Raw genomic sequence first — 57,522 nt, forward strand, 5'->3', positions numbered from 1 at the left:
TGCCAAAAAGAATGACCACTTTTGAGGTGCCAAGGTTTTCTTTTGTATGCTGAGTCCACGTTTGTCCAATTAATTGGCGATTAGAGGCGTAGCGATCGCAACATCAAAGCGTCAAACCCCAGCCCGATCGTTTTGATAGAAACCTATAGGAGAAAAAAAGAGTGAAACTCGCAGTTTACGGAAAAGGTGGAATTGGCAAATCGACAACAAGCTGCAACATCTCCGTTGCCCTAGCCAAACGCGGCAAGAAAGTTTTGCAAATCGGTTGCGATCCAAAGCACGACAGCACATTTACCCTCACGGGCTTCTTGATCCCCACAATTATTGACACCCTTCAGGAAAAGGACTATCACTACGAAGACGTTTGGCCCGAAGATGTCATCTACAAAGGCTACGGCGGCGTTGACTGCGTAGAAGCAGGCGGCCCGCCCGCAGGAGCTGGTTGCGGCGGCTACGTAGTCGGAGAGACCGTTAAACTGCTCAAAGAACTCAACGCCTTTGAGGAATACGACATCATCCTGTTCGACGTACTCGGCGACGTAGTGTGCGGCGGTTTTGCTGCCCCATTGAACTACGCCGACTACTGCATGATTGTGACCGACAACGGATTCGACGCATTATTTGCAGCCAACCGCATCGCCGCCTCAGTTCGCGAAAAAGCCCGCACTCACCCGTTGCGCCTCGCCGGTCTAATTGGCAACCGCACCTCCAAGCGCGATTTGATCGACAAGTACATCGACACTGTACCCATGCCAGTGCTCGAAGTCCTGCCGCTAATTGAAGACATCCGCGTTTCTCGCGTCAAAGGCAAGACTTTGTTTGAGATGGCCGAGAGCGATCCCTCCCTCAACTACGTCTGCGATTACTACCTCAACATCGCCGACCAAATTTTGGCAATGCCCGAAGGAGTAGTGCCCAACGACACGCCCGATCGCGAATTATTCTCCTTGTTGTCAGATTTTTATCTAAATCCTGTGCAACCAGTGGTCAAGAAGGAGGAAGATGAGCTAGACCTGATGATGGTTTAATAGGTCTAGCGATCAGGATGAGGATAAAGAGGTTATGGCTTTTTTTGATACTTTTTCAGTTGCTCTCAAACAGAAGTGGTTGGACTACTACCAGGCAAATCGGACTTGGCTGCTCCTGCACATGACGGCTGACAACACGGTCGCCACACCCGACGGCGGGAAAAGGCCTGTTTCTTACCTCATCCTGGGAATTGCGGCTGCCCTGGAGCCGGAACTCCAGCAATTAATGCTGCCCTTCTCAAAACTCAAGCCGGATGCAGACAGCCTGATCGAAGTCTTGGGTCTAAATTTTGACCCGGATCTAGCACTGGGTATGCCTTCAAGTACCGTGCCACAGGTAGCCGGTCAACCTCCAACTGCAACTGCTGCACCCGCAGCCGCTCCAACTGCAACTGCTGCACCCGCAGCCACTCCAACTGCAACTGCTGCACCCGCAGCCGCTCCAACTGCAACTGCTGCACCCGCAGCCGCTCCAACTGCAACTGCTGCACCCGCAGCCGCTCCAACTGCTGATGCCAAATCTAATAAATTAGGCGGTGCGGCGTTAACAGCAGCCGGAGTAGTCGCCGGAGTCGCCGGAGTCGCTGGTCTGGCTGCTGCTGTTAACGCACTGAGACCGGATGAGGAAGAAGCAGTCTCTGACTTCGACATGGACGAGGACGAAGCAGAATCTATCTCCGACTTCGACATGGACGAGGACGAGGCAGAATCTATCTCCGACTTCGACATGGACGAGGATGAGGAAGAATCTGTCTCCGACTTCGACATGGACGAGGATGAGGAAGAAGAAGCCTCGGCTTTGGACGGTCTCGCTCTCGGGGACGATGAGGAAGACGGCATATCAGACTTTGATATGAGCGAGGATGAGGAAGACGGCATATCTGGCTTCGATATGGGCGAGGATGAGGAAGACGCCATATCAGACTTCGATATGGGCGATGACGAGGAAGATGAAGCCTCAGCTTTGGGCGGTCTCGACCTCGACGATGAGGAAGATGAAGCCTCAGCTTTGGGCGGTCTCGACCTCGATGATGAGGAAGATGAAGCCTCAGCTTTGGGCGGTCTCGACCTCGACGATGAGGAAGATGAAGGCTCGGCTTTGGGCGGTCTCGACCTCGATGACGAGGAAGATGAAGCCTCAGAATTTGGGACTTTGACCTCTGGGGATCTCGAAGCGGGGATATCCGATCCGTTTGGGGAAGAAGATGCAGAGTTTGTCGCCGAAGCAATACCCGATCCGTTTGGGGCTACGACCTCAGATGACCTAGATATGGATCTGGGCGACTTGGACGAAGATGGTCTTGACGATTTCTCTGTATCTGATGACGATGACCTCGACGAACTCGGACTAGACGATTTGGGGGAAGCAACTACCGGAGATCCTGATGAAGATGATTTAGATGCTCTAGGTCTCGGTGATTTGGATTCTGATGATGAGGATGAAGAGATTTCGGGCTTTTTGTCGGATTTTAAGTAAGGTTGTTGCGATCGCCAAAGTCTATCCTAGTCGGGAGTTTTCCCGCCTATTTGTGAGTTGTGAGTTGCGAGTTGTTAAATTTTAATTGTTAAATTTTAATTGACTCAAACTCACAACCACCAAAATGGTTTTTAGCTTAGCGAGTTGAAAAACACTAAATCCCTGCTGTGAGGGATTACAAGCCCTCGCGCAGAATTTTTGAGCTGGAATTTTAGATGCTGCTGCTGCGAAAATATTCAGTTTGCTGCATCTATTTTTCACAGGAATTACGCCAAAACCAGGTATTTCTATTATTGTTCTGCGATCGCGCGATCGCCAAATACAGCTATTTCCTCGCTAGCCTAGCCTGGGAAAGTTCAAGACGAAAAACAATTTAAATGGAGAACATTTGAAATATGACTGCAATTACGACTACTGAGCCAGAAGCTTTAAACTTTGAATGCGAAACTGGTAATTATCACACATTTTGTCCGATTAGCTGCGTAGCTTGGCTTTATCAAAAAATTGAAGATAGCTTTTTCCTAGTCATCGGTACCAAGACTTGCGGCTATTTCTTGCAAAACGCCATGGGCGTGATGATTTTTGCCGAACCGCGCTATGCGATGGCTGAGTTGGAAGAAGGCGACATTTCCGCTCAATTAAACGATTTTGATGAGTTGAAGCGGCTGTGCTTGCAAATTAAGCGCGATCGTAACCCCAGCGTAATTGTCTGGATCGGCACTTGCACCACCGAAATCATCAAAATGGACTTAGAAGGCTTGGCGCCGAAGCTGGAAGCCGAAATTGGCATTCCCATCGTCACAGCCCGCGCTAACGGCTTGGATTACGCCTTTACTCAAGGTGAAGATACAGTTTTAGCAGCGATGGCTGCTAAATGCCCTGAGAAAGCGCCAGTGATGGAATCTCAGAAAGTAGAACGCAACGCCATCTCTCAACTGCTGAATTTCGGCAAGAAAAAAGAGGAAGTTGCAGCAGATGAATCGGAATATGTCAAGCACACACCGCTGGTACTTTTCGGTTCTTTGCCCGATCCGGTTGTGACTCAGCTAACCTTAGAATTGAAGAAGCAAGGCATCAAAGTTTCTGGTTGGCTTCCTTCCAAACGCTACACTGAATTGCCAGTTCTGGAAGAAGGTTATTATGTATCTGGCATGAATCCGTTCTTGTCCCGTACCGCTTCGACGTTGATGCGCCGTCGTAAGTGTAAGCTAATTGGTGCTCCATTCCCGATCGGGCCAGACGGAACTCGCGCTTGGATTGAAAAAATTTGCTCCGTACTCAACATAGAACCAAAAGGTTTAGACGAACGGGAAGCACAAATCTGGGCGGGCTTAGAAGATTATCTGCAAATCATTCGCGGCAAATCAGTCTTCTTCATGGGCGACAACTTGCTAGAGATTTCTTTAGCACGTTTCTTGATTCGCTGCGGCATGACTTGCCCAGAAATCGGCATTCCTTACATGGACAAGCGCTATCAAGCCGCCGAATTGGCGCTGTTAGAAAAAACCTGTCACGAGATGGGAGTTCCGACTCCTCGGATTGTCGAGAAACCGGACAATTACAATCAGCTACAGCGGATTTACGCGCAGAATATAGACTTGGTGATTACCGGTATGGCTCACGCTAATCCTTTGGAAGCGCGGGGAATCAATACTAAATGGTCAGTTGAGTTTACTTTTGCTCAGATTCACGGCTTTGGTAATGCGCGGGATATTCTGGAGTTGGTGACTCGTCCGCTGCGCCGGAATAATTCGCTGAAGGATTTGGGTTGGGGTGATTTGGTGAAGAATGAAGCTAAGGTTTAGTTTCTAAATAACACCTGATTCAGCGCGAGGGTGGGCAATGCCCGCCCTTATTTATTAGAATAGTGTAAGCATCCATAAAAATTTATGGGCAAGTTAGGAAAACTGGTAGAACAATTTTTAGCAAATCCACCAGAAGTGCGGTTTGACGATGTGTGCTATATCCTAACTGCTTTTGGCTTTGAAGAAAAGCGATCGAAAGGAAGTCATCATACTTTTGTCAATGCTGATGGATTAAATATTACAGTTCCTAAAAAAGGTGGTAAAAAGGTAAAAGGAGTATACGTAAAGCAAATTGTTGCGCTATTGAAACTGGAGGATTGGAGCAATGAATCAGAAGATAGAATTGAAGAATAAATCTTTAGAATATTACTTGAGCCTGAGATATGCTATAAGTCTTTACCCAGATCCAGAAGGAGGTTATACAGTCCTTATCAAAGACCTTCCAGGTTGTATGTCTGTAGGAGAAACTTTGTCAGAAGCAATGGAGAATATTGAGGAAGCTAGAGAATTGTGGATAGAGACTGCTTATGAGTGCGGGCATGAGATTCCTTTACCTACAACGGAGGTTGAGTATAGCGGAAGTCTATCTTTACAAATTCCTAAATCTCTACATTTAAGTTTAGCAGAAAAAGCGGAAAGGGAAGGAGTTAGTCTTGATCGGTACATTCTGGTTGTATTAAGTAAAGCAGGCTAAAAGTTAACTCTTTTTTTATGAACTGCCGAGGAATTATCGATAGTCGCGGGTTAAAATATCTTGTGTATGCTCTCAACGACTTGCTCAAGAAAATTAACCGCTTCATTAACTAATAGTTCATCAATAGGCCAGCGATTCCCTAACGATAAAGTAGGATCTATATCTGCTTCATGTGCTATCTTATTTCGGCGATCGACAATTAGAATTAGTTTTTGTTTTATATCTTTAGCAGGGCTACCCATGTTAATAGAGACTTCTTCCCACAACTTTTTATCGCAAATCAGCCGGACAGCATCAGCTATAGCATTTGGCTGCTGAAAACTTTTGTAGCTGTGGCGTTGGCGAATTTCATCTTCTAACCAGGAATCAATATTTTGTCCTGCGTTTATACCTGTACGAGCGTTACCCAGTGAAATTTGAAACCCCGAAAATGCTGGCGGTTCAAGACGTTGCCCGCGATGAATCTCTAACATACCTATCCTGACAACTTCATGGATATAGTAGTCCAAAGCGCTCACCGCTAGAACAAGTGCAGCTCTCAGCATATCTGAAAGATCCAGAACATTGCTAGTTTGAGCTTTTAGAGAATTATGCACAGCAATCAGATCCCGAACGCGAGCAATACTGATGCGAAATAGATCAATTGCTGACTGCATGGCACGTTAACCCAATAACTCTGTCCGTCAGTGTTGAAAAAACTTTTTTGAACTCTTCTTGCGCTCCTAAAGTCTTTTCCAAAACTATACCAGGCCGCCCTATTTGCTCTGGCGTGAGAGCAAAAACTGGTGTTTGATGCTCTTGAGACTTAGCAATAAGGCTGTTAAAATCAGAAATTTTTGCAAGGCATAAATCACGGCCAATTGCTTGAGAATTGTACATCTGATTACTTAGTAGCATATGATTTTCTTGCAAAGATGGTACTAATCTAGTAGAAACAGCTTCTTCAATTCCATCTATCCACTTCTGAAAAGCAGCAGCGGGTTCTTGACGTATTATTCGATAGTTTTGAACTACAGTCCCAAGCAAGCGCGGTGTAACTTTGGGAAATGGATAGGCGGCATCTTTCAAAATCATCATTTCTGAAGCTTTCTGAGCCCAAGCATACCATTTTGGCAAGATTTTTGCCAAAGAATCGATCGCCATTACTGAAAAGAAGTCTGGACTTGTGGGAAGTATAAAAAAATCACTGGTCATCAGTAAGTTCTGATTGATTGAGCTTAAACTTGGACTCATATCAATCAAAATATAATCAGCCTCAAATTTATCTGCTGTTTTTTGCAAAAGATATGAAATTGAACCCGGTAAGTTTTGCAGTGTTTGAATTGAACCGCTTAGCTCTTGTGCAATGCCTAATGTTACCTCATATTCAGCAAGTCCAACATGACCTGGTAACAAAAACAAACCATCGCACCCTTCTACTGGCAAACAATCTACAGCTTCAATTAGCTTAGGTCTTGATTCAAATGCAGGTGCTAATCCTGATTTAATATTCTGGTTTTTTTCATATAATCCCTCTAGTTCTTCCTTGGTTGAAAATCCCAAAACCATTCCTGTCAGGTTACATTGCGGATCGGCATCCACTATGATTACTTTTTTTCCCTTGGTGGCTAACATCCATCCTAAATTAAATGTAGTGGTTGTTTTGCTAACGCCACCCTTGTGATTAAATAGAGCTATTTTGTGAACCATGTTTTTTTATACTTTTGGGGAAGTCAGTACCTGAGCTATAGCTAAGGCTATGACTATTATACAGTCAGGGCTGAAAGGGTGCACTTTCCCCCCAACCCCTCCAGAATCCGAGCCCACGCGCCCGCAACACGATCGCCCAAAACGCCGCCTATAATCAAAACTAGCCCCAAAATCTCATCAATTGACGAACCGCCATGAGTCGAGACAGCGAAAAAATCAGCTATTCAGAGAAAACAGAACGTCTCAAAGTCATCACCCAGTTTATCAAAACCGTGACGCCGATGATTTGGACAGTTGTAATTATAGTAGTCATCATTCCCCTACTAGGCAACTTTCTCATCTCCCAGTCGCTAACAAATACGGCAACCACAACCGTTGTAGTCTCACCGCCCCACGACTTCAGCAAAGTCAACCAAGACATTAAAAACGCCATCCAAAAAGCCAATACAACAGCCGAGGCTTTCGCATCAAAAGAATTGGACAAATGGGAAACCGAAGTAATAGCACGAGTAGACAACAGCTTCCTCGATTGGTACTTCGATTACTTCAACCAAAAAAAGATGGAGTTTACAGTACCTTTCAACTTCGTCAAATCCGCCGTACTCAACCGATTTGACATGACAGCAGCATCTCGCGCTGTTTCCGAAAAATTAACAGAAGACTTCCAAAGAGAATTTGCTAACCGCGTGCTGGTTCCCAAAAATGCTCAATTGAAATTTCAATTAATCACTCAAGATACTGCTAACTTGTACATAGCCGAAGTCAGCAAAAATGTCAAAGTAGTTCAAAACAACTATAACATCCCACAAGTACAGTGGGACAAATATCTGAACGACATTGCCACCACAATTAGCGACAAAGGAAACGTCTCAAATTTATCATTAAAAGTATTAGTTGGCGGCAGCGGTTACTTAATTGCTAAACCATTAATATTGGGAGTAGCAACCAAAGTCGGCAGCAAAGTTACAGCAAAAGTTGCCAGCAAAGCCGCCGCCAAAATAGCAACAAAAACAGGCGGTACAGTTGCAAGTCAGCTAGGAGTAGGTTTAATCGACCCGATTGTCGGTGTCGGGATTATCATGTGGGATTTGTGGGATTACAATCATACAGTCACAATAGAAAGACCAATTTTGCGCGAACACCTTGTAAGTTACTTGAAAGATGTCAAAAAATCCCTGTTAACCAATCCTGAAACTGGAATTATGGCAGCGATTTATCAATTAGAAAGTGGCATTTTAAAGTCACTTTCCTAGAAGTTACGCATGGGAGACCAAAAACCAGGTTTATGAACCCCGTGCGTAAGTCACGATCCATTCTCTCCCTCTGCGTCCTCTGTGTTCTCTGCGGTTAAATCATTCCGCTACAATAGCTGAAGATAAACTCGCCCTTTAATTAACTCACGTCCTCAAAAATAGTTTCAACCTCGTAAACACCACCACAATTAACGCTAAAATCGCCGTATATCCCAAACCCCTCAAAAACCCCATAAACGGATCAGTGGAAGTCATCTCAATAATCATCGGTTCCCATTCATTTAACACCAGAATCGGCCAGATAATATTGGCAAATCCCGCATACCCAATCATCGGATTCACCCCGTTATCAATAAACAACTGCAAAAAGCATCTCTTCTGAAACACATCGATAATTATCGTCAACCCAATTAACAGAAAAATCGCCATTCCAGTCGTTACAAAAAAGTAACTCATCGTCGCCGAATCTTTCTTAATTCCGCCTTCATAAGGCTCAAATAGCAAACCCAGAACCAGCCAATAACAACCCCATTTGTAAAGGCGGTTTAATACATTTTCCGTGACATTCCGAGGCTTTCTCAACAAAAGCAAACCGCACAAACACAATACCACCGTCACTAATGAAGCCTGCCACACCAATCTAGCTTGCAGTCCAACTAACAAAACTAAATTGACAGCAAACATCAAAATCATAATGCTAAAATAGCGCCAACTCTTCCAGCTAGCATAACTCGCCTCTTCCGGCGAACGATACTCTATCCACCTTGCAAGTAAATCTCCAACAATCGTACCAGGAATCACTACAAATAAATACTTTAAATAATCAAATTGAAACAGCCAAGGTGCAGGAGAGTACAGCCAAATAGACTGAATCCAACCGTCAGTATGAGAAGACATCCGCGCTGCCAACAGCAAGCCCAAAAATCCGACTCGCAACCACACATTTGAACGAGTAAACAGCCAAATTAGAGAACCAAAAACCGCCACATTTGCCAGTACCATCAAGATAATATCGTTGCGTTCAAAAGAAATTCCCCTACCATCGGGATATTTGATATGAGAGATGAAGCTAATCCCGGCACTCCAACCAGCAACTGTCATCCCTCGCCACAGCCAAGTTGACCATTTTTGTGGCCAGCGAACGTACATTAAAAATAATAGAAAAAAACCGCACAAAGCCAGCCACCACTTTTGTGGGCTGGGTTCGTCTGGATTAATTGTAGTCGGGCGAATGTGTTGGAGAAATATCGCAAATGATGCTAACAAAAAGCCTCTTTGCAAAATAGAGAATATTACTTTTTTAAAATCCCCTCCCTTGGCGATGCGGCGCGACAAAGCTAGCGGTATCGCGGCGCCCATTGCAAACAAAAAGAAGGGGAAAACTAAGTCAACCCAGGTTAATCCTGGCAGTTTGTTATTGAAAATATGGTCTGGTGGTGGTAATTGGGCGTGATACATCCACGCTGGTAAGGTTTTGCGGGCTATTGTACCTGATAAAACCATTGCTAATACTGCTAGTCCGCGCAGCGCATCCAGTGCGTCGGCGCGTTGGGAAACGGCAGCAATTGCTAAGGGTTTTTGGTTTTCGATGCTATTTTGTGATTCCGATGTTGCGTGTTCCAATGCACTCACCAATTCTTCATTGAATAACTGTAAAAGCTGTATAGCTTATTTTTTGCCAATTAGTTTGTGTAGCCAGCTTCCTGAAGCTAGGCTGCTGAGTCTTTCTGCGGAGTGTTTTTTGTTGACTGTTAATCTCGAAATCCGGTATTTATTGGGTGGAAAAAACCGCAATTTTAATTTGAGACTGTCGTACAAGTATCCTGATGAGAAGTATTTGACGAGATATTTGTCAACTTCTTTGTTGACTGCGCCAAAGGGGTAGGCTATGTGAGACGCAACTATTTGATTTGGATCTAAGTCTTTGGTGCATTTTCTGAGTCTAATTTGGTCTTGAGATAGTTCTCTGTCTAATGCTGTCATAGAAATTTTTGTAAGATTTTCGTGGTTCAGTCCGTGGGATTGAATGTCATAAAATCCTTTTTGCATTCCGTCTCTTAAGTCCTGACAAGTTACTTTTTTTATGAGTGAGTCTTGACGACCTAAAAAGCCGGAGTTGACAAATACAACTACTTTAGTTTTTCTGCTGTATTTATTTTCGAGTCTTTGTAAAATCGGGAGTAAGTGCGTATAAATGCTTTTGTTGCCATCGTCAAAGGTAATCATAACTTTTTTGCGATCGCGATATTCACTCGGCACCGGCTTTTTGGGATTGGCGATGAAATACTCGTAAAGCTCTTGGGTTGACAAAAACCAATAGTTCTGCCTAACTAAGTCATCTAAAAAGGGTTCCAAGTTTTGCTGGCTGTAGTCGCCGGGAAAGTCTCGCCGCTGCGGCGGTATTTCCTGGGGATTCCGCAGGTCTACTATATCGTGAAAGCCGAAAATCGGAATTTCTACTGTGATGATTTCTAGGATTGCTTGATAGGTGATGAAAGTTAGGAGGAATGCTAGTAAAAATCTAATAATACGTTTTTTTCGGGGCGTCATACCGGGTTGAAAATACTCGGGCCATTTGTTAACTAAATAATTTATCATTGACAATTACAACCTCATAAGGTATATAGTTCAGGCGGTAGTATGACGGTTTTTCGAGTTCAGATGTTGGGAGTGTCTAGATTGTCGATCGCCCGTGTCGCCCCTAAAGATGAGCTAGGTCAAGCCTACCATGATACAATTTATGGCGATCGTACTTTTTCCGCAGCCCCCTTCAAACTTGACAAGATTTATTGTTGGCTAACTTTTTGACACCTGATGTCCTGTACTTGTGATTTCTTGCCCGAGGTGGTAGCATACTTCTGCGAAAGCGCGATCGAACAACAATGATGAAAATCGCAGTAATTCTGCCTGTTTACAACGAAGCAAATTGCATAGAGCAAACCTTTAACAGAATTTTAGAATTTACTCAAAAAAATTATGCTTACAATTTTATCATTGTTAATGACGGCTCGACCGACAATACACTGCAAATTATAGAAAACAAACTCAAAGCTTTTCCCACACGTCACATCAAACTAATTTCTTACAGCAACCGTCAAGGTAAAGGGTATGCCGTCAAAAAAGGATGCGAAGATGCAGACGCCGACTGCATTTGCTTCATGGATGGCGACTTAGCATACTCCCTCGAACATCTCGAACCCTTAGTAGAAAAATTAGAAAAATTTGATGTCGTAATTGGTTGCCGAAATCTCGATCGAGACAACTTCCGAAATCTTACCTTACTCAGAAAAATAGCTGGCAAAATATTTAACTTAATTTCCCGAGCCATCCTGAATCTACCATATAGAGATATGCAAGCCGGACTCAAAGGCTTCAAGAAAATACCAGCCCAAGAAATATTTAAAAGACAAACAATTACCGGGTTTTCCTTTGATGCAGAACTGCTGTTTTTAGCTCACAAAAAAGGATATACAACTGGTGAGATACCCGCCCGAGTTTCACAAGAACATCTCTACAAACTTTCTCAAGTCAACATACTTAAAGATTCCCTAAAAATGCTGATCAGCTTGTTTAAAATTAGATACAACGACCGCGCAGGCTACTATGAATAAATCAATATTGTTGAGTTTTGATCTAGAAGAATTTGACATCCCTGAAGAATACGGTCAACACCTGGAAGAGGAAATCAAATTTGAAATATCTAGCCGAGGATTGTCAAATATTATATCACTTCTCGACAGATTAGAGATTACAGCCACATTTTTTGTGACAGCCAACTTTGCACTCAACAACCGAGATACAATCAGAGAACTATCAAAACACCACGAAATCGCCTCCCACGGCTTTTACCACTCTCAATTTAGCCTCGAAGATTTACAAAAATCAAAGCAAACCTTAGAAGAAATAACGAATACTCAAGTCACTGGATTCAGGATGGCAAGACTTCAGCCAGTTGATGACATAGAAATAGAAAAAGCAGGCTACGAATACAACTCCTCAATGAATCCTACTTACATCCCAGGCAGATACAATAATCTATCTAAATCCAGAACTGCATATTATACGAATAAACTGCTCAACCTTCCCATTTCAGTCACTCCTATGATCCGATTTCCGTTATTTTGGTTGAGCTTTAAAAACTTTCCTCTGTCAATGATACAATTGGCAACCAAGCTAACGCTAGAAACAGACTCGTATCTGAACATCTACTTTCACCCCTGGGAATTCACAGATATTTCCCAGTTTAAATTACCCGGTTACGTCAAAAAAGACTCAGGCAGCAAAATGGTTGACAAACTAGAAAAATACCTTACCAAGCTTAAAACCCAAGGCAAATTTATTTCTATTTCCGAATTTAAGCACAACTTCAGTCAACCAGGGCTTGATCGCTCCGACTAAAGAAACCGGGTTTTTCAACTCTTATTAAGGGTTTGAGCCAAGTATTTTGGCGAAAAACCCGGTTTCTGGCAACTTGTCGATAAGTCCTATCAACCTTAGAAAAAATATCGGTGCAGTAAAAAATATGAAATTCAAACCTCTCGACTCGTGGAACAATCAAACAGGATTTCGTCAAGTTACAATCCTAGCAGCGATTTTTTTTATATTAGTTTTAACTTTCAGCATAATTCGCTACGAAAGCTTCTTAGCATCCTACGATCACGGCCTATTTAACCAAGTATTTTGGAACAGCATACACGGCAGATTCTTTCAAAGTTCCCTGTCATCAGGCGCCTCCAGCGCCTCGCTGATAGACAGACAACTGTCATCTCCATCTTACATCCATTTAGGGCAACACTTCGTTATCAATTTTCTAATTTGGATGCCGATTTATGCCTTGTTTCCATCCCCTGTTACCCTGATAGTTTTGCAAGTAGCTTTAATCGCCGCCGCCGGAATAGTTTTGTATCTTTTAGCAAGACATTATCTATCTGTTCCCCTGTCGGTAATGATAGTAGCCAGTTATTACGGAGCAAATGGTGTAATAGGCCCGACGCTGGGAAATTTTTACGAACACTGCCAACTTCCTCTATTTATATTTAGTTTGCTGTTAGCTTTAGAAAAGCAAAAGTGGGTGTGGTTTTGGATTTTTGCAGCGCTGACGTTAGGAATTCGCGAAGAAACTGGAATTAGTTTGTTCGGAATCGGAGCTTATTTAATAGTAAGCCGCCGCTATCTGCGAGCCGGAATAGCGCTGTGCGTGTTGAGTTTTAGTTATGTTTCGCTGATTACCAATGTTGTGATGCCCATGTTTTCTGACGACAATTCCCGGCTTTACTTAGCTAATTTTTTTAGGAAATTCGTCAAAACAGAGAATCCGTCTACGCTGGAACTGCTGTGGGGGATCGTTACCCAACCTCAAATTATAATTGAGGTATTTTTTAACGATTTAGAAAGGCGGATCAGGTTTATTTTAGGTTTGTGGCTGCCGCTGGCATTTATACCTGTTGTTTCGCTGCCAGCTTGGATTATGTCAAGCTTTCCTTTGCTGGTTCTGCTGGTGCAAGTTTACAATAAATCAGCGACTTCTATCAATACTCGCTATACCTTAAGCGTGATTCCTTTACTGGTTTATGCTGTAATTTTATGGTGGTCGGAACATCCAGAAAGATTTAAACCGAGGCTGCACCGTTTTTGGATTGGATGTATTGGATTGTCGCTATTATTTACCTTGACTTCCAATCCCTATGGGGCTTTGTATTTTCTGTCGCCTTATTCTTTTAATCCTTTGGTTTATCAATCCTTGCCGGAGCAATTAGAACACGCCACAGACCTGCAAACCGTGCTAAAATTGATTCCGCAAGCTGCTAGCGTTTCGACAAGCGGTTACATAGTTTCTCACCTTTCGGGTCGCAGAAACCTCATCCGTTTAGAAATGATGCAGTTTCGAGATGAAGAGGGAAAGGTAGTCGATGTCGATTATGCGCTGTTAGATTTGTGGCAGTTGCAGCAGCATAATTTAAAAGTTCCGCTGGATCGGGGTAGAGTTAGGGGGGCAGTGCGTTTTACAGACGAAGCTCTGCGGAACGGTTCTTACGGAATTGCTGAAGTATTGGACGGAGTTGTTTTGGTTCAAAAAGGGATTACTTCTAAGCCGGAAGTTTTGGTGGCTTGGTCGAAATTGCGGCAGGAAATTCAACCGTTGATGAAATAGTCGGAAGAAATCGATCGCCCACAACGACTAAAATCAAATAAAATTGCCAAAAGGTCGATCGACCCCCGCCACGAGGCTATATTTGGATTCAAGGTTTGCTATACTCCAGAAATAGACACATATTAACCTTTGGAAAATCAATAGGCCGGAGCTATGACATCCTATGCAACCTCTACAGCAAGAGCCGAGATGAGTGAGATCCGGCGCTTGAAAAATATACTGCCCCCAGAACTCCAAAGTTGGGTAACAGTAGAAAAAACAATAGAAGTTAATCCCACCCTAATCCGTAGCGAAGAAATAGGCAAAGACCAGGTAGAAATACAGATAGACCTGATCCGCTGGGAACAGCTAGCAATGGATCAGCGAAACCTCCTATTTTGGCATGAAGTCGCCCGCATCCAAAACGACACCATCCCCAGAGACGGTTGGGAAATGGCTGCTCTGGCGATCGGTTTAGGCGGCGCCGTCGGCGAACTTTGGGTGCAAGACGGCTTGCTGCTGGTACTGGCCCTATCTTTGTGCGGCGTCTCCGGCTGGAGACTTTACCAAAAAAACAACGGAGACAAAAGTTTAAAAGAAGCAGTAGACGCTGACGAAAAAGCTCTCACCCTCGCCACTCGCTTCGGCTACACTCTGCCAAACGCTTATAAAAGCCTCGGTAGTGCCTTAAAAACCTTAATCGAGCAAACCTCCAAAAAAACTCAACGGGCTAAATACGAAGCTCGTCTCCAGGCCCTGAAACGCAACGCAGCCAAAGCCAAAGCCAAAGTGCAACCCATCAGCCGCGAAACCTCCCAGTCAGAAAACGTCTACAATTCTTGACCTACTCCTCTGACTTCTGGTGCGGAGTTTTCCAGTTAACGGTTAACTGTTGACATTCCTGTTACACAGTTAACCGTTAACTTTTAGCTGTTCGCTGCGGTAACTTTCCCCCTGCAAGACAGGCTCGAAAATTCTTAACGACAAGATTAATCGCTCTGAATCCACAAAAATCTTGATTCGGATTTGACAGATACTTCCAGCCCGGGGGTGCATCTCAATTTGGCATTCTTAGGATCGCGAATTAAATAATTTACACATATTTGTGGGATGGGCGTCCCGCCTGTCCAGAAAGGACGGGCGGGACGCCCATCCCACAACAACAATAAAAATTGTAAGTTATTTAATTCTCATTCCTTTGTGCAGTCGCCGCTCTGGTGCTATACATAGCACGCGAGCGGGGACTGCACTAAAAAAAATCCTTTTTGCAAAAATGAGATACTTCCAGCCCGGACAGTTGGGTAGCTGATGGGTTCAAAATTTTTCCGCCAAAACTTGGACGGGTTGATGACCGGTAGACTTGAGTCTACCCTGACCTGTGATATGGCGAGGCTCGGCGGCCACATTTTTAGGGTTTTTGTAAAGTTTGTATAAAGCTGGGCTTTAGATCGGAACAATATTTGGTAAACGTGGAGCGGCTAGGACACAATAGGCTAAAGACATCAGCTTGAAATTTGAAACTAGGACTTCATGGTCAGCCAAACCCCAGAGACAGATTTTCGGGTTACATACTTGGACGAGATTCCCTCGGTTCACATACCCGTGCGCTTGAGCGTACTTGAAGCCGTAAACTTCAAGACAACCTGCCAGCAACTTTTCTCTGAAAACACCGTTCCCAGCAAAATTGTCCTAGACTTCAGTCAGACGACATTCATTGACAGTAGCGGGATCGGTGCTTTAGTCAGCAATCTGAAATTTTCCAAACAGCGCGGCAGCGACTTGGTGCTCCGAAGCCTCAAGCCACAGGTGATGGCAGTATTTGCTCTCACCAGCCTAGATCAAGTGCTGACAATCGAGCAGCCTTCTGCAACGTCAACTCCCATAGAGACACACCCCTCCGACAATCAGCTACCGATGACGCATCCCTCGGTGCAGTCGTTGGTGAAACGGGTGATAGATGTCGTTGGGGCGATCGTCGGTTTGATAATTACAGGAATTTTGTTTGTACCCATAGCGGCAGCCATCACGATTAACGATCCGGGCCCGATATTGTTTGCACAAACCCGCTGCGGCTGGATGGGCAGAAGATTTCGGATTTGGAAATTTCGATCGATGTGTACTAATGCCGAAGCCATGAAAGCCGAAATTAAAAACCAAGCTTCTGGCGCATTTTTCAAAAATGACAACGACCCGCGGATTACCAAAGTCGGACGCATCTTGCGGAAAACGAGTCTCGACGAACTGCCACAGTTTTGGAACGTGCTCAAAGGCGAAATGAGTCTAGTCGGCACTAGACCGCCTACTCCAGACGAAGTTGAGCGCTACGAAGTCCCTCAGTGGCAGCGTTTTGATGTCAAACCTGGAATGACAGGCGAATGGCAAGTCAACGGTCGCTCTAAAGTCCGCGATTTTGAAGATGTCATCCGTTTAGATTTAAAATACCAACAAGACTGGAGCCTGATGTATGACCTGAAACTAATTGTTAAAACCATAACTGTGCTGTTTAACAAAAATAGTGGCGCTATGTAGAGCGGTCAACAACCGATTGCTGAAATTTTAGTTGCTGTTGATTTCTCGACAGCCGGAACTCGAACTTGATACTTAGTCAAGTAGGCGATCGATCGCGATACTTACGTTAGTATTAAGTGTTAAAATTCACACAGAAAATGTGCATCTATTTACCAGCTCTGCGATCGGAGCATTAATTAGCAATTGGCGAGTTCGAGGTCGTACTCGAATGACTCCAGCAGGGTTTTCGAGGACGACAAGAACTCAGGTGTGTTGAGAAAAGTACCGACTGCTAACACGGTCGAAGCTGAAATAACTCATCGCAAGCTGCTGAGTCGGGAAATTTTCCGATTTAAACGTCCTACCGAAGCGGGTTACAGTATCGGAAGTCTCTCATTTTCGCGATCGAGTAAATGGTGCGAAAGGAATGCTCACCTTGAGGCAAAACGGGCTTCTTCAATTCAAGCTTGACTAAACTAATATGTTGCCAAGACCTTGCCCTCCTTTTCCTCTCCAACCTGCGCTGGCTAAAGCGGTGGTGGGGGGCGACCAGGGAGAAGAAAAATGAAAGACGAGCAACCAATTGCCGAGTTTGACCTTCAGGTTACAACAGACCTGAACGCTCTGACACAAGTTTCGGAATGGTTGGAGAATATTGTTCTGCCGCTGATACCACAGGACTTGTGGTGGCAGTGCAGCCTGATTGTTAATGAAGGGTTTACAAATGCTGTCCGCCATGCTCACCAGAACTTGCCCCCCGAGACGCCGATCGACATTGACGTAAAAGTGTTTGCAGACTACTTAGAAATTAGGATTTGGGACAGAGGTCAACCCTTCAACCTGGAATCAAAGCTGCGCTCGATCCTGCAAGAGCAGCGCGATCCGTTGGATAGAGAAGGAGAAAGGGGACTGGTGTTTATGTACAAGCTCACCGACGAGCTGCACTATATCCGTACCGACGATCGCTCCAACTGCCTGGTAATGCGTAAAAACCTTATCTGAGGGCGCCGGCAGGGCCCGAGCCTGGGCGGCTTCTGGCGATCGTCGGCAGGGCCGGGCGCCGCCCCTGCGATGCTCCCTGACACCCAACCACCTCCTCAGCAATTCACCGGGTGGACGATCGAGTAGAGGAGCGGCAGGACTATTTGCTTCAAACTAAATATATTATGCGTATTCTAATTTATTCCTATAACTACTATCCAGAGCCGATCGGCATTGCCCCCTTGATGACAGAACTAGCCCAAGGCCTAGTCAAGCGAGGGCACCAAGTTCGAGTCGTCACCGGAATGCCCAACTATCCCCAGCGGCGAATTTATCCGCAATATCGGGGCAAATTTTACCTCACCGAAGAACACAACGGCGTCACTATTCAGCGGAGTTACCTGCGCGTCAACGGCCCTCACCCCAGCCTGCTAGACCGACTTTTGCTAGACGGTAGTTTTGTCGTATCCAGCGCCGTCCAAGCATTCAGAGGCTGGCGTCCCGACGTGATTTTCTCAACAATGCCACCTTTACCGATTTGCGTTCCAGTGGCCTTTTACGGCTGGACTCGCAATATCCCGATCGTCCTCAACGTACAGGATATCGTCTCAGAAGCAGCCGTGCGCGTCGGCTTGGTGAAAAAAAACGGACTGCTAATTCAGATTGCGGACGCCTTAGAAAAATTTGCCTACAGCACAGCCAGCCAAGTCAGCGTTATCGACAGCGGTTTTGTCAGCAAATTGCACTCTCAGGGAGTACCCCCGGAAAAAATAGTTTGCCTTCCGAATTGGGTTGATGTCAATTTCATCCGCCCTTTACCAAAAGAAAATAACCCCTTTCGCGAAACCCACAAACTAAATGGCAAGTTTGTGGTTCTTTATGCTGGAAATATTGCCCTTACCCAAGGCTTACAAACAGTGGTCAAAGCAGCGACCCGTTTGAAGCACATACCTGAAATTGCTTTTGTAATTGTGGGGGAATCAACAGCACTGACGCGCTTGCAAAAAGATTGCGAAACTTACAAAGCTACTAATGTAATGTTACTGTCGTTTGAACCGCGAGAAAAATTGCCCGAAATGTTAGCTGCTGCGGATGTTAGTTTAGTCGTACAAAAGCGCCGGGTAACTAACTTTAATATGCCTTCAAAAATTCAAGTGCTGCTGGCGAGCGGTCGGGCAATTTTGGCGTCCGTTCCCGAAACTGGTACGGCGCATAAAGCAGTGCAGCAAAGCGGTGGCGGGGTGGTGGTAGCGCCGGAAGATCCGCAGGCTTTGGCTGATGCTGTGGAGGATTTGTTCTTAAATCGCGATCGGGTGGATGCGTTGGGCGAGCAAGGTAGAAAGTATGCTGTGGAGAATTACGGATTTGAGGAAGCTTTGAATCATTATGAGGCTTTATTTGCGGCGGTGGCGGCAAGTCATGCTGAGAAAATATTGCAACCGCTGCCAAAGTAGACGAGCAATTGCATACATCTGCGATCGATCGCAGATTTAAGGCAGACGCAACAGGGAGCATCTCATTTTTGCAAGAAGCATTTTTTATTGCAGTGCGAGCGTCCCCGCTCGCCTGCTATATCAATCAGCACGCGAGCGGGGACAGCACTACAGATGCAAAACTGAGATGCTCCCGACGCAACACAGATGAACACCGATAATTTTAAGAAAAGCGAGATAATGAATGTAAGATATCTCTTAATTTTGGTTAATTTTTATGAGGTGCCTTAGCCAGTTTCAGTTGAATCAAATTAAATAAAGGAATCAGATATAAATAAAACGCATAGGGTATAAAATCCGAATTGACACCCAAGACAGTTGCTGGAACTAATCCGGCAATATTCCAAGGAATTAAGGGGGAAATCACAACAGCGGTATTTTCTAAGTCTACAGCAAGTTGATAATCATCTAATTTTTGTTGGCGGTACTTTGATTCCACTAATTGATGGGTCAAGATAATTGCGATCGTCTGGGTACAACCAAAGGCTGCTGAAAAAATGCTAATTACTGTTGTGGCAAAAAATAAATCTCCTCTGGTTCGAGCTTTATTGAGAGACACTTCCACAAATTCTAAAATTCTGGTGCCGGCAAAAATGCCAGCAAATGCTGTCGAGACAACTACAACTAATGAAACTTTTGCCATAGACAAAATTCCTCCTCCTGCTACAATATCTTTTAAACTAGAAGTTGATTCTAATTTAAATCCTGCGATCGCGAATTGCAGAATCTCGATCGGCGAATAACCTTGAACGAAAAAGGCGATCGCACTTCCGGTAATGATACTAACAGCCATCGCGATTTTGACTTCGACTCGCAGTACACAAAGTATGAGAATTGTCAAGGCTGGCAGCAAAGTTATCGAATTAAGATTGAAGGCTGTGCCTAGTTCCAAAGCCAAATTGTTGCCGGAAAGTTCGACGGGATTTGAAGCCGATAAAATTAAATACAACAAGCTGGAAACGAGCAGCGGTAATAAGCCCGTCACCGCCATATTTTTGAGATTGGTATAAATTTCGGTTTTGGTAAGGATGGCAATCAAAATAGCGCTCGAAGACATCGGAGAACACCGATCGCCCACATAAGCTCCCGCTACAATCGCCCCGGCGATCGGATTCGGATTTACACCGCTGCCGTTGGCGATTATCATCAAAGCAATGCCGATCGTGCTCGCAGCACCAAAAGATGTTCCCAGTAGTACAGAAAAAACGCTGGTTAAGATAAACGCCCAAAAAATGAAATACTGAGGGTCGATCGATTTAATTCCCCAATATACCAGAACCGGAACAGTCCCCGCAGCCATCCACACAGCCATGACTGCGCCGATTAAAAGTAAAATAGCGATGACTGAAAAAGATTTTTGACTGCCAGCAACAGCCATTTTGATTAAGGTTTTTAGCGGAAATCCCCTCCGCAACAAAATGACCGTCAAAATTGCCATCGAAGCTAGAAGCGGAGCAACTATAAAATAACCTTTGATGGCACTGATTAAAAGTAGAATAAATGAGAACGATACAAAAAATAGCAAATCCATTATTGATGGGCTTTCATGTATTCTCGCAGTAAGGTGTTGATCTGGGTTTGATAACCACGACCTTGAGATTTAAACCACTCCAAAACATCACTGTCAATGCGTAAGGTCACTTGAGCTTTAGTCTTAGAGTTGGGCAAACCTCGCCGAACTAATGCTTTCGCGAACATTTCAGGCGTAATTTCAGGGCAATCAAAGAAATCAATATCTTCATCAGTCATGGCATCTAGGCGTTGCCAGTCAGTTTGAGATTTGCTCGAAGTAAATTCGTTGTTCATTGATTGTTACTAAATATTAGACTTCTGGCATAATTATTGTGGAACAGGCATCCTGCCTGTTCTTGACTGTCTTTTTGCCAGATGTCTATGGTAACTACAATTTGTCGTTACAGCCACCGACTTTAACAGATTTTTGAAGGGTTTAGGTAGAACCGATCGCCCCCTTCACCTCTCCCCATCCCAGAAGCCACCGCACCCCTGTCAGCCCTACACCGCAGTCCATTAAAACAAAACGCTAAAATAATAGATCCTACAAGTTGGGAGTTAATATTTGACACTTGCACTCGATCGCGAAAAAGTCCTAGCTTGGCTCACACAGCGCGTTCCTGCCGCCCGCATCACACACATCCTCGGAGTCGAACAGACAGCAGGAGACTTGGCTCGCCATTACGGCCTCGACGAAGCAAAAGCTCGATCGGCAGGACTGCTGCACGACTTGGCAAAATACTTCAAACCCCAAATGCTGCTGCAAATGGCTCAGAAGGAAGGTTTAGAGTTAGACTCAGTGTTGGAAGCACACCCGCATTTGCTGCACGCAGACGCGAGCGCGATCGTCGCTAGAGACGAATTCGGGGTGGTCGATCGAGAAATTTTGGACGCAATCGCCAATCATACCCTCGGCAGACCAAACATGAGCCAGCTCAGTTGTACCGTATTTATAGCAGACACTATAGAACCCAGCCGCGGCAACACAGCCGAACTAGAAGCACTGCGCGAGACAAGCGTCCAAAATCTTTATGCAGCCGTGTGGCAAACTAGCGATCATTCTCTCAAATATTTGCTAGAAACTCGCTGCTACATTCACCCGCGCACCGTACTTACGCGGAATTGGGCGCTGCAAACGGCCCGCGCCCAATCGCCCGAAATAGGAAAATCGACGGGAAAGTCGATCGAACAAATCACAAGTTAAACGTAAAATTTACCAGCAATCCTGTACTTACTTTTGGCTTGAATTTAACTCCTATTTCCAGTCTCAAACTGCCAACAACCGAAAGCCAATAGCGCACCAATTCCCCCTTACCGTATCAATTAGGAACTTAAACACTTAATGTCAGATCTAACCCAACTCGAATACTCCCGGGCCCAGTCCACAGTAACCGACGCCACCATCCCAGACGAAGCCCGCGGCCTGATATTGACCGCTGCACAAGCTGCCGATGACCGCAAAGCAGTTGATATTGTATTGCTGGGCGTCGCAGAAGTATGCTATCTCGCTGACTACTTTGCGATCGTCACCGGATTCTCCAACGTCCAGGTACGAGCCATCTCCCAAGCCATCGCCGACCAAGTAGAAGAAGAATGGGGACGCTTACCGCTGCGTACACAAGGGCTATCAGACGCCAGTTGGGTCGTCATGGACTACGGCGACGTGATTATCCACATCTTGAAACCTCAAGAGCGCGAATTTTACAATTTAGAAGCGTTCTGGGGACACGCCGAACGCATTGAATTTTCCACCGCGCCGAGAGGATCGCTAATGTGAAAGACACTTCTGTTTCTATTTGTCCTGTTCCCCAGGAACAACGCCCGGTTAATGAATATCAAGAACTTACAGAATCCTGGTTTTTTAGCTGGGTAACTCTCGATTTGCCCGCATATCTGGCAAAACTTGCTTGGGTATGGGGTTGGAGTTGCTTGGTATCCGGGCCCTTAGCAGCAGCCAGCTTTGCTCCGCTGAAGTATCCAGTTCAGTTTGCCCTGTGCGCTGCCGCTGGTGCCGGTTTTATTCTAGGATTAGCTTTGCTGCGGCTTTACTTGGGTTGGTTCTACGTGCGATCGCGACTTTCCAATCCCACAGTCGTCTACGAAGAGTCTGGCTGGTACGATTGTCAATCTTGGCCTAAAACTCCCGAAGTTTTAGCTCAAGACCAATTGATAGTCAACTACGAACTAGAACCAATTCTCAGGCGTCTGCGGCAGACATTTTATGGTTTGACAGTATTGCTGGTTGGCGGGGGACTAATTTGGAGTTTTGTGTAATCGTTCATGGTAAAAGGGAAGTTTTGAGTCGTAGGGGCGGCGCAGTTTTCTGCCCGCCCGATAGTTTTGAGTTACAAACAATCACCAAAAGATTAACTTCACAACTGGCAACTCAAGACTTCTTTCACCCCAATCTAAAATCTAAAATCTAAAATCTAAAATTGATATGACAAGGGGAAAACGAACCCAAGCTCCCGAACTCGAAGTCACACTGCTGCGCGAAGGTATTCCGGAATCGAAGCACCGCGCCCAAGCCGCTGTTTGCGACAAACGCGGCCGCGTTCTTTCCGTTGCCGGTAACTCGGAAACGGCGACATTTGTCCGTTCTTCACTCAAACCTTTTCAAGCTTTGGCTGTGACGGCGACGGGATCTTTAGAGCGCTACGAATTGACCGATCGAGATTTAGCGATTATTTGCAGTTCTCATCAAGGTACGATCGAGCAATCGCGGCAGGTATTTAACGTCCTGTGGCGCTGCGACATTGACCCCTCTAAACTTCAATGCCCCATTCCCGAAGGCAAAAAGAGCGCCCTGCAATACAACTGTTCTGGCAAACACGCCGGAATGCTAGCTGTCTGTCAGCAACTGCACTGGCCGCTGGAAACTTATTTGCGGCGCAAACATCCCGTCCAGCAGCTTATTTTGGGCAAAGTGGCTGACTTGCTGGCCATGCCTGCCGAAGAGTTTATCAGCGCTCGCGACGACTGCGGCGCTCCTACCTATCTGTTGCAGTTGGGGCAAATGGCGTCTTTGTACGCTAAATTAGCCTCCGGTGACAATGTGGATATGGAGCGGATTGTCCGCGCTATGACTCATCACCCGATGATGGTTGCTGGTGAGGGGAGATTTGACACGGAACTGATGCGCTTGACTCAAGGCGAATTGGTGAGCAAATCCGGTGCTGAAGGGGTTCAGTGTATTGGCCGGGTTGGCGAAGGTATGGGTTTGGCAATTAAGGTAACTGATGGAGGAAAGCGCGCTAAATTTGCTGTGGCGATTCACTTGCTCAAGCAGTTGGGCTGGATTACTGCGACGATCGCCGAAACTCTTTCGGACACTTACCTGACTCTCAGCGATTTTAAGCGTTTGGAGGTAGTCGGCGAAGTTTCGATGCTCTGAGTTGTTCCGCATTACAATTCTCTATCTAGATAACCAGATCAAAAATCCCCTCCCCCTCTCCCCCTCTTCCCCTCTCCCCCTCTCCCCCTCTCCCTATCAGATCGACACTTATTCGCCAATTTCAGCAACCCCTACCACAACCTCAAAAGTTTTTTTGATTGAGGGGTTGCAATTTCCAGAAAGATGTGTTTATATTAGAGAGTAGACAAAACGACGCGGGATAGAGCAGCCTGGTAGCTCGTCGGGCTCATAACCCGAAGGTCAGTGGTTCAAATCCACTTCCCGCCACCAACTTGAAACAAGCCCTGCAATCTTTGAGGATGCAGGGTTTGATTTTTGAGAATAGATAGACAGACAGCGACGCGGGATAGAGCAGCCTGGTAGCTCGTCGGGCTCATAACCCGAAGGTCAGTGGTTCAAATCCACTTCCCGCCACCAAATTCAATCGAACAAGCCCCGGCAAACCTAAAAGTTGCTGGGGCTTGTTTTATGCTGTCTGGAGTTATAGCAATAGGGACACAGCAGTGCTGTGTCCCTATCGCATATTTAGATCTTACCCAAAGGTAAAAAATCAACCTCAACCTCAACCTCAACACTCAACCCTATACTTTTATTTAGACGACCGTTTGTTTGACACTCCCCGGCTTGAACGCGCAGGGATTCTTGGTTCAACCAGTCGGCTTGCCCGTTGATGTCACCACCAATGGGTAGAGGTCGGTCTGTCCCCAAGCGTTAATTCCGGTGTGCCCCACCGTATTTAAATTAATTCCTGCACGGGCTTTCAATCCTTTAGCCAAAATATTCAAAGCTGCATTGGGGTCGCGGTCTAACACCGCACCGCACAGGCAAATATGAGTTCTGACCGATAGGGATTTCTGAACGCGATTGCCACAACTTGAGCAATCTTGGGAAGTGTACCCAGGTGCTACAGCAACTACTGTTTTACCGTACACTTTCCCAAAATATTGCAACCATTGGGCAAACTGTGACCACGCTGCATCGCTAATTGATTTGGCAAGCTTATGGTTCTTCACCATATTTTTCACCTGAAGGTCTTCGTAGGCTACGAAATCGTTAGATTTCACTACGCACAACGCCGTCTTGATGGCGAAGTCTTTACGCTGCCTACTGACTTTTAAGTGCTTTCTGCCTAACTTATTTATCGCTTTCTTGCGATTACTCGATCCTTTCTTTTTCCGAGAAACTCGTTTCTGCAACCGCTTTAAAGCTTTTTCACTTTTACGCAAATGCCGAGGATTAGGAGCTGTTGCCCCTGTACTATCGGTGTAGAAATGGTTCAATCCCACATCTATGCCAATCGTTTTCCCCGTAGGAACTATTTCTTCTGTTCGCTCTACATTGATACAGAACTGAGCGTAGTAACCATCGGCTCGACGAATTACTCTGACTCGTTTAATCTCAGTAGGTGCATAGAAGTGCAAGTCTCGACTACCGAGTAACCTAAAGGTACCCGCCGCAAAACCGTCCGTGAATGTTAGACATTTTTTGTCGATCGAAAGCGCCCATCCGGAAGTTTTGTATTCTACGGAGTGAGTGTTTTTTTTGAATTGTGGGTATCCTTTTTTTCCTGGTTTCTTAGCTTGGCAATTAGAAAAGAAACGTTGAATAGCAAAAATGGCACGCTCAGCCGAAGCTTGACGCGCCATTGAGTTAAGTTTTCCGGCCCATTCAAACTCTTTCGCCATGATGGCGCATTGTTTGTATAAATCCGATAGTTTAACTCTGGAATTGTCGATCCAATATCTGAGAGCTTTGTTTCGGACAAACTGAGCTGTGCGGATCATTTCGTCTACGATCCGGTATTGCTGTGGCTTGCCTTTTAACTTGAACTCTAGTACAATCATGGAATTATTCTATGACGCTTATGGGCAATTGTAGCTATAAACTTGATTGGAAAGTAATCTTTAGACTTTGAATTCAAGCCGTCCTATAATGACGGGGTTCTAGACCCAATCTTTTGGTAAGCTTTATTTCTCACAAATCTGGAATCAGATATCCATATTTTAAAATTCGGAATTTTAAATTATTAAGCCGACTGAGTTTCCAGCCAATCAAAAATCAGGTCTAACTGTTCCAAGGTAACTAACCCGTACTGCCACAGAACCATCGGCAGTTGGCCGGCATCTTGTTCATCGTGTCTCAGAGCAACGGCGATCGCAGAATTCGATATCGCCAACTCCCCCCGCAAATAATCGATTAGTTGAGCCTTTCCCATGACCTTCACCGCCAGTTTTATGCGCTATTGTAAAGATACGTATCTAATTGGGATGCGTCTGATGTTTAATAGCCCCAATTGTAGATTGAGAATAAAGACTCTCCTGTGATGGAAGCCGCACAAAACTTGTGATAAAATTCAGAGAAACGAGCGATCGCAGTCACAAGAGCTTATAGCCTCAAAAATCGGGCTGTGCGATCGCTCGTTTGCTTGACATCAATTCATTCAAAATTGCTAAAGTCCTAGCTGAAGCTGAACTCCAGCTCCTGTACCACTGTCGTTGGGTTGGAGAGGAACGGGATTTCCTTGGCGCTGGGCGTCGGAAGGAGTAGTGATAAATTCCAATTCGGGGCCGATTTTGAGGCGAAATGTATCCCCCAAGCTGCGCTGCCGAATAGCAGCATTAGCCGCCGTTTCTCGTTCACCAATCAAGTTTTGGTAGTCCGAGTCTACGGTTCTGTCCTCCACAGTTCTGAGGGAATCCCCTGATAAAGTCGTTTCTGAATTTTGGGGCGCTGGTTGCAGCCTTTGTTGGGCGATAACCGCCGGGGTCAAACCGATCAAAATTGAGCTCAGTCCGAGAGCAGTGCCAAGAGTAGCAATAACTGCGTTCATCATCCATGCCTCCGCTAGTTGCATCCTACTATACTTATTCTACCCAGCCGGAATTAAGTTGCGCTCTATCAAAAGTAGCTTGTTGTGGAGATATCAAGTGAATTTATTGTAAATATTTATAACTTGCGATCGCGCTCCGACTCTCAGAAACCTGCTTGTTTAGTGCATCTGGCGGATGCAATGAAGTAGACGCGAGAAAAAAAACAGTTTCTGATGCTGGGAGTGCGATCGCAAACTACCCAATTTCAAATGTAAAATCTCAAATAGTATCAGCGCCTACATTCATTCCAGGAGTGATAAGTAAATCCACCTAATTAAACATAAAATATGAATCAAGCTCAAGCTTGCTGTGTCTGTCTTCTTCCTTCTTCCTTCTTCCTTCTTCCTTCTTCCTTCTTCCTTATACTTACTGCATTAATCTCGATCGCCCTGACCAAGCACGCGATCGCGCTAAGATAACGGTGGCAGTCGTTAAAAATTAAGTTACTAGCGGCAGATTCCCAGTTTTTAACAGCACTCTGCCACAGAAAACGGTCTCATTCAAAATCTGCGCTCATCAGGTTGTACTTTACCGAAACTTTGTGGGTTCGTAATATTTCTGCTTCATCATGCCAATCAGACATCTGAGCGACCATATTTTTAAAATGTCGCGCCAAGTGCCAATTCGCCTCGTCCTTGTAGTGCCTTTTGCCATCCAGACTTTCGCTGCGGTGGGGCTGACGGGGTGGCTGTCCCTGCGCCACGGGCGCATAGCTGTCAACGATGTTGCCGCGCAACTGCGGGCCGAAGTCACATCGCGCATCCAGCAACACATTTATAGTTATATCGAAAGGCCGCACCAAATCAATCAACTGAATCTCGATGCCATCCGTCTGGGTATTTTGAACGTGCAGGATGAAGCCAGTTTACTCAGCTACTTCTCCAAACAACTCGAAACCTTTAATACAATTAGCTACATTCAATTCGGCTCCGAACAAAAAATTTTTACGGGAGTTGAAAGGCTTGACGATGGCAATTTGCAAATTCGGATTTCTAATAAGTCTAGTGGCTATAATTTGCACAGCTACACGCCGTCTAAGTTCGGCGAAGCAACTAAGCTTTTAAAAACTACTCCTAACTACGACCCTCGCACCCGACCTTGGTATGTAGCTCCGGTGCGGGCTGGCAAGCCGACATGGACTAAAATTTATACTTATTTTGACACTCCCAAACTAGCAATTACTGCTGCTCAACCCGTTTACGGAAAGAATAATAAACTGATTGGAATTCTTGGTTCTGATTTGACACTCTCTGATATTCATCAATTTTTGGAAAAACTGAAGATTGGTAAATCAGGACAAACTTTTATTGTCGAAAGGTCTGGAGAATTGGTTGCAAATTCAACTCCAGAAGCGCCATTTATTGTGAGCAAAGGCGTTCCACAACGGATTGGGGCAGCGAATAGCAAAAATGTTCTAATTCGATCGACTGCCCGCTATTTGACACAACGCTTCGGGCATTTGAGCAAGATCGATCGTATTTACCAGTTAGATTTTGCGATCGATGGGAAACGACAATTTCTACAGGTGACACCGCTCTCAGACAGCAAGGGCCTCGACTGGTTGATTGTGGTGGCGGTTCCCGAAGCCGATTTTATGGAAGCGATTAACGCCAACACTCGCTACACAATTTTGCTCTGTTTCGGTGCTTTGGTGGTGGCGACGGCTCTAGGATGTGTGACTTCGAGGTGGATTGTCATGCCAATTCAGCGTCTGAGCAAGGCTGCGGAGGCTTTGTCGCGGGGAGAATGGGACTCAATGGCGGTAGATCCCCGCTTGATGGCGTCTGTAGATCGGGAGGATGAGGTGGGTGTCCTGGCTCGCTCTTTTAATACGATGGCAGATCAATTGGAAGAGTCGTTTACTACTCTCGAAGAGCGGGTGGAAGCTGCGATTGCTGATAAAACTCAATTAATTCGCTCTCTGAAACTATCTCAGGAAAAACTCGCTTTTCACCTCTATCAAACTCCTTTGGGGGCGATCGAATGGAATCTCAATTTTGAAGTTGCGGACTGGAATTTGTCAGCAGAAAGAATTTTTGGATTCAATCGCTTGGAAGCAATGGGACGCCACGGAGTAGATCTCATAGTTCCTGAAAATGCTAAGGAGTATGTCAGGCAACTATCTATAACTTTGCTCACTAATCAAGGAGGAATTAGTAGCATTAACGAGAACATTAGAAAGGACGGCAAAATTATTCTTTGCGAGTGGTACAATACGACTTTGGTTGATGCTGAGGGCTGTATAATTGGGGTGGCATCGCTGGTTCAAGACGTGACAGAGTTTCACCGTGCTGTGGATCAGTTGCGCGCCAGCGAGGAACGGTTTCGCCAGTTGGCAGAAAATATTCATGAGGTATTTTGGATTAGAGAACCGAATCAAAAGCACATAATTTATGTGAGCCCTGCTTGCGAGAAAATATGGAATTTAAGCTATCGGAGTTTGCTGTCACATCCGGAGGCTTTTTGGGATGCTATTCACCGAGACGATCGCGATCGCGTTAAGGCTGCCTTTGAAAAACAGGTGCAGGGGGATTATGATGAGGAGTATCGGGTAGTGCGATCCGACGGTTCAGTTTGCTGGGTGCGCGATCGGGCTTTTCCAGTCCGCAACGAAACAGGAGAAATTTACCGTATAGTCGGCATTGCCGAAGACATTACCCAACGCAAACTAGCAGAAGAATTCCAACAAGTCGCTCAAACCGCTCAAGCAGCCAGCCAAGCCAAAAGCTCATTCTTAGCCAATATGAGCCACGAATTGCGAACTCCCCTCAACGCCATTATCGGTTACAGCGAGATGCTCAAAGAAGACGCCGAGGATTTGGGCTGCGAAGATTTTATCCCAGACTTGCACAAAATTCAAACTGCCGGCAAACACTTGCTATCTTTAATTAGCGACATTCTCGATATTTCTAAAATTGAAGCGGGGCGGATGGAACTTTATTTAGAAACTTTCAACCCGGTTAATTTAATTGACGAGGTAGTTTCTACTGCCGAACCCTTGGTAGAGAAAAAATTTAATAAATTTGAAGTTAATTGTGCTAATGACTTGGGAGTGATGTATGCTGACATTACCAAAACTCGTCAAATATTGCTCAACCTGCTGAGCAATGCAGCAAAATTTACCGAAGGCGGGACTATTACCCTGTCCATTGAAAGAGTTAAACATGACAGCTTAACAACTCAAGAAATAGCAGAACCTTCCGATTTAATAATTTTCCGCGTAGCTGATACTGGTATTGGGATTCCCCCCGAACAAATGCAGCATTTATTTCAAGCTTTTATGCAGGGTGACGCCTCAACTACGCGCAAGTACGGCGGCACGGGTTTGGGATTGACTATTAGCCGTCACTTTTGTTTGATGATGGGCGGTGATATGCAAGTTCAAAGCCAGTTAGGTGGCGGTTCGGTTTTTACTGTGTGCTTGCCGGCGCAAGTAGAATTATTAGTAAGCAGTTAGTCTTACTTTTCGGGACGAAATTGTTAAGCTTTTCTGCATTTAAATTTATTTTTTGGGCTGGCAAGGTACGTTGTTGCGCTTCAGCGCTCATTGCTATAGAAAAGAGCGCTGAAGCGCAACAACGTACCTAAGGTCATAATACGATGCAGCATAAGTCTTATCCTAGTTGATTTGCCGTTTCTGCCGCCCCAAAAGTTGAGCTGCTAATACGCCGCCGACAAAGCCAAAGAAATGCGCTTGCCAGGAAACTCCAGGCTGCGAGGGCAAAACTCCCCAGATTAAACCGCCGTAGAAGAAACCGACAATTAAAGATACCATAATAGACGTAAAACTGCGTTCAAAAAAGCCCCGCAATAGCAAAAATCCGAAGTAACCAAAGATTAATCCGCTGGCACCAATGTGCACGGAATTGGGCGCGCCTGTCAGCCAAACTCCCAATCCGCTGATGAGTACAGTAACGGCACTAACTATAAAAAAGTCGCTTACTTCTTGCAACATTATCAGCCAACCAAATGTCAGAAACGGGAGGGTATTGGCGGCTAAGTGAGCAAAACTGCCGTGCAGAAAAGGCATGAATAGGATGCCTTCAAGTCCGTCGATGCTGCGGGGGCGGACTCCGTAGGAATTCAGCGCGCCTCGAAATATGAATACATCGAGAATCTCAATAATCCAGAGGAGGGAGACGAAGCCGCCGAGAATGGCGACGTGGCTTTGCAATTCGCGGGTGATAGATTTGGTTTCTGGGTTGCTCATGGGTGGTGAGGGCGGTAATGCCGATTATTTATAATTGTAGGAGTTTCTGGCCGATTCACGCTCGGGATAGCTACGATTCACGCACGCAGCGACAGTGGGCGCTGGGTTTCAGGGTTTTTTGCAGCGCCGTGCTTATTTGAAACTATTATAACTTTGATTGAAAATTCCGCATTTTCACGCAGGGAATTATTGACCTCGATGCGTCATTATCGTAGAGGAAGTACAAAAGGAGAGTTAACTGAAGGTTGAAGGTTTAAGGTTTAAGGCAGAGTTTTTACCCCATAGATAAATCCTTGGGCTGGCAATGAGGACACTTTTGCGATCGCACACCGTCTCTCAAAAATAATCAGGAACTACTTTTCTCGGATCAAGTCATTAATTCAAGAAGTTTCATCCGGTAAAGCAAAACGAGCTGCTGTAGGTACTTATTGTAGACAAAATCTCGTACAAGCTCTACAAAGAGTTCTTGGCACCTCGTTGTAAAAGAGGAACAGAGAAATATGAACGTATTTGAGAATACACAGTCCGATCGAATTCTGCCAATTTGGGTATGGCATGGCAAAGAAGAAACCCCTGTTAGTGTCGCTACAAATCCTCAACCTTACGGCCACAAGCCGCGCTTTGACTTGTTGAATCCGCTGAAACAGTGGCTTGACAATAGTGCAATTAAAAGTCAAAAGTTAGCTCGGTTTCTGTGCAAGTTTATTCCCAGCCAGTGTCCGTTTGAGCGGGAAGTCAAAATTTGCGATCGCACTTTATTTTACATTCCGCCGCTGTGCAAGTTAAATCCGCTTTACGAGCAAGTGGTGGGGCTGCGCTTTCGTGCTTTGTGTTATTTGGCCGATGAGTGCGGCGAGGATGTGACTCATTATTGTTAATTTTGCAAAAGCCTGAATTTCTAACTCTATTTTATGTGCGCCCTCCCTCTTCCTTGTTGGGGAGGGTTTTTTGGGTTTTGGGGATTAGTTGAAATATGGGCGAGTTGCGATAGACATGGGATGTATACCGCAATACGCCTGGGTTAAAACTGTTTACTCCGAGGAGTTCCCCCTAAATCCCCCTTAAGAAGGGGGACTTTGAGAAGATTCCGGTTCCCCCCTTAAGAAGCTCTGCGTTATAAGGATTTTTCTTAACATTTGAGAGCGAGCGCGAGCGAGGCTATCAAACCCTTATTCCTCGATTGCCAATTCTCAATAAACGCAAGCTGCTTTCAATAAATAAAGTTGTTAAATTGTCAAGGCTTGTGTCACAACTTCTCCTGAAATTTTTGCTGTACAAAGCTTTCAAGATTGTCAAGAAAGATGTTTATAAAGCATAGCTTCTTAAGGCGAGCTAGGGGGGGGGATCTAAGTTTAATACTTAAACAGCAGTCTGTCGATGGGTTTGAACTTAAGTTGCCACCAATGTAACCCACGAGGGAACTCTTTACTTGTCACTTTTGGGATCTTCGGGCCCAGGGGGTACTTCTCCCTTTTGTTGGGCTTCCAATAAAGCCGTTTCCACGAGAAAGGCTATCAGGTTAGCCGTGGATCGGCCTTGTTTGTCAGCCCATCGATCCAAAGCTTCATATACGTAATCAGGAAACGTAACGTGAACGCGCTTGCTCAATGTAAATATTTGTTGGTTTACTAACGCTTTTAATGGTACAAGCTTACGCTCCCGATCGTGTTGTTGCCCTGTTCTTGAAAAGAATTGACACATATTTGGGCTTATTATGTTATAATTCCTCTAATCCAATCAATACACAGTCAAAAGCCAGTCCCCCGCCATGGAAAGCAAGGACTGGCTATGGCTCCAATTAACAAGGAGATACAACTATTATGCCGTATGAGAAACGTCTCAAGCCGTGGATTGTGGTTCGTTTGCTTCCGAACCTGCAAAGGGTCGTTATCGGTCGCTTTCGCAGTTGGTCTGATGCAGAGGGTCATTTGCGTGCGATCAAATAACTGCTTCCGGCTGCGAGATTGACTTTAGTTTTCGATCCGATCGACTAATTTTGGTTGCGAGTTATTGAAGTGCGATCGCTTTTTGTTTGAGAAGGGCGATCGCATATGTTGCACTATTTTCAATAACAGGCAAGATGCCTGTTCCACAAAGAATGAGTTTTGTTGTGGGGTGGGCATCCTGCCCGCCCGCAATTTAGGGCAATGTTAAACTAGATGCAAGATATCAATTGAGTTGGGGAAAAAACCGTGACAGCTATTCTACAAGTAACAGAACAGCCAACAGCACAATGCTACTTCACTCCCGAAGAATATCTCGCCCTGGAAGAAGCAGCAGAGTACAAAAGTGAGTATCGCGATGGAGTAATTATTCCCATGACAGGCGGAACTACAAATCACAATCAAATCGCTGGCAATATTTATATTGCATTAAGTCTTGGGCTCAAAAAACAGGACTATCGAGTTTTCTTCGGTGACGTGCGTTTGTGGCTGCCGAAAAAGCGATTTTATACTTATCCCGATGTGATGGTAATTCCGGGTAAACCTGAGTATTACAATAATCGCCAGGATACGGTGATGAATCCGCAAGTAATTGTGGAAGTTTTATCGAAATCTACGAAAGCTTACGATCGCAGTGATAAATTTAAGTTTTATCAAACGCTGCCGGCATTTCAAGAGTATATTCTGATTGACCAATCTCAGGTTTATGTAGAACAGTATTGTAAGTTGGCTAACAAGCGGTGGTCGTACCATCAGTACGATGAGGAAGATGCGGCGCTAGTTTTTAATTTCTTTCAAGTTGAAGTGCCACTGGCTGATGTCTATGAGAAGGTGGATTTTGCGGCGGAAGATGAGGCGGAGAATCAGCCAGAAGAGAGTGAGGTGGAATAAGGGCGATCGCTTTCTTATTTATTCAAGCACTTTAGTCAAATTGGCTGAGAGTTAACTCTATTTTTGTTTGGGTGTCGCTTGCTGTTGACATTGTTTTGTTACCAAATAGCGATCGACTAATTTTATTGTAGCAATTTACCCTATCATCTATAGAGCAAAAAATCCATTCCATTATTTATTTGCGATTGTATTTTTGTCGATACCTTTCGATCGCTGCTTTCAGCTTAGAGTTAAGTGCTGGTGGATTTTCTATCGCTGAGGTAACAATTTTCCAATTTGGTTCGGAAAGAACGATCGGTTCTGGTTTAAGTGGCATTTCTTGGGCTAGATTTAGAGCAACTTCGAGCAGATATTCGCTCAGACTAATACCCCACAGGGTAGCTGCTTTTTCTAACAGTTCTTTTTGTTCCTGATTGATAGTTATCTCAAGGGTGCTTGTTTGGGGAGTTTGTGTAGGGGTTGACATATTTTTTCACTGAGAGCAAGGTTGGCTCATTTGATATTATAGCAATTTTTCAGATGGGCGATCGCACTTGCTTTGAAAAGGGCGATCGCTCCTCCCTCGTGTTAAACTGAATAAGGGCGATCGTGTTAACTCAGGAAAAAATAGCCGTGACACAAATGAGTAGCTTAGTGAATAATTAGCAGGCAAGAGAGAAGTTTGTTATGAGCGCGATCGAACGAATTAAAGAAAAGTTGGCACAACTCCGAGAGCACGACACCAAGTTATGGGTGATGCAGGTCGAACACCACAAGTATCAGCTTTCCCCTCCCTTGTCGGAAGAATTTATCGCCAACTGGGAAGCTCGTGCCCAGGTAAAGCTCCCAGAAGAATACCGATTATTTCTCCGCGAGCTTGGAGAAGGCCCAGCAGGCCCTGGTTTGGGGATGCGGAAGCTCACCGAGACAAATTTAACGTCGGATCTAAAAGAGCCCTTTCCCCTCGTTGAACCATTTTTAGGTTTAGGATCGATTGACACTTCAAAGCTCGATTCAGAGCAGGAATGGGAAGCTTACAAGAAGTTTCTCGCCGAATGGAAAAAAATTCCTGACGGTGGTAGCCTGTTGCTAACACATTACGGTTGCGATATTTATGGGGAGCTTGTTCTCAACGGTAAGTATTGCGGAGAAATTTGGATTTGGGAAAGCAATTCTCCATCATATTGTCCCTTTGGCTATGCCGTTCACCTTCACGATCCCGAGCAAGAGCCTCGTGCTGATATCCCAAAGCACTTTACCTTTTTTCAGTGGTACGAACACTGGCTTGATGCAGCATTGAAAGAATTTACGAGCATCACAGAAAACCACACCTAACTAATTTGATATATTCTTCCTTTGGTCACAGGTATCTATTTCCCTACATCTAAACAATTTCTAAACATTCCCGCTTCTCTCCGTCAGATTCGGGGCGATCGATTCTACGCTGCAATAACGCATCTATCGCTGGATTTATAGTTTCCCGAACTTCTCCATTTTCATCATAAATTACCACCTCAAGCCATCGAGCTTTTGCCAAACCAACGGCATATTTAAAAGCTGCTTCCTGAGTAGCAAACACCTTCTCACTTGACTCTAGATTTTCCTCAGTCACCGCCCACCCATTTGGATGAGGTAATACGTGCAGTTTCCGATTTAATTCCTTCAATACCCGCTGCCGCAACCCAATTAAAGTAATGCCGACAATTGTTTCACTATCCTCATTATAGCGGGCGATAACTCCATCGCTAATGTCCACAGCTACAGCCTCTCGCGGTTCTCCCAGCGAGAGATAGAGAACATCCGCTTCCTTATCGTAAAAACCTGTAATATTTGTGGAGTCTTCGAGAATTTTTACTGTTGTGTCCATATTATTCGCTTATTTGATGATGGCTGTCTTCTGAGGTAAGCTGTTGTGATAAATCCATCAGAATCATTTATTTCTAGATACACCACTACCACAAATTTTCTACTTTCGGGAATCAATGGATAGAAGCGTAGGGCTAGTAATCCGCCTGTAACGTCATCTATTTGAATCAGATCGGGATTTTCTAAAGTTTCTAAAACTCGCTCATATTGAGCTTGCATTTCAGGGTGTTCTTTCAAGATATGTTGCCATCGCTCTTTGGTGAGGCGTATTGGAACATTATTGAATGAACGGCTCGTCCAAAGTAGATTGCTATCTTCCGTCATTTTATCTGAAATTTCATAAATAAGCAAGGGCATCTACAAGAGATGCCCCGTACTGCGTAACTACGCGCCGACAGCTTCCTTGGCCGCGTACAACACCTCAGCATTAATTAGAGCAATACCGCGCTCGCGAGCAAACTTCTCAGTATTCCGCTTGACTTTCCCGCGCACAAAACCGGGGATTTTGTTCAATTCTGCCTGTCCGTCCTTCGTCCAATTCATATCAGAATCAGCCGAAATTCCCTTGGTAATAACTTCCTTAGTATCGTGGCCGCCGAAGATTTCTAGCAAGTGGTCTTCCATGCCCAAAGTAAAGGAATTGTAGACCAAATCTACGCACTGATTTGTGCCTTCATAGCCCAAAAATGGCTTGTAGCCGATCGGGAAATTTTGCACGTGAATCGGCGCAGCAATCACACCGCACGGAATATCAAGCCTTTTACCCACGTGGCGTTCCATCTGCGTGCCGAAAATCGCCGAAGGTTCTGCTTTGGCGATCGCATCCCCAATTTGCCCATGATCCTCCGTGATCAGCACTTCATCACAATACCCTTTTACCTCTTCCCGGAACCAATCAGCATCGTGTTTGCAGTAGGTTCCTGCCCACACAACGTGGATACCCATCTCGCGAGCCAAAATCTTCGTCATCGCCGCAGCGTGCGTATTATCGCCAAATACGACGGCTTTTTTGCCGGTTAAGTTTTGGCAGTCGATCGACCTTGAGAACCAAGCAGCCTGAGACACAAACCGCGTTTGTTGGTCAATAAACTCTTCATAATTAACATCCGCACCTTGAGCATTCAGAACTTCCTGAATCTTCCGAATGCAGCGCGCAGTTTCCACCACACCCATCGGCGTAATATCCACCATCGGCGTGCCGAATTCTTTTTGCAAATACTCCCCGGCTGCCATCCCCAATTCCCGATAAGGAACAAGGTTAAACCAAGCGCGCGGCAGTCTTTTTAAGTTGTGAACCGAAGCACCTTCGGGAATAACTTCGTTGACTTCGATTCCCAAATCTGCCATCAAACGCTTCAACTCGGTGCAGTCGTGCTGGTTGTGGAAACCCAGCGTAGACATACCGATAATATTCACCGATGGTTTTTCGCTTTTACCTTCCAAATCGCCTTTTTTGCGAGCTTTGTTAATGTAAAGTTGGACGATTTGATCCAAAGTCCGATCGGCAGCTTGGAGTTCGTTAAACCGATAATGGTTAACATCCGCCAGCATCACATCGCCTTTGGCATCCAATTGAGCTCGGTTAACAAAGTTTTCCAAGTCTTCTTGCAGAATGCTGGAGGTGCAAGTCGGGGTAAGTACAATTAAATCGGGGTGCTCTTCTCTGTCTTTGCGGGTGATATTGTCCACCACCCGTTCCTGCGAGCCCCGCGCCAGTACGTGTCTGTCAACCACGCTGGTAGTTACCGGAGTGAAGTCCCGTTCCCTCTCCAGCATCGATCGCATCACGTTAAAATAGTCGTCTCCAATCGGTGCGTGCATGATCGCGTGGACGTTTTTGAAGGAAGTCGCAACGCGCAGAGTGCCGATGTGGGCTGGGCCTGCGTACATCCAATAAGCCAATTTCATAGGTATTTTCCCTTATGCTGGTTGAGATTTGCCCGATCGGGCGATTACTGCTAAATTTTAAGGTTGTTTGAGATTTTCTCACCAGATGAATCCTTTAGAAATAGTAACTTTCTGAAGATTTACAGATGGGAAAAATCCTCAAACGCTTTTGCTGGTTGGGCTTTGACTCGCCATTGCCACAACTTTACCTTTGTTTTATGGCAATAATTCTTAATTTATTGTCAAGTTTCGTTAAGAAGCTGACACATCTTATCAAACTCGGGTGCTTATGGCGAACCTTGCTCAATACAGCTCTTGCATAAGTCTGCGATCGACACACAAACCGCAGATTTCAGGCAGATAAATACATATAAACGCAGATAATTTTAGGGTAGGAAAGCTTAGGAGTGGAAGAGGTCTAATTTCCTTAAGCAACAGACAAATCATACCAAATTAGGATGCTAAATGCACACTTTACACATAAAAGATACGTTAATTGACTTTTTAGGCAATACAGGCTAAACTATTAATTAATCCACTATTTCCTCGACACAGAAACTTGCAAAGATCGGGAAATATTGACGTAAAACAAATCCTTGTTGACAAAACCCATGAAACTATCCAAAATAGACTTGAGCAATGTCTTAGCAGTCGGTCACTCTAACGGCCAGCTAGGACTGTTGATCGATCGCGGGGAATGCCTCGAATTTATCGAAATTGCCGCACCCGAAGCTGCAATGCACGGCCTGCACATGGTTGATTTCATAGCCAATACAGATTCTACCGAACTCAGTGGCGGTATTGAATTAACAGAAATTGCCCCAGCCGACGAACCCATTGCTATGATGCCGGTTGATTCGGCAATGGCTAGCGCGATCGGATACAATGAAGAGGATCAAGTTTTGCAAATAGAATTTAGCAGCGGGTCAGTCTATCAATACAGCGACGTAGAATCGGAAATTTGGGAATCTCTGCAAGAAGCTGATTCTACAGGCCGATTTTTTAACTCCGAGATTAAAGGTTATTATTCCAGCCGGTGCGTAGATGACTCGCTCTAAAACGGATACAAGCCCTCGACTCCTATCCTGGAGAGATTAAAATTTTACACTTAAGTTCGGAATCGGGTGATTCACAGCGCTGCAATTAAATCTCAAATCGAAAAATGGAAAATCGACTGACGGGCGTGTAGTTAGCAGTCGCACAGTGAAGCGGTTTGATTGAAGTGTGAATACTTGCGTAATTTGACCGAAAACATAGATGCGAGGCTAAATTCAAGCAATCTCCTAAAAGCTGAGATTGTTTTTTTGTCAGCCGTGCGATCGATCGCCACACCAAATCATTGCACAAATCCTGTATCTGTGCTTTTGTTTACCTAACTGCTGAGGTGAAAAAGCCCCAGGCCCATGCAAGTCAGCAACAGCTCTTTGCTGGATACGGCGTGTCTTCCCACACATCCCAAAACATAGCTCTTGAGTGATAATGAAGAATAACATAGGATTTACGGAAAAAACCCGGTTCATAGGAAAAAATCTTGAGATTGTCAGCAACTACCAACAAAGAAACCGGGTTTCTAGCCCGCCGCGCGTAAGTCCTGTAATATTGACCAACAAGCACACCTAATTTGAGAGAACCAACTATGATGGCAATTCCCGGCGTTGCAGTTCTCGCTCTCATTTATGAAAGCAGCACTTCCCTGGTTTACCGCGGCCGCAACGAGCAAGACAACCAACCTGTTATTATCAAAATTCTCAAAGAAGACTATCCGACTCCCGAAGAACTGAATAGATACAAACGGGAATATGACATCACTGCCAACTTAAACCAGCTCGACGGAGTTGTTAAAATGCACAGGTTGCAGCAGGTTAGAAATAGTCTGGCAATGATTTTAGAAGATTTTGGTGGCGAATCTTTAAAAATATTTATGGCTACCCAAAAATTTACCTCTTTGGGATTTTTGACCACAGCCATCAAAGTTGCTGAAACTTTGGGAGAGATTCACGCAAAAAATGTAATTCATAAAGATATAAACCCCTCTAATATAGTTTTTAATCCCGCGACTGGACAAGTTAAAGTCATAGATTTTAGCATCTCAAGTGACTCAAATCAGGAAAACGTTGCCAATAAAAATCCCAACTTTTTAGAAGGGACTTTAGCCTATATGTCGCCGGAACAAACTGGCAGAATGAACCGGGTAATCGATTACCGCACGGACTTTTATTCTCTTGGCGTCACCTTCTATGAAGTCCTGGCAGGACAGCTCCCTTTTACCACTACCGATCCCATGGAGTTAGTTCACTGTCACATCGCCAAACAGCCAGTACCTCTCGCTGAACTTTCACCAGAAATTCCTCAAGCTATTTCAGACATTGTGATGAAATTGCTAGCAAAAGCGGCTGAGGATCGCTATCAAAGTGCTTGGGGACTGAAAGCGGATTTGGAATCCTGTCTGTTTCAGTTGCAAACATCTGGGGTTATTTCCGAGTTTGCTCTCGGCAGCCAAGATATTTCTGACAAATTTCAAATTCCTCAAAAACTTTACGGCAGACAGCGAGAAGTTGAAACTCTTTTAGCGGCATTTGAACGGGTAGCAGCAACAAATAATCGAGCCTACCGCATCGAACAGTCCCAAATTTCTGTCATCAAGAAAGAGAGCAAATCGCGCAAAGAAAGTTCCCTGTCAGTGCTCGCGAGAGGACAGCATAAATCCCGCAGCGAGATGATGCTGATTGCTGGTTATTCCGGCATTGGCAAATCTGCAATGGTGAAGATTTTAGACAAACCTATTACCCGCAGGCGCGGCTATTTTATTTGGGGAAAATTTGACCAGTACAAGCGGACTATTCCTTACTCAGCAGTTGTTAGCGCCTTTTCGGAATTGGTGCGACAACTCTTAACTGAAAGCGAAGCTCAATTGGCAGTTTGGCGCGAAAAACTCCGTACTGCTTTCGGGCAAAACGGGCAAATTATTATTGATGTAATTCCCGAAGTAGAACTAATTGTCGGAGCTCAGTCTCCTGTAGCTGAATTGGGGCCGACGGAATCTCTCAACCGCTTTAATTTAGTCTTTCAAAATTTCATTCGCGTATTTTGCCAGCCCGAACATCCGCTGGTAATTTTTCTCGACGATTTGCAGTGGGCTGATTCTGCTACACTCAAATTGATCGAATTGATGATGACAGATGAAGCGACACAATATCTGTTTTTAATTGGCGCTTATCGGGATAATGAAGTCAGTCCCACTCATCCTTTAATGATGACTGTGGAGACGCTGCGAAATCAGGAAGCCATCATTAATGAAATTGCTCTGTCGCCGCTGGGGGTGGACAACATCACTCATTTGATTGCCGAGACTTTGCACAGCGATCGCAAATCGGTCAAACCCTTAGCTGAACTGGTTGTCAGTAAAACAGACGGCAATCCTTTTTTTGTTAATCAATTCCTACAAACATTGTATCAAGAAAATCTGCTAGTTTTTCATCCGCCACAGTTGGGGAGCAAGGGCGGCTGGCATTGGGATATGACTCAAATTGAGCAGTGCGCTATCACTGACAATGTAGTAGATTTGATGGTGCAGAAGTTGAGAAAACTGCCAAGTTCAACGCAGCAGGTTTTGCGTTTAGTGGCTTGTTTGGGCAACGAATTTGACTTAAATACTCTTTCTTTAATTAATGAGAAAGAAGCGTCGGAAACTTTTTCTCACCTGTTGCCGGCGATTAAGTCGGGGCTGATTCTGCCGACTTCGGAATTGGAAAGCAAGTCATTAGATTACGTGCTGTTTCCGCTGTTAATTCTCAATTATAAATTTTTGCACGATCGCGTACAACAAGCAGCTTATGCTTTAATTGATGATTCGCAAAAAAAAGACGTTCACCTGAAAATCGGCAGGCAAATCCTCGAAAATACTCCTGCTGAATATCGCGCTGACAGAATCTTTGAGTTAGTCGATCACTTGAATGTAGCGCGATCGCTAATTCGAGACGAGCGAGAACTAATCGAACTGGCAACCCTGAATTTAGACGCCGCCCGCAGAGCCAAAGATGCCACTGCTTATGTTGCTGCGTTGCAGTATTTAACCGCAGGTATGGACGGTTTAACCGCCGATATCTGGGATTCCCACTACGATTTAGCCTTTGCTCTGCACATGGAGCGCGCTAACGTTGAGTATCTGAACGGCTATTTCGAGCATTCAGAAGAATTTATCAACATAACTTTGCAAAAAGCGCGATCGCCTTTAGAAAAAGTAGAAATTTACAACCTCCTGATCGTGCAGTACACCCTGCGAGCCAAATACGAGGAAGCAGTTAAAGCTGGAATCAAAGCCTTGAACTTGCTGGGCATTGACTTGCCGCTAGACGGGCTGCAAAAAGTCATAGCCGAAGAATTTGCAGCAGCCACAAACTTTTTAGCAGGTAGAGAAATAGCTTCCCTGATTGACGCTCCCGAAATGACAGTACCCGACAAAAAAGTCGCAGTCAAATTAATCACCAACTTCTTAACATCAGCTTACCTCAGCAATCCCGACTTGTGGAAAGTCAGCGTTTTAAAAGGAGTCAATCTTTCTCTCACCTACGGTTTAGTACCCGAAGCATCTCTCTGCTACGCAGGCTACGGTATGTTCTTAAACGCTGTTTCGGGAGATTACAAAGCCGCGTATCAATTTGCCATGCTATCGCTGAATTTGAGTGAAAAATCTGGCAATATCGGCTTGAAGTGCAGAGCTTGTTCTTCGCTGGTTAGTATTTTTCATTACTGGTTCAACCATATTAAAGAGGCACACGCAATCAGTAATGAAGGATATCAAGCAGCTTTAGAATCAGGAGATTTAGAATATGCCGGTTATATCCTATCCAACCGCATAGCCAATTACTTTTTTCAAGGCAAAGAAATATCGCAAATTCTGGCAGACACGAGCAGGTATTTGCAGTTCAGCCAAAAAACCAAAAATCAGCTTGTTACCGATACATTATTAGGAGTGGAGCTGATACTGCGTAACTTGAGCCAACTCACTGTTGACAAGTTTGTCTTTGAAAGCGACGATATGAGCGAAGCTGAATACGTACAAAACTGTCAAGCTCATCAAAATTTGTACTCGCTTTGCCTTTACCAGATTCGCAAATGCCAGGTAATGTACTGGTATGGCAACTTCAATGAAGCACTACAACTAGCATTGGAAGTAGAAAAGCAACTATCTTTTATTACCGGAGCGATACCCGCTACCGAGTGGAATTTTTTCTTTTCTCTAGTTTTAGCTGCCGTTTTTCCCAATGTTTCAAAAAGCAAGCAAAAACAATATCTGGAAAAGTTAGAAGCCAATCAAAAACAGATGAAAATCTGGGCTGATAACTGTCGTGAAAACTTTCTGCACAAGTATCTTTTAGTACAAGCAGAAATAGCCAGAATTACTAAGAAAGATTCAGAAGCTGTAGAGCTTTACGATTTCTCGATCAATTTAGCTCAAGACAATGAGTTTGTCCAAAATGAAGCCCTCGCTAACGAACTAGCCGCCAAGTTTTGGTTGAGTAAAGGCAAATATCAATATGCCAAAATCCACTTGCGCGAAGCTCACTCGTGCTACTTGCGCTGGGGTGCAGTCCGCAAAGTTGAAGATTTAGAACAGAAGTATCCCCAGTTGCGGGAAATGACGCCGCTCAACGGCAGTTTTCACAACAATCAAACTACCACAACTATTCATACTTCTACTGGAAGCGATGCGAGAGTGCTGGATTTAGCAACTGTAATGAAAGCATCTCTGGCAATTTCCAGCGAAATTGTCCTAGACAAATTGCTGGCTTCTTTGATGAGGATATCCCTCGAAAACGCAGGCGCACAATCCGGGTTTTTAATTTTGGTGAGAGATGAAAAACTGTTGATTTCTGCCAAAGCGTCAGTAATTGCTGAAGATGTAGCAGTGCTGCAATTTACGCCTGTGGAAGAATGTCAGGATTTGCCTGTTACGGTGATTAATTATGTGGAAAGGACTCGCTCGGACTTGGTGTTGAGCAATGCTGTGGCTGAGGGGCGATTTACTGCCGATCCTTACATCGCCAAACACCAGCTCAAATCTCTTTTGTGTACGCCGATTGTCAATCAAGGCAAACTAATTGGGATTCTTTATTTAGAAAACAATTTAACACTCGGGGCTTTTACGGCGCATAGATTGGAAGTTTTAAGGCTGCTTTCTTCGCAAGTTGCTATTTCTTTGGAAAATGCTCTGCTTTACAATTCTGTGGAGCAGAAAGTGCAAGAGCGGACGTATGAGTTAAATGACAAGAATGAGCGTTTAGAACAAACTTTGCTGGAGCTGAAACTAACTCAAGCTCAATTAATTCAAACTGAAAAAATGTCGAGTTTGGGGCAAATGGTGGCTGGTGTTGCTCACGAAATTAATAACCCTGTAAGTTTTATCTACGGCAATCTCAATCCAGCTAGCGACTACGTGAAAGACTTGCTGAAGTTGATTGAGCTTTACCAGCAGCACTATCCCGAACCTGCTGATGAAATCATTGAGGAAATAGAAACAATTGAACTGGAATTTTTGAGCGAAGATTTGCAAAAGCTGCTGGATTCTATGAAAGTCGGAGCGGAAAGAATCCGGGATATTGTGTTGAGTTTGCGGAATTTCTCGCGCCTGGATGAAGCGCAAATGAAGTCGGTTAATATCGATGAAGGCATAGACAGTACAGTGATGTTGCTGCAACCCCGCCTGAGAAAAGAAGGTGGCCGTTTGGGAATTGAGGTGATTAAAAATTACAGCAAGCTACCGTTAATTACTTGTTATGCGTCGCAGTTGAATCAGGTATTTATGAATATTTTGACAAATGCGATCGATGCGCTGCTGTTGGCAAGAGATTGCCCGGAAAGCTCTCATAAACAGCCTACTATTACAATTTCTACGGAGGTGACCGATCGCAATTCTGCTATTATTAGAATGGCTGATAGTGGGCCAGGGATGAGCAGTGAGGTGCTGCACAAGATATTCGATCCGTTTTTTACAACTAAGCCGGTGGGTTCGGGAACTGGTTTGGGATTATCGATTTCGCACTCGATTGTTGTGAGTTCTCATGGCGGAAAGTTGAGTTGTGTTTCTGCACCTGGAGAGGGGACTGAGTTTATTATTGAAATTCCGATCGCCCCCAAGCAAGTTTTGTAAGGAAGAAAGGGGGAATATCTGGTGAATATTGGGTGAATATTGGGTGAATATTGGGTGAATTTCCGTTGGATACCCGGCGAATGGAATTCGCGGCTACACAAACAATGTCCGCCTCCGCGGACTAAGAAAGAAAGAAAGAAAGAAAGAGAGAAAGGACGAATGGAATTCGTGGCTACACAAACAATGTCCGCGCAACGCGAGACTAAGAAAATTGTATTTGGCGGTACAATTGGTCGATCGCAATTTCGACATCCACTGATTCCAGTCGCAAAGTATCGCCCAAACCATACTCCGACAGCACCCATAGCCCTTGTTCGTTGCGCCGAAACATTTCTACTCTGGGCTGTTCGACTTGCACCAAGACGTACTCTTGCAGCGTTGAAAATTGGCGATATTTAGCAAATTTTGCGCCGCGATCCAAAGCTTCTGTTGAAGGTGACAAAACTTCGACAATCAAGGAAGGAAATTGCACCAATTGCGGATCGTTATCGCGATCGTCGCAAGTTACCACAACATCAGGATAAAAATACTTTTGTCCTGGTTCCACTTGGACTTTGACATCGGCCATGTACATCTCGCAAGGGCGATCGACAAGGGCATCATCTAGAACCTTGGAGAAGTTGAAGGTAATCCGATTGTGATTGCGGGTTCCGCCACTCATAGCGACGACTTCGCCATCCCAATACTCGTAGCGTTCTTCTTGGGTGGGTTCCCAAGTCAGGTATTCTTCTGCGCTCATCAATAGGCGATCGGGTAAAGCAACCATAATGCGATGCCAACTAGATACCAGTTTTTTTCTGATGCCATTGTATCACCTCAGCGCACAATTAATTGACCGAATAAACCGCTTTTTCCCGATCGTTCTTTTTCCAGCAGACACGCTTCTAATTCAAACAAGCGGCGGTAGGTGAGGGAATAATTTGTGACTGGATGCTTCCAGGTTTCTGGTTTGCGGGATTCGTACAAACCGATCAGTTTGCCGTAGCCGGGGGCGATCGATCAAACTCGATCGCCCCGAATGTCGAAATCTGCTTGCACTTCGCACTGCTTGGGGTTGATGGAGGCGATCGCGCTTATGTCAACGATCGCCACTCGGAAGATTTCGATCGAATCTAGGGTTGTCTTTCATTCAAGGTAATCGTGGTAATCTCACTCCGCGGTAACGGCCAAACCAGAAACCACAGGCGCGATCGCATTTAACCTCAAAACAGGATGCTCACCTTCCACCTGACGGCAATTCCAGTCATTCCTAAATAACAAAACCGGCCTTCCCCAACAATCCTTCACCGTCACAGTATTAAACAGCCGTCCCACCTTGGCCAGCGCATCCCAACCGCCATCTACCCAACGAGCTACACTGTAAGGCAACATATCGATCGTAGTTTCGACATTATATTCCGACTGCATTCGGAACTGCACCACTTCAAATTGCAACTGTCCCACAGCCGCCAAAATCGGTTCGCGTTTCGACTCATCAACCGAATACATAATTTGCACAGCGCCCTCTTCCTGCAACTCCGAAACACCTTTGCGGAACTGCTTAAACTTAGAAGGATTCGGATTTCTCAAAAAGGCAAAAAGTTCCGGCGAAAAACAGGGAATCCCTTCATATTCGACTTTTTGACCGGTGAAAATAGTATCGCCGATCGCAAAAACCCCCGGATTGTTCAAACCGATAACATCGCCCGGATACGCAACCTCGATCGACTCCCGATCCTGAGCAAATAACTTTTGAGGTCTTGACAAACGCACCGTTTTACCAGTCCGAGCGTGAGTGACGTTCATGTCCTTTTCAAACTTGCCGGTACAAACGCGAATAAACGCCACGCGATCGCGATGTCTCGGATCCATATTCGCTTGCAACTTAAACACAAACCCGGTAAAATCTTCGTAAGTTGGCGGAAGTTCCCCGGCGCTGCTGTTGCGGGCGATCGGCTTCATGGCGTAATCTAAAAACGCATCCAAAAACAGCTCGACCCCAAAATTGCTCATCGCACTACCAAAGAAAACGGGAGTCATTTTCCCAGCGCGAACGGAGTCTAAATCGAGTTCAGTTCCCAACTCATCCAACAGTTCCAACTCTTCTTTGAGCTGATAGTAAAGGTCTTGTTCCAACAAATCCTCAATGCGCGGATCGCCCAATTCGATCACCGTATCAACAGCAGCGCGAGAACCGTGTTTAGTCCGCTCGAACAAGTGAATTTTGCGCCCTCTGCGATCGAAAACACCTTTAAAGCGATCGCCCGTACCGATCGGCCAATTCACCGGATAAGTCTGCAACCCCAATTCCTTCTCAATTTCGTCCAACAAATCCAAAGGATCTCTGCTAGGGCGATCGAGCTTATTAAAGAAAGTAAAAATAGGCAAACGTCGCAACTTACAAACTTCAAATAACTTGCGAGTTTGCGGTTCCAAACCCTTAGCAGCATCCTCAAGCATCACCGCATTATCAGCAGCCGCCAGAGTACGATAAGTATCTTCACTAAAATCTTGGTGTCCGGGAGTATCGAGCAGATTAATGTGATAATTTTGATATTCAAACTGCAAAACAGTAGAAGTAATCGAAATTCCCCGCTGCTGTTCCATCGCCATCCAGTCAGAAGTAGCGTGTCGCTGAGCCCGCCGTGCTTTCACAGAACCTGCTTCGTGAATTGCACCTCCGTAAAGCAGCAGCTTTTCTGTCAAAGTAGTTTTTCCCGCGTCAGGGTGGGAGATAATAGCAAAGTTGCGCCGGCGCTCAACAGCAGTTAGCAGTTCAGTTTCGAGTTCTGTTGTCATCACAAAATAGGTAGGGGAATCATCACCCGATCGCCATTATAGCCTGTGCTAGAGTTGCTATTAAAGGTAAAATTATCACTAAAGTCAAGGAATCAAAGTAATATGTACGACTCCGACAAGCGGAAGCTGCTATCACTGGTGTGTCACGGGGCGATTTTTTTCAGCACGTTAGTTTTATCGATCGGAGCGCCGATCGCTGTATTGTTAGTATCTGATGACCCCGTTGTCAAAGAAAACGCCACCGAAGCCATCAATTTTCACTTGAATGTATGGGTGTACAGCGCTGTGATTGTGGCGTTAACTGTGGTGACTTTTGGGCTTGCCGGGTTTATCCTAGTGCCGCTAGGTTATCTCCTACATTGGGGACTGACAATCATGGCTATTATCCACGTGTTGCAAACTCCAAACGAAGCTTACCGCTACCCTTTTATTTTCCGAATAGTTTAGACAGCAAATCGCGCTTCATTATCGATTTTAAACAACCCGATTTCTTCAATAGACCTCTTGCAAAAATCCTTTTAACCAAATTTTGGGACGGGCTAGAAGCCCATCCCACAAGAAAAAAGATTTTTGTGGGATGGGCTTCTAGCCCGAAACCGGGTTTTTAATTGTTTGATAGCAGAAGGAAGAAGGAAGAAGGAAGAAGGAAGAAGGAAGAGGAAAGAAGGAAGAAGGAATAAACTATCCGCAATTCCCAATTCCCAATTCCCAATTCCCAATTCCCAATTCCCGATTCCCAATATTCATCGCATTTCAGGAACTCTCACAGCATCAGGAGGCGGCATAACCGCTTCCTTAGCATTCAACTTGATATTCAACTCGCGAATCCGGCGCGACAGCAAGCGAATAATATTAACAGCAATTCCCGGCGTTTCATCGATCGCATCATAAAGCTGCATTTGAGTCAGCATCAAACACTCCGATTGTTCCAGAGTCGAAATAGAAGCCGATCGAGGTTCCGCATCAAATAGCGACATTTCCCCGAAACAAGCCCCCGCCTTCAACTGTGCCAAATCCCGATCGCCTATATGCACCCGCACCGTACCCGATACCAAGATATAGAGCGATCGACCTTCTTGTCCTTCCGTAAAAATCCTGTGCTTAGAAGGAAACGAAAGTTCGTCCATTACCGATGCTAGACGGACAAGAAAATCATCCCGCAGTTCCTTAAAAATCGGAACTTCCCTGACAAACAATAGGCGTTCGACGCTAGTTAACATAATGCGATGCAGTGATTAATTTAAACTTTAACAAAGGAAGGGGAATTGGGCATTGGGCATTGGGCATTGGGCATTGGGCATTAGGTATTGGGAATTAGGTATTGAAGATAGTTTCTTTTTGTTCCTTCTTCCTTCTTCCTTCTTCCTTCTTCCTTCTTCCTTCTTCCTTCTTCCTTCTTCCCTCTTCCTTCTTTACCTTTTCCCCCCAGCACCCAACTCTGCCATCATCTCTTCAACTTGAGCTGATACCAAATTATCGGGGTCATTTTGCAGCCTCGGCAACAATTCGAGCAAAGCCCGCGGTGAAGCTATTTTCAAATAGGCTAACACTGCTTCGCGGACAAAACCCGTCGGGTGTTGCAGACAGACAAGAGTTTGTTGGGCGGTAAGGCTCCAACGCGCTTCCCTCGCCAAGTGAAAACAGCAAGCTAAAGTCCAATCCGAAAGGAAATGGCGCAATTCCAGTAAGCGGCGCAAACGATCGCTCGGGGATAGAGGTTTGTACACCATTAATTCCGAGAGATTGCTCAATTTCTCTCTTTCCGAGTGCTGATCCAACAAATTGATCAGCGATCGCTTCTTAGCGATATCCACAGTATTGTCGAGAATTTCCAATCCCCTAGCCACCAAAGAAGGTTGGCCAGAAGCGATGTTGAAAGCAGCAGCTTGTACGGTGTCCAACGGATAAAGAAACTTCATCAGCAAAAAACATCGTTCCTTAGCATCAGCTTCCAACCCCGCCAGAGCGCGCTGCAACAATTGAGCCGTATCGTTCTCGGGTGCACCCCTGCTGGCATCTCGATCGGCAAAATTGCCATAGGTTGTTACACCAGACAAATCCACCATAGCTGCATAAATTTGACCGATAAACATCAACTCCTGTTCGATAAGAGTTTCCAATCCGCTGCGGCCGATGCGGTCTAGAATCCCTTCTATACCCGCTTCCGATGGCATTTTCAACAGGATGCGGAGGATGTTGCGCCTGGTAGTTCCCCAAGCCGTCATCAAATTGCTGACCAAAATGTCGATCGCCTCCACAGTCCCTATTTGACCGAGAGCCGTCCAAGCTTGCAATCTGACCAAATCTGACTTATGGATATCCTCAGCCAAATAGACGAGCAAAGGAATCGCATCATTGTGAAGTTTGACGATCGCCTGCAAAGCCGCTTCCCGAGTCGATTTGTAACCGAGTCCGCGCAGCAGCGAAGGATAATATTCTTCCGAATGAGTAGAAGAAATCACGTCTAACAGAGCGCAGCGCACTCGCAGAGATTCATCTTGCAACAGATTGGGAATATAAAGCCGCAGTCCTTGCAAATAATCAGCCTCTCCCAGAGCCCGCGTCCCCATCACCCGTTCTCGTTCCATCTTGTGCGTCAGCATTTGGCGCAGCGTATTAGTAGCCTCTGCCTTTTGCTGGCGATCGCCCCTTCTCATAATTAAAGCAGCCGCCGTACCCCGTACTACCGGATCGACATTCGGCTGCAAATAAGGCCGCAAGTTGTCAATATTCGGTTCAGCCTCCGTCAGCCAGATGTAGCGCAAAGCCAAGGCCAGCACCTCCGGCGGCAAGGATTGCTGCGATAGAGCCCGTACAGCTTCTAAATATTCCGGGTTTGGGTGTTGCAGCATTGTTTCCAAGCTCTGGCGCTGCAAAGCCGAAGGTAACACTTCCAGGATCGGCGCCAAAACTTCTCCGACATTTTTCGGGTCAATTTGCGTCAGCAGTTCTATACAAGAGCGCTTTTCATCTTCGCCACCTGGTTTTTCCAGAGTTTCCACCACTGCCCGTTTGAGAGCTTTCAGGTCAACGTCAGTGACGCCCAAGCGCCCCCGTTCAGCACTTTTGACCAACAAACCCACGTATTGAGAGCGGATCAGCCAGACTACAAACAGCCACACCAGGGCCAAAAGTACGATCGCGCCGATGAATACCAAGCTTTGGTTGTCGTGAAATATCTTTTCCTGTTCGTTGGGAAGTATCTTCTCTGTCACCCACAGCATAATCAGGATGCCAACTCCTGTCACACCGCAGGACATAGGTTCGCCCACACCGTTGACTAGAGTTTGAATTCCCGATCGAATATTGTCAGGAATCGGTTGGAATAAAACCGGGCTCACAGTTTCCAACAGCGTGTAGTGCAGCAGTTCGTCCAGAAATCTCAGCAATATCAGTCCGATGAACACAGATACTAGCTGGCCCAGGGATGCTCCTATCGTCAGCACGCCCAGAATAGCGATTCCCGCCGGCAAAATCATCGCCGTCACGAATACACCGATTCGTTCTACCAAGCGGCTCGATGCGAACCACTGAGTCGCCACTTGAAACAGACCTTGAATCCCCTCGTAAATGCCCAAAAAGCTAGCAATCCAGCTAGCTCCACTAGCGCCGTCCGAAGGGTTTTGGTATTCTAGCTGGCTGTAGAATTGAAAATCTACCAACACATAGAGGACTTCTGCAAGGACGAAAAAACTAACTAGAGGTATGGCGTATTTTTGGAGAGGGCCTGTTATTTTTCGGGCGGTAAATTCTTGTTGGTCGTCTTCGTCCTCGTCATCTGTCCAGTGAGCCGTTTCCGGGAAAGCTTGACGGTATTTTTCTGTGAGGTAGTACAGCAACAGCGAGCCTGTCGCCACCATTAACCCCGATACTAGAGTAACGTTTTTGAGTCCGACTACATAGAGCAAAACTGGCAGAGAAAACCCGCTAACTACCCCAGCCACTAGATAACCACTACTGACTAGCGGATAGGTGCGCTTGATTTCTCTAATATTAAACAGTTGGTTGGAAGTAATGGAAGTATTGAGGTCGTTGAGGACATAGCAAGCTTCCACCCACAGCCACATCAAAAAAATAGTAATAAAAGCGATGCTGATGCCAGCTATCTTAGTATTTTCGTAGCCGATGCCGAATCTAAACAAAAATAGCGGTACCGACATCATTCCCAGAACCGCTACAACGGTGCGTCTCAGCGGCAGGATTTTTTGCATCCACGAGTAGACAAATCCCAAACCAGAACCAATAAAGGCGCTGGCTATATAGATAAAGGGCATTTTGTCCGCACCGAATTCGTCTAAAAACAGACCTACCGTGCTGAGTTCCAGCCAGATCAGCCCGACGGAGGTTAGAGTGTAGACGAGGAACATCAGTATGGTTCGCTCTACTTCTTCCGATCGCAGGTTGAGCGATCGCAGCACTCCTTTTCCTGCTCCCGCCCAAGCGCTGATTTGAAAATTTTCCATGCTTAAGAGTGCGTAGATATCCCGATTTTAGATTTTAGATTTTAGATTTTAGACTTCGGCTAGCGCGAGCATCGAACGATTTTAGATTTGCTCCACAGATGGAATCTAGGAGCTGGAACTTTGGTCTAAAATTTTTGTTTTGACCCTCGACGACTAGAGTCGGAAACCTATATCCTTTTTGGGGCGTGGCAATTAGTCTACCGTCACCAGTCTATTACTATTGACTGATGACTGATGACTGATGACTAATCGCTCATAACTATTTTTTCGGCGACAGCAGCATCATCATACTGCGGCCTTCTTTTTTCGGCGCTTGCTGCACCTCTGCGATTTCCTGCAAATCTGTGGCCATGCGCTTGAGCAAGTCCTCTGCTAGGTTACTGTGTTGGATTTCCCGACCTCTGAACATGATCGTGGCTTTTACTTTGTCCCCAGATTTGATAAAGCGGTCTGCTAGTTTGAGGCGCACTTGGTAGTCGTGTTCTTCAATTTTATAGCGCATCTTCACTTCCTTCACGTCAGCAGTGTGTTGCTTCCGTTTAGCTTCTCGCGCTTTCTTTTCCTGCTCGAATTTGTACTTCCCGTAGTCCATGACGCGACATACAGGCGGGTCAGCTTTGTCGCTGACAAGTACGAGGTCGAGTTCTTTTTCTTCTGCCAGACGCAGCGCTTCTGCGGGTGTCAATATCCCTAGTTGCGCGCCGTCGGTATCGATCACCCGGATTTTGGGGTATCGAATATTTTCGTTAATCTGGGGTAGGTTGCGATTTTGTCTTCTTTCAATCACAGGCATGAATGGTTTTACAATCAGTAGTTTAATATTGAAGCTTCTTGATAATTACAGGTTCGATCGACCAATCTTTCATTTTGTCCGATCGAGCTATTTTGTAAGGTGTTACCCTTACCGGACGTACTACCGCGCCCTCTCTCCCCTCAGCTAAAGCCTTAGGGAATATTTGGACTATCGTAAATGAATTCTTACAATACCTGTTATTCTACTCAGTCTGGCTAAGTTTCTGCTTAGTTTTATTTTAACTTCACACACGATCGCCCGCCCCCGTGCCAGATTGATGGTAAAAAGGTCGCAAATTCCCGGTAAATCGTTAAAAATCAGCTAAAACGGCTTTTATTAGCTAATCTAGCCAGTCCGCTCCGTTCCCCAAGTCCCCTGATTTGCCTTGTAGAATGGGTATAAGCAAATGTAAATTTATGTTGCGAGCTGAGGCAAAATTGACAAATTATCTGCACTGGCACCAACGGGTAGGAACTCAACGAGACTGGGTGTGGCGCGGTTGGCAAACTCGCTACAGCTATTTGCGGCCGGCTTTGGGGAACAATCAAGGCGCGATCGATCTTCCAGATGCTGCTACCAAACCAATAGCCTCCGCCACATCAAGCACCCCAATTATTTTACTGCACGGGTTTGGAGCTTCGATCGGTCATTGGCGTCAAAATCTCGGCCCCCTCGCTGAAAAACATACAGTTTACGCCTTGGATTTGTTGGGTTTTGGCGCTTCCCAAAAAGCTCCCGTTAACTACTCTGTGTCTTTGTGGGTCGATCAAGTGTATGATTTTTGGCTGACTTTTATCAGAGAGCCGGTAGTATTGGCAGGAAATTCGATCGGTTCCCTGATTTGTCTGGCCGCCGCCGCCGCTCACCCGGAGATGGTAGCCGGCACGGTGATGATTAGCCTCCCAGACCCGTCTGTGCGAGCCGAGGCGGTACCCGGATGGCTGTTACCGGCGATCGAAGCTGTGGAAAGCTGGTTTGTTTCTCCGCTCATCCTCAGACCTCTGTTTGCTTTCGTCCGCAAACCTTCAGTTGTCCGCCGCTGGGTCGGCTTTGCCTACGCCAACCCGGAATCTGTTACCGACGAATTAGTGGACATTCTATCAGGGCCTGCGGGCGATCGGGGAGCCGCCCGTACCTTCTGCGCTGTATTTAAAGCTGTAGGCAGTTCACAATTCAGCCCCGGTGTCAAGACTGTACTGCGAAATTCCACAATCCCGATGCTGTTAATTTGGGGCAAACAAGACCGGATGATTCCCCCTCGGTTCGCCCGGCCCCACCAATTTGTCGAATGCAATCCCCAGTATGTAGAGCTAGTTGAATTAGACAATGCCGGCCACTGTCCCCAGGATGAATGCCCGGAACAAGTAAATGAAGCAATTTTGAACTGGATCGATCGAAATTTTGCAGCTAAGGTGAGTTGATTTATTTAATTTTATGGTCGCTTTTTTCAGCAATTTAGAGATTGACAGAATCGCCAAGATACTGTATCTTCTCTAACTGGTAGTATACGTGGGAGTTATGCAGTTAGTCGAAAGGCAGGTCATCAAACCAAATCACAGGTTTTTGCCAGAAGCCGATCGATTGTTTCTGGTGTCGCAAAAACTTGACAACTGCGATAACAATATCTCCGGTCAAAACTTTTCCCCCGTCAAGCAACCAATCCTTTGGCTGTCGATCGTATACGCTCAAAGACTGTTGGTGACAAAGCATTAGGCACCAAACAAAGTGAGACAAAACATTCTCCATTTACAGTTAACAGCATTGACTGGCTATCATCGTTTAAGATTAGCGATGCCGGAAACCTAACTAACAACTAAGTTTCCATTACTACCCAAAATGTCCGACTGTAACAATGCCATAAAAAAAGACGGAAGAGGCGCTATGTAGTTGTATGTCAATGTCAAGCTGTGAGAGACAATGATTTTATAAAAGGATATGCCAGTTGGTCTGGAACTAATATTTAGCTGCATTCAAAAGTCATTTCAATCTGGGAAATCCTGATCATGCTGAAAGTAGGTTGTTAAGTTATCAAGGTAGCCTATGAAAAGTTAGAAGACAATGCAACTGTCAAACGGATTATTACCCTTACTGTAACTATCTCTATCCATTAAAGACCCGTCGTACAGATTCCTTGAAGAGCGTTCAACAGTTGACAGTTGACAGTTGACAGTTGACAGTTGACCGAAGGAGAGCGACCTCTACCTAGAAGGATGAGGATTGGAGTAATGAATAGTCTGATTTTAAATTCTCCCGATCGGGGTTCCGGCTTTCAACCAATTCTTTCTGGTAAAATTTCAACTTCTAACTTCAAGAAATAAGGGTTAATTGCTCCTATAAATAGTAGCAGCACCAGATCGTCCGGATATTATGAATTGCTGAAACCATTGACTTTATTGCTTCTGAGTTCTCTGGCGACGATAGATAATTAAAGTTTTCTAACCGATCGCATTTTAAAAATCCCGATCGCGTGCTCGTTGCCGAACTTCCTTCTTCCTTTTGCTATAAATACCTTCCCTTGTGCCAACAATTTCTCAGTCAGCTTATAACCGATCGCCCCCAAGTATGCAGGAAAGTTCCAAAATGTCATAATTGGGGATTTGGCGGCCAGTTAACGCATAAAAAAGTCATTTAGCCAACAACTGACGGCCCCTGGCCCCCGGTCTGCTGGCGGCGAACTGCTGAAAGCCACTCGGGCAAGCAGCACCCTTCCAGCTTTTAGCAGTAACGCAAACGAGGAAAAAACTGTCGTGAAATTCCACTGGCTACTACCAAGTTTCTTAAGTGTATTTTTGCTCGCCGGAGCCGCCGAAGCAGCTAGACTGCAATCTTGGCGGTTTGATGCTTCAGAGAACCGGCTCTACATTAGAACAGAGGGGGGAGTCCAACCCAAGGCTCAACTGATTTTCAACCCCACGCGATTGGTAATCGACTTACCGGGGACGAGTCTGGGCAGTCCCTCGGTCAACAAACCGCTGTCAGGGGCGATCGAATCTGTGCGAGTAGGACAGTTTGACGACGATACCACCAGAATAGTCGTCGAACTCAAAGACGGGTTTACTCTAGACCCCCAGCAAGTAAAATTTCGGGGCATTTCTGCCAGCGAGTGGACAGTAGATTTGCCCGCACCGGTACGGGGAGGAACTCAAAATTCGATCTCAGAACCCGGGGGAGAAAGATTATCGGTTGAACCTTCAGCAAGGGAAACCCAATCTGCTGAAGCGACTGTAGTTCAGAACGTTCAGGTGACGGCGGACGGTTTTTTGATCCGTACTGCCGGTGGCAACCCCCAAATTAATTTTCAACAAAGTCGGGCCGGGGACATCGCCACCCTCGATATTGAAGGAGCTACTTTAGCTCCGGGCGCGGGCGGCCAACAGCCTCAAACTAACGGCAAGCACGGAGTTGACAAGATTGAAGTCCGGCAATTGCCAACAGATCCGCCCGTTACCCGCGTAACTTTGCGGATGAAGAGTTCTAATACTCAGTGGCGCGCTTCTGTCGGCAATTCTGGCTCGGTTGTGCTATCGCCAGGAGGCACGAGTCCGCCAATCCTGACGCGCTCCCAACCCCTAACTGTTGGGAGACCAGCTCAAGGAAGTTTAGCGAGAGTTCAGTCCATTGATTTAGCGAGTAACGGCACGCAATTCGTGGTGAGAACTGACCGCCAAGTCTCCTATACCAGCGGGTGGGATCAATCATCGAAAGCTTACTGGATTCGGCTTGCTTCTAGTTCTCTGGCGGGGCAAATTCCTCAGCTCGATGGCAACAGTCCTGTATCGTTTACCGCCAGCCAGGAAGACGCGGAGACTGTGGTGATTTGGGTGCAGCCGCGATCGGGGGTACAGGTAGGCAGGGTGACGAGACCTAACCCGCAGATGCTGTCTTTGCAATTGCGATCGAGTGCTAGCGCGCAGTCACCTTTGACTCGCGATCCAAATCCGCAGCCGTTGCCGCCGAGAAGCAGTATAGGAGCGGGTGATTTGCCCCAAGGTTCTAACCGTCGTTTCGTAGTGGCGATCGATCCTGGCCACGGCGGCCGCGATCCGGGTGCCGTCGGGATTGGGGGCATTCAGGAGAAGGAAATTGTTTTAGATATCTCATATCAGGTGGCAAGGCTGCTAGAACAGCAGGGCGTGCAAGCCGTAATGACTCGGACTGACGACAGCGAAATTGACCTAGAACCGAGAGTTTCTTTAGCATCACGGGTGAATGCTACTTTGTTTGTCAGCATTCACGCCAACGCGATTAATATGAGTCGCCCGGATATTAGCGGGATTGAGACTTATTATTTCGATAGCGGGGAAGATTTAGCTCGGGTGATTCACGCCAGTATTTTGGATGGGACGGGGGCGAAAGACCGCCGGGTGCGGCAGGCGAGATTTTATGTTTTGAGGAAGAGTGCTATGCCTTCTGTGTTGCTGGAAGTCGGTTTTGTCACAGGTGCTGAGGATGCTGCTAAACTTTCCGATCCAGCTTACCGGAGTCAAATGGCGGCTTCGATCGCTCGTGGCATTTTATATTATCTTCAACAAAGATAATGGGCGGTTGACAGTTGACAGTGGACAGTTGACAGTTGACAGTTGACAGTTGACAGTTGACAGTTGACAGTTGACAGTTGACAGTTGACAGTTGACAGTTGACAGTTGACAGTTGACAGTTGTAGCCAGAGAAAACGATTAACAAATGACAACAGACAACTGCTTTCCT

General features: G+C 45.5%; 54 protein-coding genes and 2 tRNA genes. 32 read left to right on the forward strand and 24 right to left on the reverse strand.

Annotated features, from left to right (window positions below; genetic code table 11):
• Positions 1–161: 161 nt before the first annotated feature.
• The 6 genes from bchL to JGK16_RS10820 all read left to right on the forward strand — a co-directional run bounded on the left by bchL (position 162) and on the right by JGK16_RS10820 (position 5,004).
• Positions 162–1,028 carry a ferredoxin:protochlorophyllide reductase (ATP-dependent) iron-sulfur ATP-binding protein gene (gene bchL / locus JGK16_RS10795; RefSeq protein WP_265237962.1) on the forward strand — a complete coding sequence of 289 codons (867 nt, stop codon included), beginning with the start codon at positions 162–164 and terminating at the stop codon, positions 1,026–1,028.
• Positions 1,029–1,062: 34 nt separating this feature from the next.
• Positions 1,063–2,505: a DUF5331 domain-containing protein gene (locus JGK16_RS10800; protein WP_293190520.1), complete on the forward strand. Its 1,443-nt coding sequence runs from the start codon at positions 1,063–1,065 to the stop codon at positions 2,503–2,505.
• Between the two features lie 215 nt (positions 2,506–2,720).
• Complete coding sequence (locus JGK16_RS10805) at positions 2,721–2,882, forward strand: hypothetical protein (RefSeq protein ID WP_293203065.1); 162 nt, start codon at positions 2,721–2,723, stop codon at positions 2,880–2,882.
• Between the two features lie 18 nt (positions 2,883–2,900).
• Entirely contained in the window at positions 2,901–4,310 is a 1,410-nt protein-coding gene (locus JGK16_RS10810; RefSeq protein WP_293190521.1) for a ferredoxin:protochlorophyllide reductase (ATP-dependent) subunit N, read from the forward strand.
• 84 nt (positions 4,311–4,394) lie between these two features.
• Positions 4,395–4,664, forward strand: coding sequence for a type II toxin-antitoxin system HicA family toxin (locus tag JGK16_RS10815; protein ID WP_293190522.1), 270 nt, complete (start codon positions 4,395–4,397; stop codon positions 4,662–4,664).
• The gene (locus JGK16_RS10820) at positions 4,636–5,004 is read left to right on the forward strand and encodes a type II toxin-antitoxin system HicB family antitoxin (RefSeq protein ID WP_293190523.1); all 369 of its coding nucleotides are present in this window, start codon (positions 4,636–4,638) and stop codon (positions 5,002–5,004) included. Before JGK16_RS10815 ends, JGK16_RS10820 begins: the two co-directional genes overlap by 29 nt.
• Positions 5,005–5,054: 50 nt before the next feature.
• On the opposite strand, the gene JGK16_RS10825 is transcribed toward JGK16_RS10820, so the two are convergent.
• Both JGK16_RS10825 and JGK16_RS10830 read right to left on the reverse strand, forming a co-directional pair.
• Entirely contained in the window at positions 5,055–5,660 is a 606-nt protein-coding gene (locus tag JGK16_RS10825; protein WP_293190524.1) for a HEPN domain-containing protein, read from the reverse strand.
• A complete protein-coding gene (locus JGK16_RS10830; RefSeq protein ID WP_293190525.1) occupies positions 5,644–6,693 on the reverse strand; it encodes an AAA family ATPase in 1,050 nt (349 codons plus the stop codon). Before JGK16_RS10830 ends, JGK16_RS10825 begins: the two co-directional genes overlap by 17 nt.
• Positions 6,694–6,887: 194 nt before the next feature.
• Between JGK16_RS10830 and JGK16_RS10835 the strand changes: the two genes are divergently transcribed.
• On the forward strand, positions 6,888–7,946 hold the full coding sequence (locus JGK16_RS10835; protein WP_293190526.1) for a hypothetical protein: 1,059 nt from the start codon (positions 6,888–6,890) through the stop codon (positions 7,944–7,946).
• 144 nt (positions 7,947–8,090) lie between these two features.
• Here the strand turns inward: JGK16_RS10835 and JGK16_RS10840 are convergent, their stop codons facing one another.
• Together JGK16_RS10840 and JGK16_RS10845 are read right to left on the reverse strand one after the other, a co-directional pair.
• Positions 8,091–9,578 (reverse strand): DUF5009 domain-containing protein, encoded by a 1,488-nt coding sequence (locus tag JGK16_RS10840; RefSeq protein WP_293190527.1) that lies wholly within the window; start codon positions 9,576–9,578, stop codon positions 8,091–8,093.
• Between the two features lie 36 nt (positions 9,579–9,614).
• Entirely contained in the window at positions 9,615–10,496 is an 882-nt protein-coding gene (locus JGK16_RS10845; protein WP_293190528.1) for a polysaccharide deacetylase family protein, read from the reverse strand.
• Positions 10,497–10,586: 90 nt separating this feature from the next.
• Between JGK16_RS10845 and JGK16_RS10850 the strand changes: the two genes are divergently transcribed.
• The 9 genes from JGK16_RS10850 (at position 10,587) to JGK16_RS10890 (ending at position 19,019) form a co-directional block, all read left to right on the forward strand.
• On the forward strand, positions 10,587–10,754 hold the full coding sequence (locus JGK16_RS10850; protein WP_293183239.1) for a hypothetical protein: 168 nt from the start codon (positions 10,587–10,589) through the stop codon (positions 10,752–10,754).
• Between the two features lie 74 nt (positions 10,755–10,828).
• Positions 10,829–11,557, forward strand: a complete 729-nt coding sequence (locus tag JGK16_RS10855) for a glycosyltransferase (RefSeq protein WP_293190529.1) — start codon at positions 10,829–10,831, stop codon at positions 11,555–11,557.
• On the forward strand, positions 11,550–12,344 hold the full coding sequence (locus tag JGK16_RS10860) for a polysaccharide deacetylase family protein (protein WP_293183243.1): 795 nt from the start codon (positions 11,550–11,552) through the stop codon (positions 12,342–12,344). Before JGK16_RS10855 ends, JGK16_RS10860 begins: the two co-directional genes overlap by 8 nt.
• Positions 12,345–12,468: 124 nt before the next feature.
• A complete protein-coding gene (locus JGK16_RS10865) occupies positions 12,469–14,097 on the forward strand; it encodes a DUF2079 domain-containing protein (RefSeq protein ID WP_293190530.1) in 1,629 nt (542 codons plus the stop codon).
• 153 nt (positions 14,098–14,250) lie between these two features.
• Entirely contained in the window at positions 14,251–14,919 is a 669-nt protein-coding gene (locus JGK16_RS10870) for a DUF3318 domain-containing protein (RefSeq protein WP_293183247.1), read from the forward strand.
• Positions 14,920–15,606: 687 nt separating this feature from the next.
• Entirely contained in the window at positions 15,607–16,605 is a 999-nt protein-coding gene (locus JGK16_RS10875) for a sugar transferase (RefSeq protein ID WP_293183249.1), read from the forward strand.
• Between the two features lie 249 nt (positions 16,606–16,854).
• The gene (locus JGK16_RS10880; protein WP_293183251.1) at positions 16,855–17,055 is read left to right on the forward strand and encodes a hypothetical protein; all 201 of its coding nucleotides are present in this window, start codon (positions 16,855–16,857) and stop codon (positions 17,053–17,055) included.
• A 93-nt stretch (positions 17,056–17,148) separates the two neighbouring features.
• Positions 17,149–17,586: an ATP-binding protein gene (locus JGK16_RS10885; RefSeq protein WP_293183253.1), complete on the forward strand. Its 438-nt coding sequence runs from the start codon at positions 17,149–17,151 to the stop codon at positions 17,584–17,586.
• Positions 17,587–17,750: 164 nt separating this feature from the next.
• A complete protein-coding gene (locus JGK16_RS10890; protein WP_293183255.1) occupies positions 17,751–19,019 on the forward strand; it encodes a WcaI family glycosyltransferase in 1,269 nt (422 codons plus the stop codon).
• A gap of 247 nt (positions 19,020–19,266) precedes the next feature.
• On the opposite strand, the gene JGK16_RS10895 is transcribed toward JGK16_RS10890, so the two are convergent.
• Positions 19,267–20,589: a Na+/H+ antiporter NhaC family protein gene (locus JGK16_RS10895; protein ID WP_293190531.1), complete on the reverse strand. Its 1,323-nt coding sequence runs from the start codon at positions 20,587–20,589 to the stop codon at positions 19,267–19,269.
• Entirely contained in the window at positions 20,589–20,864 is a 276-nt protein-coding gene (locus JGK16_RS10900) for a BrnA antitoxin family protein (protein ID WP_293183259.1), read from the reverse strand. Before JGK16_RS10900 ends, JGK16_RS10895 begins: the two co-directional genes overlap by 1 nt.
• Before the next feature lie 271 nt (positions 20,865–21,135).
• On the opposite strand from JGK16_RS10900, the gene yqeK reads away from it, so the two are divergent.
• The 6 genes from yqeK to JGK16_RS10930 all read left to right on the forward strand — a co-directional run bounded on the left by yqeK (position 21,136) and on the right by JGK16_RS10930 (position 24,402).
• A complete protein-coding gene (yqeK, locus tag JGK16_RS10905; protein WP_293190532.1) occupies positions 21,136–21,774 on the forward strand; it encodes a bis(5'-nucleosyl)-tetraphosphatase (symmetrical) YqeK in 639 nt (212 codons plus the stop codon).
• A 138-nt stretch (positions 21,775–21,912) separates the two neighbouring features.
• The gene (rsfS, locus tag JGK16_RS10910) at positions 21,913–22,347 is read left to right on the forward strand and encodes a ribosome silencing factor (protein ID WP_293183263.1); all 435 of its coding nucleotides are present in this window, start codon (positions 21,913–21,915) and stop codon (positions 22,345–22,347) included.
• A complete protein-coding gene (locus JGK16_RS10915) occupies positions 22,344–22,844 on the forward strand; it encodes a CGLD27 family protein (RefSeq protein ID WP_293183265.1) in 501 nt (166 codons plus the stop codon). The genes rsfS and JGK16_RS10915 overlap by 4 nt, the downstream gene beginning before the upstream one ends.
• Before the next feature lie 166 nt (positions 22,845–23,010).
• Positions 23,011–23,964 carry an asparaginase gene (locus JGK16_RS10920; RefSeq protein ID WP_293190533.1) on the forward strand — a complete coding sequence of 318 codons (954 nt, stop codon included), beginning with the start codon at positions 23,011–23,013 and terminating at the stop codon, positions 23,962–23,964.
• 214 nt (positions 23,965–24,178) lie between these two features.
• Positions 24,179–24,255, forward strand: a tRNA-Met gene (locus tag JGK16_RS10925).
• A gap of 70 nt (positions 24,256–24,325) precedes the next feature.
• Positions 24,326–24,402: transfer RNA gene (locus JGK16_RS10930), tRNA-Met, on the forward strand.
• A 230-nt stretch (positions 24,403–24,632) separates the two neighbouring features.
• Here JGK16_RS10930 and JGK16_RS10935 read toward each other — a convergent pair.
• The 3 genes from JGK16_RS10935 to JGK16_RS10945 all read right to left on the reverse strand — a co-directional run bounded on the left by JGK16_RS10935 (position 24,633) and on the right by JGK16_RS10945 (position 26,818).
• Positions 24,633–25,829 (reverse strand): transposase, encoded by a 1,197-nt coding sequence (locus JGK16_RS10935; RefSeq protein WP_293190534.1) that lies wholly within the window; start codon positions 25,827–25,829, stop codon positions 24,633–24,635.
• A 182-nt stretch (positions 25,830–26,011) separates the two neighbouring features.
• Entirely contained in the window at positions 26,012–26,200 is a 189-nt protein-coding gene (locus JGK16_RS10940) for a DUF2949 domain-containing protein (protein ID WP_293183271.1), read from the reverse strand.
• 234 nt (positions 26,201–26,434) lie between these two features.
• Positions 26,435–26,818 carry a hypothetical protein gene (locus JGK16_RS10945; RefSeq protein ID WP_293183273.1) on the reverse strand — a complete coding sequence of 128 codons (384 nt, stop codon included), beginning with the start codon at positions 26,816–26,818 and terminating at the stop codon, positions 26,435–26,437.
• 605 nt (positions 26,819–27,423) lie between these two features.
• Here JGK16_RS10945 and JGK16_RS10950 point away from each other — a divergent pair.
• Positions 27,424–30,312, forward strand: coding sequence for a PAS domain S-box protein (locus JGK16_RS10950; RefSeq protein ID WP_293203069.1), 2,889 nt, complete (start codon positions 27,424–27,426; stop codon positions 30,310–30,312).
• A 162-nt stretch (positions 30,313–30,474) separates the two neighbouring features.
• Here JGK16_RS10950 and JGK16_RS10955 read toward each other — a convergent pair whose 3' ends face one another.
• Complete coding sequence (locus tag JGK16_RS10955; RefSeq protein WP_293190536.1) at positions 30,475–31,065, reverse strand: rhomboid family intramembrane serine protease; 591 nt, start codon at positions 31,063–31,065, stop codon at positions 30,475–30,477.
• A gap of 500 nt (positions 31,066–31,565) precedes the next feature.
• On the opposite strand from JGK16_RS10955, the gene JGK16_RS10960 reads away from it, so the two are divergent.
• On the forward strand, positions 31,566–31,943 hold the full coding sequence (locus JGK16_RS10960; protein WP_293183279.1) for a Mo-dependent nitrogenase C-terminal domain-containing protein: 378 nt from the start codon (positions 31,566–31,568) through the stop codon (positions 31,941–31,943).
• Positions 31,944–32,490: 547 nt separating this feature from the next.
• Here the strand turns inward: JGK16_RS10960 and JGK16_RS10965 are convergent.
• On the reverse strand, positions 32,491–32,673 hold the full coding sequence (locus tag JGK16_RS10965; protein ID WP_293156875.1) for a hypothetical protein: 183 nt from the start codon (positions 32,671–32,673) through the stop codon (positions 32,491–32,493).
• Positions 32,674–33,035: 362 nt separating this feature from the next.
• Positions 33,036–33,188, reverse strand: a complete 153-nt coding sequence (locus tag JGK16_RS10970) for a hypothetical protein (RefSeq protein WP_293183281.1) — start codon at positions 33,186–33,188, stop codon at positions 33,036–33,038.
• Between the two features lie 69 nt (positions 33,189–33,257).
• On the opposite strand from JGK16_RS10970, the gene JGK16_RS10975 reads away from it, so the two are divergent.
• The gene (locus JGK16_RS10975; RefSeq protein ID WP_293183283.1) at positions 33,258–33,899 is read left to right on the forward strand and encodes a Uma2 family endonuclease; all 642 of its coding nucleotides are present in this window, start codon (positions 33,258–33,260) and stop codon (positions 33,897–33,899) included.
• A gap of 175 nt (positions 33,900–34,074) precedes the next feature.
• Here JGK16_RS10975 and JGK16_RS10980 read toward each other — a convergent pair whose 3' ends face one another.
• Positions 34,075–34,365 (reverse strand): DUF1778 domain-containing protein, encoded by a 291-nt coding sequence (locus JGK16_RS10980; RefSeq protein ID WP_293183285.1) that lies wholly within the window; start codon positions 34,363–34,365, stop codon positions 34,075–34,077.
• Between the two features lie 200 nt (positions 34,366–34,565).
• Between JGK16_RS10980 and JGK16_RS10985 the strand changes: the two genes are divergently transcribed.
• Positions 34,566–35,213, forward strand: coding sequence for an SMI1/KNR4 family protein (locus JGK16_RS10985; protein ID WP_293183287.1), 648 nt, complete (start codon positions 34,566–34,568; stop codon positions 35,211–35,213).
• A gap of 49 nt (positions 35,214–35,262) precedes the next feature.
• Here the strand turns inward: JGK16_RS10985 and JGK16_RS10990 are convergent, their stop codons facing one another.
• From JGK16_RS10990 to bchB, 3 genes are read right to left on the reverse strand one after another with little or no spacing between them, the layout of a single operon-like run.
• Complete coding sequence (locus JGK16_RS10990; protein WP_293183289.1) at positions 35,263–35,745, reverse strand: DUF2188 domain-containing protein; 483 nt, start codon at positions 35,743–35,745, stop codon at positions 35,263–35,265.
• Positions 35,730–36,101 (reverse strand): hypothetical protein, encoded by a 372-nt coding sequence (locus JGK16_RS10995; protein WP_293190537.1) that lies wholly within the window; start codon positions 36,099–36,101, stop codon positions 35,730–35,732. Before JGK16_RS10995 ends, JGK16_RS10990 begins: the two co-directional genes overlap by 16 nt.
• Positions 36,102–36,128: 27 nt before the next feature.
• Complete coding sequence (gene bchB, locus JGK16_RS11000) at positions 36,129–37,652, reverse strand: ferredoxin:protochlorophyllide reductase (ATP-dependent) subunit B (protein ID WP_293190538.1); 1,524 nt, start codon at positions 37,650–37,652, stop codon at positions 36,129–36,131.
• Positions 37,653–38,242: 590 nt separating this feature from the next.
• Between bchB and JGK16_RS11005 the strand changes: the two genes are divergently transcribed.
• Together JGK16_RS11005 and JGK16_RS11010 are read left to right on the forward strand one after the other, a co-directional pair.
• A complete protein-coding gene (locus tag JGK16_RS11005; RefSeq protein ID WP_293190539.1) occupies positions 38,243–38,689 on the forward strand; it encodes a KTSC domain-containing protein in 447 nt (148 codons plus the stop codon).
• Between the two features lie 578 nt (positions 38,690–39,267).
• The gene (locus tag JGK16_RS11010; protein WP_293190540.1) at positions 39,268–44,781 is read left to right on the forward strand and encodes an ATP-binding sensor histidine kinase; all 5,514 of its coding nucleotides are present in this window, start codon (positions 39,268–39,270) and stop codon (positions 44,779–44,781) included.
• 202 nt (positions 44,782–44,983) lie between these two features.
• Here the strand turns inward: JGK16_RS11010 and JGK16_RS11015 are convergent, their stop codons facing one another.
• From JGK16_RS11015 to prfC, 3 genes are all read right to left on the reverse strand, one after another.
• Positions 44,984–45,547, reverse strand: coding sequence for a Uma2 family endonuclease (locus JGK16_RS11015; protein ID WP_293183299.1), 564 nt, complete (start codon positions 45,545–45,547; stop codon positions 44,984–44,986).
• Between the two features lie 50 nt (positions 45,548–45,597).
• Positions 45,598–45,747: a hypothetical protein gene (locus JGK16_RS11020; RefSeq protein WP_293183301.1), complete on the reverse strand. Its 150-nt coding sequence runs from the start codon at positions 45,745–45,747 to the stop codon at positions 45,598–45,600.
• A gap of 183 nt (positions 45,748–45,930) precedes the next feature.
• Complete coding sequence (gene prfC / locus JGK16_RS11025; protein ID WP_293183303.1) at positions 45,931–47,559, reverse strand: peptide chain release factor 3; 1,629 nt, start codon at positions 47,557–47,559, stop codon at positions 45,931–45,933.
• Between the two features lie 102 nt (positions 47,560–47,661).
• Between prfC and JGK16_RS11030 the strand changes: the two genes are divergently transcribed.
• Positions 47,662–48,006, forward strand: coding sequence for a DUF4870 domain-containing protein (locus tag JGK16_RS11030; RefSeq protein WP_293183305.1), 345 nt, complete (start codon positions 47,662–47,664; stop codon positions 48,004–48,006).
• Between the two features lie 296 nt (positions 48,007–48,302).
• Here JGK16_RS11030 and JGK16_RS11035 read toward each other — a convergent pair whose 3' ends face one another.
• The 4 genes from JGK16_RS11035 to infC form a co-directional block, all read right to left on the reverse strand.
• Positions 48,303–48,779 (reverse strand): cyclic nucleotide-binding domain-containing protein, encoded by a 477-nt coding sequence (locus JGK16_RS11035; RefSeq protein ID WP_293156112.1) that lies wholly within the window; start codon positions 48,777–48,779, stop codon positions 48,303–48,305.
• 80 nt (positions 48,780–48,859) lie between these two features.
• A complete protein-coding gene (locus tag JGK16_RS11040) occupies positions 48,860–48,991 on the reverse strand; it encodes a hypothetical protein (RefSeq protein ID WP_293184651.1) in 132 nt (43 codons plus the stop codon).
• Entirely contained in the window at positions 48,972–52,022 is a 3,051-nt protein-coding gene (locus JGK16_RS11045; protein WP_293184653.1) for a HEAT repeat domain-containing protein, read from the reverse strand. Before JGK16_RS11045 ends, JGK16_RS11040 begins: the two co-directional genes overlap by 20 nt.
• 259 nt (positions 52,023–52,281) lie before the next feature.
• Positions 52,282–52,815 (reverse strand): translation initiation factor IF-3, encoded by a 534-nt coding sequence (infC, locus tag JGK16_RS11050; protein ID WP_265239585.1) that lies wholly within the window; start codon positions 52,813–52,815, stop codon positions 52,282–52,284.
• Between the two features lie 416 nt (positions 52,816–53,231).
• Between infC and JGK16_RS11055 the strand changes: the two genes are divergently transcribed.
• Complete coding sequence (locus JGK16_RS11055; RefSeq protein ID WP_293184656.1) at positions 53,232–54,236, forward strand: alpha/beta fold hydrolase; 1,005 nt, start codon at positions 53,232–53,234, stop codon at positions 54,234–54,236.
• Positions 54,237–54,333: 97 nt separating this feature from the next.
• The gene (locus tag JGK16_RS11060) at positions 54,334–54,528 is read left to right on the forward strand and encodes a hypothetical protein (RefSeq protein ID WP_293184659.1); all 195 of its coding nucleotides are present in this window, start codon (positions 54,334–54,336) and stop codon (positions 54,526–54,528) included.
• A gap of 712 nt (positions 54,529–55,240) precedes the next feature.
• On the opposite strand, the gene JGK16_RS11065 is transcribed toward JGK16_RS11060, so the two are convergent.
• The gene (locus JGK16_RS11065; protein ID WP_293184661.1) at positions 55,241–55,402 is read right to left on the reverse strand and encodes a hypothetical protein; all 162 of its coding nucleotides are present in this window, start codon (positions 55,400–55,402) and stop codon (positions 55,241–55,243) included.
• 160 nt (positions 55,403–55,562) lie between these two features.
• Between JGK16_RS11065 and JGK16_RS11070 the strand changes: the two genes are divergently transcribed.
• Positions 55,563–57,353, forward strand: coding sequence for an N-acetylmuramoyl-L-alanine amidase (locus JGK16_RS11070; RefSeq protein ID WP_293184663.1), 1,791 nt, complete (start codon positions 55,563–55,565; stop codon positions 57,351–57,353).
• The last annotated feature ends 169 nt before the right edge of the window (positions 57,354–57,522 follow it).

This window comes from Microcoleus sp. PH2017_09_SFU_O_A, from assembly GCF_020738625.1.
GTDB lineage: Bacteria > Cyanobacteriota > Cyanobacteriia > Cyanobacteriales > Microcoleaceae > Microcoleus.

Coding starts and splice junctions, on each gene's coding strand:
- JGK16_RS11030 (WP_293183305.1), top strand. CDS start 47,662: ATGTACGACTCCGACAAGCGGAAGCTGCTATCACTGGTGTGTCACGGG.
- JGK16_RS10825 (WP_293190524.1), bottom strand. CDS start 5,660: ATGCAGTCAGCAATTGATCTATTTCGCATCAGTATTGCTCGCGTTCGG.
- JGK16_RS10960 (WP_293183279.1), top strand. CDS start 31,566: ATGAACGTATTTGAGAATACACAGTCCGATCGAATTCTGCCAATTTGG.
- JGK16_RS10995 (WP_293190537.1), bottom strand. CDS start 36,101: ATGCCCTTGCTTATTTATGAAATTTCAGATAAAATGACGGAAGATAGC.
- JGK16_RS10865 (WP_293190530.1), top strand. CDS start 12,469: ATGAAATTCAAACCTCTCGACTCGTGGAACAATCAAACAGGATTTCGT.
- JGK16_RS10860 (WP_293183243.1), top strand. CDS start 11,550: ATGAATAAATCAATATTGTTGAGTTTTGATCTAGAAGAATTTGACATC.
- infC (WP_265239585.1), bottom strand. CDS start 52,815: ATGCCTGTGATTGAAAGAAGACAAAATCGCAACCTACCCCAGATTAAC.
- JGK16_RS11005 (WP_293190539.1), top strand. CDS start 38,243: ATGAAACTATCCAAAATAGACTTGAGCAATGTCTTAGCAGTCGGTCAC.
- JGK16_RS10985 (WP_293183287.1), top strand. CDS start 34,566: ATGAGCGCGATCGAACGAATTAAAGAAAAGTTGGCACAACTCCGAGAG.
- JGK16_RS11035 (WP_293156112.1), bottom strand. CDS start 48,779: ATGTTAACTAGCGTCGAACGCCTATTGTTTGTCAGGGAAGTTCCGATT.
- bchB (WP_293190538.1), bottom strand. CDS start 37,652: ATGAAATTGGCTTATTGGATGTACGCAGGCCCAGCCCACATCGGCACT.
- JGK16_RS10895 (WP_293190531.1), bottom strand. CDS start 20,589: ATGGATTTGCTATTTTTTGTATCGTTCTCATTTATTCTACTTTTAATC.
- JGK16_RS10945 (WP_293183273.1), bottom strand. CDS start 26,818: ATGATGAACGCAGTTATTGCTACTCTTGGCACTGCTCTCGGACTGAGC.
- JGK16_RS11060 (WP_293184659.1), top strand. CDS start 54,334: ATGCAGTTAGTCGAAAGGCAGGTCATCAAACCAAATCACAGGTTTTTG.
- JGK16_RS11065 (WP_293184661.1), bottom strand. CDS start 55,402: ATGACATTTTGGAACTTTCCTGCATACTTGGGGGCGATCGGTTATAAG.
- JGK16_RS10885 (WP_293183253.1), top strand. CDS start 17,149: ATGAAAGACGAGCAACCAATTGCCGAGTTTGACCTTCAGGTTACAACA.
- JGK16_RS11045 (WP_293184653.1), bottom strand. CDS start 52,022: ATGGAAAATTTTCAAATCAGCGCTTGGGCGGGAGCAGGAAAAGGAGTG.
- JGK16_RS11010 (WP_293190540.1), top strand. CDS start 39,268: ATGATGGCAATTCCCGGCGTTGCAGTTCTCGCTCTCATTTATGAAAGC.
- JGK16_RS10855 (WP_293190529.1), top strand. CDS start 10,829: ATGATGAAAATCGCAGTAATTCTGCCTGTTTACAACGAAGCAAATTGC.
- JGK16_RS10820 (WP_293190523.1), top strand. CDS start 4,636: ATGAATCAGAAGATAGAATTGAAGAATAAATCTTTAGAATATTACTTG.
- JGK16_RS10940 (WP_293183271.1), bottom strand. CDS start 26,200: ATGGGAAAGGCTCAACTAATCGATTATTTGCGGGGGGAGTTGGCGATA.
- JGK16_RS11055 (WP_293184656.1), top strand. CDS start 53,232: ATGTTGCGAGCTGAGGCAAAATTGACAAATTATCTGCACTGGCACCAA.
- JGK16_RS10810 (WP_293190521.1), top strand. CDS start 2,901: ATGACTGCAATTACGACTACTGAGCCAGAAGCTTTAAACTTTGAATGC.
- JGK16_RS10990 (WP_293183289.1), bottom strand. CDS start 35,745: ATGGACACAACAGTAAAAATTCTCGAAGACTCCACAAATATTACAGGT.
- JGK16_RS10875 (WP_293183249.1), top strand. CDS start 15,607: ATGGTCAGCCAAACCCCAGAGACAGATTTTCGGGTTACATACTTGGAC.
- JGK16_RS10835 (WP_293190526.1), top strand. CDS start 6,888: ATGAGTCGAGACAGCGAAAAAATCAGCTATTCAGAGAAAACAGAACGT.
- JGK16_RS10900 (WP_293183259.1), bottom strand. CDS start 20,864: ATGAACAACGAATTTACTTCGAGCAAATCTCAAACTGACTGGCAACGC.
- JGK16_RS10955 (WP_293190536.1), bottom strand. CDS start 31,065: ATGAGCAACCCAGAAACCAAATCTATCACCCGCGAATTGCAAAGCCAC.
- JGK16_RS10815 (WP_293190522.1), top strand. CDS start 4,395: ATGGGCAAGTTAGGAAAACTGGTAGAACAATTTTTAGCAAATCCACCA.
- rsfS (WP_293183263.1), top strand. CDS start 21,913: ATGTCAGATCTAACCCAACTCGAATACTCCCGGGCCCAGTCCACAGTA.
- JGK16_RS10970 (WP_293183281.1), bottom strand. CDS start 33,188: ATGCCCACCCCACAACAAAACTCATTCTTTGTGGAACAGGCATCTTGC.
- JGK16_RS10870 (WP_293183247.1), top strand. CDS start 14,251: ATGACATCCTATGCAACCTCTACAGCAAGAGCCGAGATGAGTGAGATC.
- JGK16_RS10920 (WP_293190533.1), top strand. CDS start 23,011: ATGACAAGGGGAAAACGAACCCAAGCTCCCGAACTCGAAGTCACACTG.
- JGK16_RS10800 (WP_293190520.1), top strand. CDS start 1,063: ATGGCTTTTTTTGATACTTTTTCAGTTGCTCTCAAACAGAAGTGGTTG.
- JGK16_RS10805 (WP_293203065.1), top strand. CDS start 2,721: ATGCTGCTGCTGCGAAAATATTCAGTTTGCTGCATCTATTTTTCACAG.
- JGK16_RS10850 (WP_293183239.1), top strand. CDS start 10,587: ATGACGGTTTTTCGAGTTCAGATGTTGGGAGTGTCTAGATTGTCGATC.
- JGK16_RS10950 (WP_293203069.1), top strand. CDS start 27,424: ATGCCAATCAGACATCTGAGCGACCATATTTTTAAAATGTCGCGCCAA.
- prfC (WP_293183303.1), bottom strand. CDS start 47,559: ATGACAACAGAACTCGAAACTGAACTGCTAACTGCTGTTGAGCGCCGG.
- JGK16_RS10830 (WP_293190525.1), bottom strand. CDS start 6,693: ATGGTTCACAAAATAGCTCTATTTAATCACAAGGGTGGCGTTAGCAAA.
- JGK16_RS10890 (WP_293183255.1), top strand. CDS start 17,751: ATGCGTATTCTAATTTATTCCTATAACTACTATCCAGAGCCGATCGGC.
- JGK16_RS11015 (WP_293183299.1), bottom strand. CDS start 45,547: ATGGTTGCTTTACCCGATCGCCTATTGATGAGCGCAGAAGAATACCTG.
- JGK16_RS10980 (WP_293183285.1), bottom strand. CDS start 34,365: ATGTCAACCCCTACACAAACTCCCCAAACAAGCACCCTTGAGATAACT.
- JGK16_RS10845 (WP_293190528.1), bottom strand. CDS start 10,496: ATGACGCCCCGAAAAAAACGTATTATTAGATTTTTACTAGCATTCCTC.
- JGK16_RS10935 (WP_293190534.1), bottom strand. CDS start 25,829: ATGATTGTACTAGAGTTCAAGTTAAAAGGCAAGCCACAGCAATACCGG.